This is a genomic window from Blautia sp. AF19-10LB, assembly GCF_003461245.1.
Lineage (GTDB): Bacteria > Bacillota > Clostridia > Lachnospirales > Lachnospiraceae > Blautia_A > Blautia_A intestinihominis.
This window is the reverse complement of record NZ_QTWS01000032.1, coordinates 222-43,179: the sequence shown is the minus strand read 5'-3', so window position 1 is coordinate 43,179 and position 42,958 is coordinate 222. Positions and strand designations below refer to the sequence as shown.

At 44.7% G+C, this 42,958-nt stretch carries 40 protein-coding genes, 2 pseudogenes and 1 riboswitch; of the genes and pseudogenes, 8 read left to right on the top strand and 34 right to left on the bottom strand.

What is annotated here, in order from left to right; genetic code table 11:
* Nucleotides 1-177: 177 nt before the first annotated feature.
* Nucleotides 178-259, bottom strand: a riboswitch (ZMP/ZTP riboswitch).
* A 267-nt stretch (nucleotides 260-526) separates the two neighbouring features.
* The 13 genes from xylB to DWX28_RS15225 form a co-directional block, all read right to left on the bottom strand.
* Entirely contained in the window at nucleotides 527-1,984 is a 1,458-nt protein-coding gene (gene xylB, locus DWX28_RS15290) for a xylulokinase (protein WP_022213878.1), read from the bottom strand.
* Between the two features lie 160 nt (nucleotides 1,985-2,144).
* Nucleotides 2,145-3,626 (bottom strand): L-fucose/L-arabinose isomerase family protein, encoded by a 1,482-nt coding sequence (locus DWX28_RS15285; protein WP_022213877.1) that lies wholly within the window; start codon nucleotides 3,624-3,626, stop codon nucleotides 2,145-2,147.
* 64 nt (nucleotides 3,627-3,690) lie between these two features.
* Nucleotides 3,691-4,308 (bottom strand): DUF4867 family protein, encoded by a 618-nt coding sequence (locus DWX28_RS15280; protein WP_118253617.1) that lies wholly within the window; start codon nucleotides 4,306-4,308, stop codon nucleotides 3,691-3,693.
* Between the two features lie 190 nt (nucleotides 4,309-4,498).
* A complete protein-coding gene (locus DWX28_RS15275) occupies nucleotides 4,499-5,317 on the bottom strand; it encodes an AraC family transcriptional regulator (protein ID WP_118253615.1) in 819 nt (272 codons plus the stop codon).
* 27 nt (nucleotides 5,318-5,344) lie between these two features.
* Nucleotides 5,345-7,027, bottom strand: a complete 1,683-nt coding sequence (locus tag DWX28_RS15270) for an AAA family ATPase (protein WP_118253613.1) — start codon at nucleotides 7,025-7,027, stop codon at nucleotides 5,345-5,347.
* A gap of 253 nt (nucleotides 7,028-7,280) precedes the next feature.
* On the bottom strand, nucleotides 7,281-8,054 hold the full coding sequence (gene trpA / locus DWX28_RS15265) for a tryptophan synthase subunit alpha (protein WP_022213872.1): 774 nt from the start codon (nucleotides 8,052-8,054) through the stop codon (nucleotides 7,281-7,283).
* Entirely contained in the window at nucleotides 8,047-9,231 is a 1,185-nt protein-coding gene (gene trpB, locus DWX28_RS15260; RefSeq protein WP_118253610.1) for a tryptophan synthase subunit beta, read from the bottom strand. Before trpB ends, trpA begins: the two co-directional genes overlap by 8 nt.
* Nucleotides 9,232-9,278: 47 nt before the next feature.
* Complete coding sequence (locus tag DWX28_RS15255; RefSeq protein WP_118253619.1) at nucleotides 9,279-9,917, bottom strand: phosphoribosylanthranilate isomerase; 639 nt, start codon at nucleotides 9,915-9,917, stop codon at nucleotides 9,279-9,281.
* A gap of 20 nt (nucleotides 9,918-9,937) precedes the next feature.
* Nucleotides 9,938-10,774: an indole-3-glycerol phosphate synthase TrpC gene (trpC, locus tag DWX28_RS15250; RefSeq protein ID WP_118253607.1), complete on the bottom strand. Its 837-nt coding sequence runs from the start codon at nucleotides 10,772-10,774 to the stop codon at nucleotides 9,938-9,940.
* Between the two features lie 30 nt (nucleotides 10,775-10,804).
* The gene (trpD, locus tag DWX28_RS15245) at nucleotides 10,805-11,815 is read right to left on the bottom strand and encodes an anthranilate phosphoribosyltransferase (RefSeq protein WP_022213868.1); all 1,011 of its coding nucleotides are present in this window, start codon (nucleotides 11,813-11,815) and stop codon (nucleotides 10,805-10,807) included.
* Nucleotides 11,816-11,832: 17 nt separating this feature from the next.
* Nucleotides 11,833-12,408 carry an anthranilate synthase component II gene (locus tag DWX28_RS15240; protein WP_118253604.1) on the bottom strand — a complete coding sequence of 192 codons (576 nt, stop codon included), beginning with the start codon at nucleotides 12,406-12,408 and terminating at the stop codon, nucleotides 11,833-11,835.
* Nucleotides 12,405-13,889: an anthranilate synthase component I gene (gene trpE / locus DWX28_RS15235; protein WP_118253601.1), complete on the bottom strand. Its 1,485-nt coding sequence runs from the start codon at nucleotides 13,887-13,889 to the stop codon at nucleotides 12,405-12,407. The genes DWX28_RS15240 and trpE overlap by 4 nt, the downstream gene beginning before the upstream one ends.
* A 384-nt stretch (nucleotides 13,890-14,273) precedes the next feature.
* Complete coding sequence (locus tag DWX28_RS15225) at nucleotides 14,274-15,104, bottom strand: Cof-type HAD-IIB family hydrolase (RefSeq protein WP_158565325.1); 831 nt, start codon at nucleotides 15,102-15,104, stop codon at nucleotides 14,274-14,276.
* A gap of 125 nt (nucleotides 15,105-15,229) precedes the next feature.
* On the opposite strand from DWX28_RS15225, the gene DWX28_RS15220 reads away from it, so the two are divergent.
* On the top strand, nucleotides 15,230-15,508 hold the full coding sequence (locus DWX28_RS15220; protein ID WP_022213864.1) for a type II toxin-antitoxin system HicB family antitoxin: 279 nt from the start codon (nucleotides 15,230-15,232) through the stop codon (nucleotides 15,506-15,508).
* A 53-nt stretch (nucleotides 15,509-15,561) separates the two neighbouring features.
* Nucleotides 15,562-17,025 carry a helix-turn-helix domain-containing protein gene (locus DWX28_RS15215; RefSeq protein ID WP_118253589.1) on the top strand — a complete coding sequence of 488 codons (1,464 nt, stop codon included), beginning with the start codon at nucleotides 15,562-15,564 and terminating at the stop codon, nucleotides 17,023-17,025.
* Nucleotides 17,026-17,271: 246 nt separating this feature from the next.
* On the opposite strand, the gene DWX28_RS15210 is transcribed toward DWX28_RS15215, so the two are convergent.
* Nucleotides 17,272-18,744, bottom strand: a complete 1,473-nt coding sequence (locus DWX28_RS15210; RefSeq protein WP_158565324.1) for an Ig-like domain-containing protein — start codon at nucleotides 18,742-18,744, stop codon at nucleotides 17,272-17,274.
* 327 nt (nucleotides 18,745-19,071) lie between these two features.
* Between DWX28_RS15210 and DWX28_RS15205 the strand changes: the two genes are divergently transcribed.
* Nucleotides 19,072-19,563, top strand: a complete 492-nt coding sequence (locus DWX28_RS15205) for a DUF2798 domain-containing protein (RefSeq protein WP_022213861.1) — start codon at nucleotides 19,072-19,074, stop codon at nucleotides 19,561-19,563.
* Between the two features lie 107 nt (nucleotides 19,564-19,670).
* Here DWX28_RS15205 and DWX28_RS19615 read toward each other — a convergent pair whose 3' ends face one another.
* The 4 genes and pseudogenes from DWX28_RS19615 to DWX28_RS15185 form a co-directional block, all read right to left on the bottom strand.
* Nucleotides 19,671-20,048, bottom strand: coding sequence for a hypothetical protein (locus tag DWX28_RS19615; protein WP_022213860.1), 378 nt, complete (start codon nucleotides 20,046-20,048; stop codon nucleotides 19,671-19,673).
* Nucleotides 20,035-20,826, bottom strand: a complete 792-nt coding sequence (locus DWX28_RS15195) for a ParA family protein (protein WP_022213859.1) — start codon at nucleotides 20,824-20,826, stop codon at nucleotides 20,035-20,037. Before DWX28_RS15195 ends, DWX28_RS19615 begins: the two co-directional genes overlap by 14 nt.
* 242 nt (nucleotides 20,827-21,068) lie before the next feature.
* Nucleotides 21,069-21,263 (bottom strand): annotated as a pseudogene (locus DWX28_RS15190) (cupin domain-containing protein); the annotation flags it as partial.
* Between the two features lie 34 nt (nucleotides 21,264-21,297).
* Nucleotides 21,298-21,912 carry an ATP-binding protein gene (locus tag DWX28_RS15185; protein WP_118253580.1) on the bottom strand — a complete coding sequence of 205 codons (615 nt, stop codon included), beginning with the start codon at nucleotides 21,910-21,912 and terminating at the stop codon, nucleotides 21,298-21,300.
* A 237-nt stretch (nucleotides 21,913-22,149) separates the two neighbouring features.
* Between DWX28_RS15185 and DWX28_RS15180 the strand changes: the two genes are divergently transcribed.
* Together DWX28_RS15180 and DWX28_RS15175 are read left to right on the top strand one after the other, a co-directional pair.
* Complete coding sequence (locus tag DWX28_RS15180; RefSeq protein WP_022213856.1) at nucleotides 22,150-22,824, top strand: Crp/Fnr family transcriptional regulator; 675 nt, start codon at nucleotides 22,150-22,152, stop codon at nucleotides 22,822-22,824.
* A gap of 2 nt (nucleotides 22,825-22,826) precedes the next feature.
* A complete protein-coding gene (locus DWX28_RS15175) occupies nucleotides 22,827-24,014 on the top strand; it encodes a M20 family metallopeptidase (protein WP_118253577.1) in 1,188 nt (395 codons plus the stop codon).
* A 5-nt stretch (nucleotides 24,015-24,019) separates the two neighbouring features.
* Here DWX28_RS15175 and DWX28_RS15170 read toward each other — a convergent pair whose 3' ends face one another.
* The 7 genes from DWX28_RS15170 to DWX28_RS15140 all read right to left on the bottom strand — a co-directional run bounded on the left by DWX28_RS15170 (nucleotide 24,020) and on the right by DWX28_RS15140 (nucleotide 32,219).
* Nucleotides 24,020-25,753, bottom strand: coding sequence for an ABC transporter ATP-binding protein (locus DWX28_RS15170; RefSeq protein ID WP_022213854.1), 1,734 nt, complete (start codon nucleotides 25,751-25,753; stop codon nucleotides 24,020-24,022).
* A 1-nt stretch (nucleotide 25,754) separates the two neighbouring features.
* Nucleotides 25,755-27,512, bottom strand: a complete 1,758-nt coding sequence (locus tag DWX28_RS15165) for an ABC transporter ATP-binding protein (protein ID WP_118253573.1) — start codon at nucleotides 27,510-27,512, stop codon at nucleotides 25,755-25,757.
* A 152-nt stretch (nucleotides 27,513-27,664) separates the two neighbouring features.
* Nucleotides 27,665-28,294, bottom strand: a complete 630-nt coding sequence (locus DWX28_RS15160) for a TetR/AcrR family transcriptional regulator (protein WP_022213852.1) — start codon at nucleotides 28,292-28,294, stop codon at nucleotides 27,665-27,667.
* A 128-nt stretch (nucleotides 28,295-28,422) separates the two neighbouring features.
* Nucleotides 28,423-29,541, bottom strand: coding sequence for an ATP-binding protein (locus DWX28_RS15155; protein WP_022213851.1), 1,119 nt, complete (start codon nucleotides 29,539-29,541; stop codon nucleotides 28,423-28,425).
* Nucleotides 29,531-30,763, bottom strand: coding sequence for a hypothetical protein (locus DWX28_RS15150; RefSeq protein ID WP_118253569.1), 1,233 nt, complete (start codon nucleotides 30,761-30,763; stop codon nucleotides 29,531-29,533). Before DWX28_RS15150 ends, DWX28_RS15155 begins: the two co-directional genes overlap by 11 nt.
* Nucleotides 30,735-31,529, bottom strand: coding sequence for a substrate-binding periplasmic protein (locus DWX28_RS15145; protein ID WP_158565323.1), 795 nt, complete (start codon nucleotides 31,527-31,529; stop codon nucleotides 30,735-30,737). The genes DWX28_RS15150 and DWX28_RS15145 overlap by 29 nt, the downstream gene beginning before the upstream one ends.
* Nucleotides 31,530-31,583: 54 nt before the next feature.
* On the bottom strand, nucleotides 31,584-32,219 hold the full coding sequence (locus DWX28_RS15140) for a Crp/Fnr family transcriptional regulator (protein WP_022213848.1): 636 nt from the start codon (nucleotides 32,217-32,219) through the stop codon (nucleotides 31,584-31,586).
* Between the two features lie 179 nt (nucleotides 32,220-32,398).
* Here DWX28_RS15140 and DWX28_RS15135 point away from each other — a divergent pair, with 179 nt between their 5' ends.
* On the top strand, nucleotides 32,399-34,189 hold the full coding sequence (locus DWX28_RS15135; protein WP_022213847.1) for a flavin reductase: 1,791 nt from the start codon (nucleotides 32,399-32,401) through the stop codon (nucleotides 34,187-34,189).
* 623 nt (nucleotides 34,190-34,812) lie between these two features.
* Here the strand turns inward: DWX28_RS15135 and DWX28_RS15130 are convergent.
* The 3 genes and pseudogenes from DWX28_RS15130 to DWX28_RS15120 form a co-directional block, all read right to left on the bottom strand.
* Nucleotides 34,813-35,220 (bottom strand): HAD family hydrolase, encoded by a 408-nt coding sequence (locus DWX28_RS15130; protein WP_199611842.1) that lies wholly within the window; start codon nucleotides 35,218-35,220, stop codon nucleotides 34,813-34,815.
* 21 nt (nucleotides 35,221-35,241) lie between these two features.
* Nucleotides 35,242-36,331: pseudogene (locus DWX28_RS15125) on the bottom strand (2-aminoethylphosphonate--pyruvate transaminase).
* Nucleotides 36,332-36,359: 28 nt separating this feature from the next.
* The gene (locus DWX28_RS15120; protein ID WP_118253563.1) at nucleotides 36,360-37,229 is read right to left on the bottom strand and encodes an SIR2 family NAD-dependent protein deacylase; all 870 of its coding nucleotides are present in this window, start codon (nucleotides 37,227-37,229) and stop codon (nucleotides 36,360-36,362) included.
* Between the two features lie 290 nt (nucleotides 37,230-37,519).
* On the opposite strand from DWX28_RS15120, the gene DWX28_RS20005 reads away from it, so the two are divergent.
* Nucleotides 37,520-37,834, top strand: coding sequence for a hypothetical protein (locus tag DWX28_RS20005; RefSeq protein ID WP_243002446.1), 315 nt, complete (start codon nucleotides 37,520-37,522; stop codon nucleotides 37,832-37,834).
* Nucleotides 37,835-37,855: 21 nt separating this feature from the next.
* Nucleotides 37,856-38,320 carry a hypothetical protein gene (locus tag DWX28_RS20000; RefSeq protein ID WP_243002445.1) on the top strand — a complete coding sequence of 155 codons (465 nt, stop codon included), beginning with the start codon at nucleotides 37,856-37,858 and terminating at the stop codon, nucleotides 38,318-38,320.
* Between the two features lie 137 nt (nucleotides 38,321-38,457).
* On the opposite strand, the gene DWX28_RS15110 is transcribed toward DWX28_RS20000, so the two are convergent.
* From DWX28_RS15110 to DWX28_RS19435, 6 genes are all read right to left on the bottom strand, one after another.
* Nucleotides 38,458-39,249, bottom strand: coding sequence for an Ig-like domain-containing protein (locus DWX28_RS15110; RefSeq protein WP_022214195.1), 792 nt, complete (start codon nucleotides 39,247-39,249; stop codon nucleotides 38,458-38,460).
* Between the two features lie 121 nt (nucleotides 39,250-39,370).
* Nucleotides 39,371-40,177: an alpha/beta hydrolase gene (locus DWX28_RS15105; protein WP_118253560.1), complete on the bottom strand. Its 807-nt coding sequence runs from the start codon at nucleotides 40,175-40,177 to the stop codon at nucleotides 39,371-39,373.
* A gap of 108 nt (nucleotides 40,178-40,285) precedes the next feature.
* Nucleotides 40,286-41,017 (bottom strand): class I SAM-dependent methyltransferase, encoded by a 732-nt coding sequence (locus DWX28_RS15100; RefSeq protein ID WP_022214193.1) that lies wholly within the window; start codon nucleotides 41,015-41,017, stop codon nucleotides 40,286-40,288.
* 55 nt (nucleotides 41,018-41,072) lie between these two features.
* A complete protein-coding gene (locus tag DWX28_RS15095) occupies nucleotides 41,073-41,594 on the bottom strand; it encodes a cysteine hydrolase family protein (protein ID WP_022214192.1) in 522 nt (173 codons plus the stop codon).
* A gap of 34 nt (nucleotides 41,595-41,628) precedes the next feature.
* Complete coding sequence (locus DWX28_RS15090; RefSeq protein WP_022214191.1) at nucleotides 41,629-42,129, bottom strand: nitroreductase family protein; 501 nt, start codon at nucleotides 42,127-42,129, stop codon at nucleotides 41,629-41,631.
* Between the two features lie 440 nt (nucleotides 42,130-42,569).
* Complete coding sequence (locus DWX28_RS19435) at nucleotides 42,570-42,725, bottom strand: hypothetical protein (RefSeq protein WP_158565322.1); 156 nt, start codon at nucleotides 42,723-42,725, stop codon at nucleotides 42,570-42,572.
* Nucleotides 42,726-42,958: the final 233 nt, after the last annotated feature.

The following is a 42,958-nucleotide window of genomic DNA, read 5'->3' as shown; positions in this document are numbered from 1 at the left end:
GTGATCGGCTCCATTGTGCACTCCTGTGCGATTTCGATGTCACTTTTGAATCCCATAATTTTCTCCTTTCTTTGCCGATAACGCCTGTCGTGATTGCCCCGTCACCAAGCAACCATGGCGTTGATTTTTAATAAGCCCTCTTTTCTTATTAAAAAAAGCAGTATCTGAGTTACCCTCAAATACTGCCCAGACGGTCGGCGTTACAAATCTCCTGCTCCCTCGTGGTATCTCCACAATTCCGTCAGTCACCGGAGACTCTATTTACTTGGTGAGAAAAGATTATCATATTTATTGTCATTTGTCAATAAATTGTCGCGATTATTATGTTTTTTTATAAAACATAAGGAAAACTTAAATAAAATTTGTTATTTTATCATACTATTATTTAACGTCAGCCCGTTCTGTCCTGATGCACCAGGCGTGGCCCGGTGGGGAGCGCGAGGGGAGAACGGCCTTCGCAACTTCGAGTGCCCTCCCCTCGCATAAGGTTTTGCAGTTTCCAAACTGCGGGAATCTGGGCAGTACCCTAGAAAAGTGGTTTAAGGGCCGGATACAGTTTCTTAAACTTCTGATACTTTTCTTCGTACTTCGCCACAAGTTCTTCCTCCGGCTCAACGGTGTCAACGACGTGAGCCATCTTCTTTCCGATGGTCTCAACATCCGGATAAGCCCCACATCCTACGGCAGCCAGCATGGCGCCACCCATGGACGGTCCTTCTTCTACGTCGAGAACATCAACTTTGAGGTTCATCACATTTGCAATAATCTTTTTCCAGAGCGGGCTCTTTGCGCCGCCGCCGCAGATCTTGGTTCGTTCGATCTTGATACCAAGTTTTCTTGCAACTTCGAGGGAATCGCGAAGTCCGAAGGCTACGCCTTCGAGAACAGCCTGTGTCATATCTGCTCTTGTAGTGTCCATGGACATTCCGAAGAATACACCTCTTGCGTCAGGATTGTTATGTGGTGATCTTTCTCCCATCAGGTATGGAAGGAAGAATACATTGTTTTCGCCGAGTTTCTGGATCGGTGCCTGCTCTGCTGCGAAATCCTTGGTCTGAAGGATTTCCTCTGCCCACCATTTGTTACAGGATGCTGCGCTCAGCATGCAGCCCATCAGGTGATAGCTTCCGTCTGCATGGCAGAAGGAATGCAGTGCATTGTTTTCGTCAACGCCGAAGTTTTTGCTGGAGATGAAGATGGTTCCGGAAGTTCCAAGGGAGATGTTGCACTGTCCATCACCAACAGTTCCTGTTCCGACTGCTGCTGCCGCATTGTCGCCTGCTCCTGCTACGACTTTGACGTCTGCAGAGAATCCGAGTTCTTTTGCAACTTCTGGTTTCAGTGTTCCGACAACTTCCCAGCTTTCGTACAGTTTCGGAAGTTGTTCTTCCTTAACGTCGCAGATCTCCATCATTTCTTTGGACCAGCAGCGGTTCTTTACGTCAAGAAGCAGCATACCGGATGCATCAGAAACATCTGTGCAGAAAGATCCGGAAAGTCTGTATGCAAGGTAGTCTTTTGGAAGCATGATCTTTGCGATCTTTGCAAATTTCTCCGGCTCGTTTTTCTTCATCCACAGGATCTTTGGTGCTGTGAAGCCTGCAAAAGCGATGTTTGCTGTGTACTGTGATAATTTATCTTTGCCGATCTCATTGTTGAGATATTCTGTTTCTTTCTGGGAACGTCCATCATTCCAGAGGATTGCCGGGCGGATGACATTGTCATTTTCATCCAGTGTTACCAGTCCGTGCATCTGTCCGCCGAAGCCGATTCCGGCTACCTGGGAGCGGTCGATTCCTTCGGTCAGTTCTTTCATTCCCTCAACACTCTGGGTAAACCAGTCTTCCGGATTCTGTTCTGACCAGCCCGGATGCGGGAAAAACAGTGGATATTCTTTTGATACGATATTACAGATCTTGCCTGATTCTTCCATCAGAAGAAGTTTTACGGCAGAAGTTCCTAAATCCACACCAATATAGTACATATTTCCTCCTAACTGTGCATTTTGCATACATACCCCGCAGATGCACATTCTGTCTGTTATTGATATTTTTTACTGATATTTTGCTCTTTACCACGACATCCCAGGAAAACTCCCGGGATGTCTGTATTGATTTTATTTTATTTTTTTCAAAATCAGAAGATTATCCCCACGGATTTTCTGTTGGGTATCTTACTCCTGCTGGCTGGTTGTAACCGATCTTCTTTACATCCAGTCCAAGGAATTTCACTACTTCGAAGAACTGTTTTCCGTAATGTCCGAACATAACTGCTCCGTGATGCGGATAGTTGCCTTCGATCAGTACGTGACGGTAGAATCTTCCCATTTCGTTGATAGCGAAGATACCGATACCACCGAAGGATCTTGTCGGTACATCAAGAACTTCACCTTCTGCAACGTATGCTACCAGTTCACCTTCTGAGTTGCACTGCAGACGATAGAATGTGATGTCAGAAGCAGCAATGTCACCTTCAAGAGTTCCTCTTGTAAAGTCTGGCTCAGATCCTGCTGGCTCAAGAAGTCTGTGCTGGATGAGCTGATATTTAACGGCTCTGGATTCGCACATCTTGCATTCCGGAGTATTTCCACAATGGAATCCCATGAATGTATCTGTAAGTTTGTAATCATATTTTCCTTTGATATCTTCGTCATAGATATACTGCGGAACAGAGTTGTTGATGTCAAGCAGTGTAACTGCGTCGTTGGAGATACAGAGTCCGATGTACTCGCTGAGTGCTCCATAGATATCAACTTCGCAGGATACCGGGATTCCTCTGGAACCAAGACGGCTGTTTACATAGCAAGGCTCAAATCCGAACTGTGACGGGAATGCCGGCCAGCATTTGTCAGCAAATGCAACGTATTTTCTTGCTCCTTTGTGAGCTTCTGCCCAGTCAAGAAGAGTAAGCTCGAACTGTGCCATTCTTGCATTGAGGTCTTCGTAGTATTTGCCTTCGCCCATTTCTTTTGCCATATCTGCGCAAACTTCCGGGATACGAGGATCGTTTTCATGCTCTTTGAAAGCAACGAGAAGGTCAAGTTCGGAGTTTTCTTCGATCTCAACACCCAGTTCATAGAGGCCTTTGATCGGTGCGTTACAAGCGAAGAAATCCTGCGGACGTGGTCCGAATGTAATGATCTTGAGGTTACGAACACCGATAACGGCACGTGCAACCGGTACGAAATCACCGATCATCTTGGCGATGTCATCAGCTGTTCCAACTGGATATTCCGGAATGTATGCTTCAAGATGACGCATCTTTAAGTTGTAGGAGCAGTTCAGCATACCACAGTAAGCATCACCTCTGCCGTTGATCATGTCGCCGTCGCCTTCCGCTGCTGCAACGTACATGCACGGTCCGTCGAATCTTTCTGCGATCAGTGTCTCCGGTGTTTCCGGTCCGAAGTTTCCAAGGAAAACAACCAGGGCGTTACACTCTGCTTTGTTTACATCTTCGAGTGCTTTTTCCATGTCTTTCTCGTTCTCAACAGTTACTGGACATTCGTAAAGTTCTCCTGTGTAGGCTGCTTTGATAGCTGCGCGTCTCTTCTCAGAGAGCTGGATCGGGAAACAGTCACGGCTTACTGCGATGATTCCAAGTTTTACTACTGGGATATTGTTCATGATAAAAATTCCTCCATATTATATAAGTTTGTATTTACAGTTATTTGCTTTTCAGTATAAAAAATCAGTTGATTCCGACATTCTCACCTTTGAGTCCGTTAAACGCACCTTCGATAGCTGCTTCTTCGTGTGCGATCAGCCATTTATTCTTAGCTGTAAGAAGCTTGTCCTCGCCTTCAGCGGCTGTGTCAAAAGTCAGCTCCGTGTTTGTTCCTTTTGGTAAAACAACAACGCACTGGAAACCTGCTTCGTTTACATGGCATGGTGCATAGTGAAGAGTTGTTGCATATACTTCGATTCCGGTTCCTGCCGGAACAAGGAATGCTTCTACTTTGGATGTGTCATATGTAAAATCTTTTTCGATATCCTGCTGATGTCCGATCAGAAGGACAAGATCTGTAACCGCTACGTTGATCTCGGAATTGCGGTGATATTCCAGTCCGTTTAATTTCTTATTATGACCATTGCAGTATCCGATCTCGATCGGCAGTCCACCGTATCCTTTGTTCTGAAGTTCCTTCGCTACCGGCAATGCCTCCATCTCTTCTACGGATGGCACATAGATCACGTCCTCCGGTACCGGTGTGTGTTTCATTTCCTTCAGGAGTTCTGTAAAGTCATACCCCTCCAGTACTTTACCATATCTGCGAAATGCGTCATCTGCTACATTCTGAATCTTCACCTGAAGTTACCTCCTTTATATTTTTCATGTTGGAGATATCATATCATGAGGTGTGTTTTATTTCGCCAGATTTTTTGTCCTCTTTAGTGCACTTTTTTGACCTTTTAGTTTTTTGTTTTGTACAAACATTTATAACTATTAAGAAAAAAAACAGGCGTTTCTGATCCGCCTGTTTTTGCATTTTTATTCTTTATTTTTCTCGTCCAAGTTCGCTTGGCAGAATGCTGTATCGTTTCTGGAATTCCCGCGTAAAAGCGCGGCTGCTGCTAAATCCGTTGTCCAGGGCGATCTGGCTGATCGTCTTGTCTGTGTTCAGTAATTCCCTGTATGCATAGGTCATTCGGATGTCCTGTAAGTACGTCTTAAAATTGACATTTGCATATTTCTGGAACATTCTGGATAAATATGCATCGGAGTAACCGAACATGTTCGCTACTTCGGTCAGTTTGAGTTCTTCCTGATAATGCTCTCTCATATAGGAAGTAATTCTCGCAAGAGCATCCAGGCGGCGGCTGTGGCGTACTTCCTGCTCGCCCGCCTCGTCCAACCGGTAGTGATTGACCAGAAAATAAAGCACATCATAATAGAAGGAACGGATCTTGAATTCATATCCGACTCCACGTTTCCCGTATAATTTATACATTTCACGCACCAGTCTCCAGAGTGTCGCATCCATCTCCGGAACACTTCCCGCAAAGCGTATAAATCGGTGTGCGGTAAAATAGTCCTCAAACTGCTTCAGCGGAATCTGAAGTACTGCCGTATGATTCTCTTCCGGCGAATCGATCGAATGCACTTCATTGGAATTGATAATCATCAGCTCCCCCGCCTTGAGCGGATGTTTCTCATCATTCAGATAAAAAGTCAGCGAACCTTCCATCACCGCAAAGATCTCCACAGACGTATGCCAGTGTTTCTCCCTCACATAATTTCCCTGACTTCCCTCAAACAGAAAAAATTTAAACGGCAGTCCCTCATCCGGGATCACCAGTTCATGCTGGAATTCCATGCTATACCCCTCTTCTCCAATAATAAATCAGTTTTCTTTCTTTTGTTTTACAAGACAACGCTTCTTATAAAAAGCTACACCATAGCAATAAATATGGTCATATTCATCTTCATACTCTTTTGCATACATACGCCTGTCAATTTGGCGCAGGGCTGCTTCACAGTCGCCCTCCATAGCAGACAATGTTCTGGAATATTTTGCCTCAAAAATCGCCACCTGTCCATTTACAGAGTCATACACAACAATATCGCTGCGTCCCTCTCCATGTTCTTTGTTTGACTCTACAACATATCCTGCTCCTGTAAAAATCCCTGCAAGAAAAGCATGATAAAAATCTTTCCTGTAATCATGATAGCTGATGGTTTTTCGCAAAAGTTTGCTCATTTCCTGTGTAAGGATCTCGCTCTGACCACTCCATGCAGCATCGAACAAAGCCTTTCGATTCCATGTTTTGACACTCTCAGAAAACCATTTCACAACGGTAGTCTCAAAAATTTCTCTGATCTCAGCATTTGGAATTTTTAACGCTGACATATTGTCTGGCAACGGATCTGTTATTTCATTTTCTCTTGCCTGCGTCAGATAGCCTGTCAGATAAAGAATGCTCCAGAGATTTTCTTCTGAAGAATGCAGATAATCGTAAGTGAGATTTTCATCTATACGTTGTATGATATAACCTCCTGAAAGTAAGGCTTCCATTTTCTTTGTAATGTTACTTCCTGCGTAATCAATAAAAGAACGGATGATCTCATTATCACTGGTATTCTTCCAGTAACTTGCCGGTCTTGCCTTCGGATTCCGCTGGATATCACGAATATAATTCATCACATCCCAGGGGCAGTAAACATCAACCTCTCCAAAATGATACCCATCATACCATTTCTTCATCTCGTCTCCAAATTCCTCGACATCTGCTTCGCTCAGGATCTTATCTACATCTTTTTGTGTAAAACCAAAATATTCATTTAAGTTTGAATCGCTTATTGTATCGGAAACAAAATTATTGGTTCCTGTAAAAATACTCTCTTTCGCAATCTGCAGGCAGCCTGTGACTACTGCAAAGCAAAGCCCCGGATTGTCCTTTAACGCAGTGCTCATCATCACTTTAAGGATTTCAAGCATCTGTGGATAATATTGATGGCTGCTGGCTTTTGCAATCGGGACATCGTATTCATCGATCAAAAGGATTACATTTTTCTGATAATGTTGCTGCATCAGCTTTATCAGCAACGACAGGCTCTTTTTGATATCTGTAACAGTTGCTTCTTCTGTAATAATGCGCTGCATGATTTCTTTATCATATGGACTTATCCGGGAACTTTCCATTAAATACAGGTGCTCTTTGTAAAGTTCTGTGATCGTTGAAGAAAGCATACCATAAGCACTGGAAAAATCTAATCCGTCAACATCCTTGAAGGTCACAAACAGCGTTGGAAACTGGTTCATCCACTCACTGCACACGTCTCTTTGTTCCGTAATTTCCAGCCCCTTGAACAACTCTGTACTTTCTTTTCGAATATCAAAAAAATTCGCCAGCATGCTCATACCAAGAGTCTTCCCAAAACGCCTTGGTCTGGTGATCAGAGTAACTTCTATGGATTTTTCTTCTAATAATTCTGCGATCAGTCCACTTTTATCAACGTAGTAATATCCATTCTTCCGGATTTTCTCAAAATCTGAAATACCAACCGGAATGCCTAATCTCGCCATGTCTGCCACTCCTTTCCCAACTAATGTCTATATCATAACATGAAGGCATTCCTTTTACAAGCAAGTGAAAATCCATCTGATTTTTTATCATCATAAAAAACACCGTCTTCCTGATAAGCTGAATATATCAGAAAAACAGTGTTCATAATAGCTTCCTGCATCGGAAAATACATCTGGCATTCCCTCCGATGCCTGGTGATTAGATACCGGGTAATTATTCAAGAAAAAAGCTTTCTATACATGATATATGCTTTTATCTTATCGCATCCTTCATGGACTTCACATACTCTTTGATATACGGTACGCAGTCGGCTCCGTGGGTTTCACAGAGTTTGACAATGGCAGAACCCACGATGACGCCGTCGGCCTGGGAGACCATTTTCTTGGCCTGCTCTGGGTTGGAGATTCCGAAGCCTACGGCACATGGGATGTCTTTCTGGGCTTTGACGAGTTCCACCATGGCTCCGATGTCTGTGGTGATCTGGCTTCGCATGCCGGTAACTCCGAGGGAGGATACGCAGTAGACAAATCCTTCTGCCTCTTTTGCGATCATGGAGATTCTCTCGTGGGAGGTCGGTGCGATCAGAGAGATCAGATCCAGACCATACTTCTCTGCAACGGATGCGAACTCTTCTTTTTCTTCAAATGGGACATCCGGAAGGATCATTCCGTCCATTCCAACTTCTGCTGCTCTCTTGCAGAAACGCTCAATCCCATAGGAAAAAACAACGTTCGCATAGGTCATAAATACCATTGGGATAGAACTGTTTTTGCGGATCTTTTCTACCATATCAAAAACTTTATCTGTGGTAACTCCACCGGATAAAGCACGCAGGTTTGCGCCCTGGATGACAGGGCCTTCTGCGGTCGGATCAGAAAATGGAATACCAAGTTCGATCAGATCTGCACCTGCTTCTTCCATGGCATATACGATTTTTTCGGTAACATCAAGGGACGGATCCCCGCAGGTAACAAACGGGATAAATGCTTTTCCCTTTGCAAATGCTTCTGTAATTCTCTTATTCATGGATATCCTCCCCTCTGTAACGTGCGATCGCTGCACAGTCCTTGTCTCCTCGTCCGGAAATAGTGATAACTACGATCTGGTCTTTACGCATCTGTGGCACGATCTTTCTCGCGTAAGCCACGGCATGAGCACTCTCGATCGCCGGAATGATGCCTTCTGTTCTTGACAGATATTCGAATGCATCTACCGCTTCATCGTCTGTTACCGGCACATATTCCGCACGTCCGCTGTCATAAAGATGTGCATGTTCCGGTCCGACACCAGGGTAATCTAATCCCGCTGAAATGGAATAAACCGGTGCGATCTGACCATACTCATCCTGGCAGAAATAGGACTTCATGCCATGGAAAATACCAAGTTTTCCGGTTGCGATCGTCGCTGCCGTCTCTGCAGTATTGACACCGCGTCCTGCTGCCTCACAGCCGATCAGGCGGACTCCCTCATCCTCAATAAAGTTATAGAAAGTTCCGATCGCATTGGAACCGCCGCCCACACAGGCAAGCACAACATCTGGAAGTTTGCCTTCTTTTTCGAGGATCTGCTCTTTGATCTCCTTGGAAATGACTGCCTGGAAATCACGGACGATCGTCGGGAACGGGTGCGGTCCCATGACAGATCCGAGGACATAATGTGTATCGGAAATACGGTTTGTCCACTCTCTCATTGTCTCGGAAACGGCATCTTTCAGGGTTGCAGTTCCTGATGTAACGGCATGTACTTTAGCTCCCAGAAGACGCATTCTGTATACGTTCAGTGCCTGACGTTCTGTGTCTTCCTTACCCATGAATACTTCACATTCCATACCCATAAGAGCTGCTGCTGTTGCGGTTGCAACACCGTGCTGTCCGGCTCCTGTCTCTGCGATGACACGTGTTTTTCCCATCTTTTTGGCAAGTAAAACCTGTCCCAGAACGTTGTTGATCTTGTGTGCTCCTGTATGGTTCAAGTCCTCACGTTTCAGATAAACTTTGGCTCCGCCGAGGTCTTCTGTCATATGTGCTGCATAGTACAGACGTGACGGACGGCCTGCATAATTGTTCAGCAGATCGGTCAGTTCACGGTTGAATTCCGGGTCATCTTTGTAACGGTTATAGGCCTCTTCCAGCTCCAGAACCGCATTCATCAGTGTCTCTGGAATGTACTGCCCTCCATGTATTCCAAATCTTCCTTTTGACATTTGTGTCCTCCTCTATATTCTTCCAAACACCTTGTTTCTTTATATAATTACTTTGTTTCTTTCATTTTCCTGACGATATCCACAACCTGCCGGATCTTCGTCGGATCTTTCCACTTTTCTGTCTCCACACTGCTGCTTAGATCCACCGCATATGGATGGATTTCCCGGATCGCCTGTTCCAGATTGGCGGCTCCGATGCCTCCTGCGAGAAAAAACGGTCTCTGGATCTCCGGGATCAAAGACCAGTCAAAAGTCTTTCCGGTTCCTCCGCCGCCCTGATCCAGCAGGATGTAATCTGCCGGGCTTTGCAGTGCTTTCTCGATATCTTCGGCTGTTTTTATGGAAAACGCTTTGATGATCGGCTTGTCTGTGTATGTTTTTAATTCTCTGATATAGGACTCATTTTCCTGTCCGTGAAGCTGTGCAAGTGCAAGCGTTCCGTCATCCAGAAGTGATCTTACCAGCTCCATCGGTGCATCGACAAACACTCCAACCGGCTGGATCTCCTGGATCAGATCTTTCACCAGATCTCTCACTTCATCTGCCGTTACACTCCGGAAACTTTTGGGAAATTCTATGATAAATCCACAGTAATCCGGCTTCGCCTCATTGACGGCGAGGATGTCTTCTCTGCGCCTGAGCCCACATATTTTTATCTTAGCTTTGCTATGATCCTGAGCTGTCATTTCCTGCATCTCTCTGTTTCTCAATCCTCAGTCAACGGTGCTCCATTCAGTTCTTCGAGTGCTGCTTTTTTGTCCGGACTTCGCATCAGGGTTTCTCCGATCAGCACAGCCTCGATCTGGTTATCATGCAGACGCTTGATGTCCTCCGATGTGCGGATGCCGCTCTCGGAAACAAAGATCACATTCTCCGGTGCAAGTTCGCGAAGGTTGATGCTGTTCGCCATATCCACCTCGAAGGTTCTGAGGTCACGGTTGTTGACTCCGATGATCCTTGCTCCGCTCTTTAAAGCTCTCGCAACTTCCTCTGCATCGTGTGCTTCCACCAGGGCATCCATTCCCAGATCTTCTGCCATTTCGCGGTATTCCCGAAGCTGTTTATCGTCAAGTAATGCACAGATCAGGAGCACTGCGGCTGCACCATAAGCTGCCGCCTGCAGGATCATGTAGTCGTCAATGACGAAATCTTTTCGCAGTACCGGGATATCAACTTCTGATGCAATCTCCCATAAATACTGGTCAGAACCCTGGAAATAAAACGGTTCCGTCAGGCAGGAAATCGCGGATGCACCGGCTGCTTTATACTCTTTTGCGATGTCCAGATACGGAAAATCCGGTGCGATCAGCCCCTTGGACGGGGATGCTTTTTTGACTTCACAGATATAGGACATTCCCGGTTTTTTTAGTGCCTGATAAAAACTATGCGGCGTTTTTGCTGTCTCAGACTGGATCAGCGGATTGAGAAGCATCTGCACTTTTTTCTGCTGGATCTCACGGATCAGATCCTCTCTCGGCATCTCTTTTTTGTCTTTTTCGATGCGCTCTCTCGTCTTCTCAGCGATCTCATTTAATATGTTCATAGTAAAAAATTTCCTTTTCTAATCGGTCATTCAAGCGTTAGATTCCTGAATGAATTCCTCTAATTTCTTCAGTGCTGCACCGCTGTCGATCAGTTCTTCTGCCATGCGTACACCTGCTTCCATGGTTTCTGCTTTGCCTGCGATATAGAGTGCAGCTCCGGCGTTGAGGCATACTGCCTGACGCTTCGGTCCCTTCTCTTCGCCTTTCAGGATCGCTTTCGTGATCTCTGCATTTTCTGCCGGAGTTCCGCCAACCAGATCATCTTTGGAGCATCTTGTATAACCGAACTGCTCCGGTGTGATCTCGTAAGACTGGAACCATCCGTCCTTGATCTCGCAGACAGAAGTCGGTGCGCTCATCGAGATCTCATCCAGTTTGTCCTGTCCAAAAACTACCATTCCTTTTGTCACACCAAGCTTCGCCATAACCTGTGCCAATGGCTCTACAAGACTCTGATCAAACACACCCATCAGTTGCATATTTGCTCCTGCCGGGTTGCTCAAAGGTCCGAGGATATTGAATACGGTACGGATTCCAAGTTCCTTACGGATCGGTGCTACGTACTTCATTGCGATATGATAATTCTGTGCAAACAGGAAACAGATGTTGATCTTTTTGAGAAGTTCTGCACTTTTTTCCGGGGAGATCGTGATGTTTACTCCAAGTGCTTCAAGAACATCTGCTGCACCACTCTTGGAGGATGCTGCACGGTTTCCATGCTTTGCTACCGGCACGCCGCCTGCTGCGATCACCAGTGAGGAAGTGGTGGAAATGTTGAAGGAGTTTGCTCCGTCACCGCCGGTTCCTACGATCTCCAGGACATCCAAATCATGCAGTAATTTGATGCAGTGCGCGCGCATTCCTGCTGCGGAAGCGGTGATCTCATCGATGGTCTCACCCTTCATGGAAAGTGCTGTCAGATAGGAAGACATCTGTACCGGTGTCGCCTGTCCGCTCATGATCTCATCCATGACTGTCTCTGCTTCCTGATATGTTAAGTTTTCTTTTTTTGAAAGTTTTACGATTGCTTCTTTGATCATTTTCATGTCCTCCTTAACTATACTCTTACAACATTTATGAAGTTTTCTACCATCTTTTTACCATCCAGTGTCATAACGGATTCGGGATGGAACTGTACTCCATAGATTGGATATTCTGTGTGTTCCACTGCCATGATCTCGCCGTCTTCTGCCTCTGCTGTGACTCTTAAAATCTCCGGAAGTTTATCTCTTACTGCTGCCAGTGAATGGTATCTGGCTGCCTGGAAGCTGTCTCCCAGTCCTTCAAAAAGTTTGCTTTCTCCGACGGTATAGATTGTTTTTTTCTTGCCGTGCATCAGTTCTTTTGCGTAGGAAACTCTGCCGCCGAAGGCTTCACAGATTGCCTGATGTCCAAGACAGATGCCGAAGATTGGAAGTTTTCCTGCAAAATATTTAATTGCTTCGATGCAGATTCCTGCGTCTGACGGCTTGCCCGGTCCCGGTGAAAGGATCAGTGCTTCCGGTTTCATTGCCTCGATTTCTTCTACTGTATATTCATCATTTCGAACAACTTTGATGTCCGGTTCTACGGAACCGATCAGCTGATATACGTTGTAGGAAAAGCTGTCATAATTATCAATCAGTACGATCATTCCAATCCCTCCTGTGCTTTTTGGATTGCCAGAACTACGGCTCTTGCCTTGTTGCAGCACTCTTCGAATTCTTTTTCCGGAACGCTGTCTGCTACGATCCCTGCTCCGGAGCGGATGCAGATCTCACCTTTTTTCTTGTATACAAGACGGATCGCAATGCAGCTATCAAGGTTTCCTGCAAAATCCAGATATCCGATCGCGCCGCCGTAAATGCCTCGTTTGCTCTGTTCCAGCTCTTCGATGATCTGGCAGGCACGGAACTTCGGTGCCCCGGAAAGTGTTCCTGCCGGGAGGATGGAGTCGACTGCATCTATCGCATCTTTGTCTTCTCGAAGCTCTCCTGCGACTGTGGAACCGATGTGCATAACCTGTGAAAAATGCTCCACACTCATGTATTTTTCCACTTCTACCGTTCCGATCTTGCTGATCCTTCCGATGTCATTTCGTCCCAGATCGACCAGCATGTTGTGCTCTGCAAGTTCCTTCTCATCTTTCAGAAGTTCCTCTTCCAGTTCCCTGTCTTCCTGCTTTGTCTTGCCTCTCGGTCTGGTTCCTGCCAGTGGGAAAGTGGTAAGTTTTTTGTCCTCCAGTTTTACCAGGGTTTCCGGTGAAGCACCTGCAAGTTCGATGTCATCACTGGAAAAATAAAACATATACGGTGACGGATTTGTTGCTCTCAAGACTCTGTAAGTATCAAATAAACTTCCCTCTGCTTTTGCTCTCATCGGGTTGGAAAGCACCACCTGGAAGATGTCTCCCTCATGGATATAATGTTTTGCTTTTTCTACCATCTGGCAGTATTTTTCTTTCGGGAACTGCGGTTTGATCTCAGAATCAAGCTGTAATGGCAGGAACTCAGCCTTCTGTCCGTTTCGGATCAGATCTGCCATTTCCTGAAGTTTTTTCTCTGCTTTCTGGTAAGAATTTTCCAGGTCGTCCAGCATGACTCCTGTGATCAGAAGTACTTTCTGTCTGTAATGGTCAAAGGCGATCACCTGGTCAAAAAGCATCAGATCCATGTCTCTGAAATCCGGATCTTCGTGTTCGCCAAGCTTTAATTTCGGCTCGCTGTATTTGATGTAATCATAGGAAAAATATCCGACCAAACCGCCGGTAAACGGTGGCATATCTTCAATCACCGGGCTCTTGTATTCTTTCAGGATCTCTCTTAAAGTGTCTCCCGGATGTGCAACCTGCTTTGTGATCTCACCCTGATCTTCGCCTTCCGTGCGGCGGATCTTCATTGCTCCGTCCGTGCAGGTAATCTCCATGGCCGGCTCATATCCGAGGAAAGAATAGCGTCCCCACACCTCTGTCTGGCTGGCACTTTCAAGCAGATAACAATGCCTGCTCGCCTTCCTTAAAGTCCTCATAACTTCTACCGGTGTATATCTGTCTGCGTATACTTCCCGGCAGACCGGAACTCTTTTGTACTGACCTTTTGCTGCGATCTCTCTGATGGTTTCTATCGTAGGATACATGGATCATACCTCCCTGTGTATTACTGTTTGTTCCTGTCAGAGCAAAAAAGAAAGCCCGCCCATGACAGAATCTGCTCTCTGTCAAGGACGAGCGTTAAAATTCACCCGCGGTGCCACCTTGATTCACGGAATGACCCGTGCGCTTTGCGGAATACCTTCATATTCCCGGCAACTGACGTATGCCTCACGTCACAGAATACTAAGCGATCGCCTTTCCCTGTGCCCTCAGCGGTCCATTTAACAATCTGCATTTCCACCCGGCTCTCACCCTCCCGGACTCTCTGTGCGCGCATGATAGTTTTTATCTCCGCTTCAACGGTTTAATTAACTAAATCAAATTTTCTATAAAATATCACGATTTTTTTCCATTGTCAATAGGGTTAGTTAAATTTCACATTTTATGTGCGATAAAATAGCCTCGGCCACACCGTCTTCTTCGTTTGTTCCGGTCACGCAGGCGGCGGATTTCTTGCAGTTTTCGGTGGCATTTCCCATTGCGATGCCGTATTTTACTGCTTCCAGCATACTGCTGTCGTTGTCTGCGTCACCAAATGCCATCGCTTCTTCCGGGGAGATCCCGAGTTTATCCAGAAGCCACAATAGAGTTTTGCCTTTCCCTGCATCTTTGTGCCCCATTTCGAGAAGATTTGACACAGAGGAAGTCACGTAGATATCCGGAATCTCTTTCTCCAGGGATGTATACAGGCGGTTCCTGTCCTCATGGCTGCATACGAAGGAGATGCTGTCCAGTTCTTTCGCATGCTGCGCTGCAAACTCAATGATATCCTTCACAGGAGTCCTCGTTGCCTTGATATATCTTGCCCCGTACTCTGTCGCCAGATAGCGGACGGGATCTCTGACATACGCTTCCTCTGCGTAGGGAACACCGTCGACGACGACCTCCATGACCATTTTTTCTCTTTTTCTTACAGCAATCGCAGCGTCTACAGACTCCGGTGTCATAAGGCACTGGTAAACGCGCTTCTTTTCGCTGACAGAATAAACAGCGCCGCCATTGGCTGTGATCAGATATTCCACTCCCGGGTACTCACGGATCATCTCAGGTACAGATTCAAAGGATCTGCCCGTTGCCGGCACAAGGTAGATTCCCTGTGCTGCCGCCAGATCAAGGGCTTCTCTTGTACGTGGAGAAAGTTCTTTTTTGTTTGTCAGCAGGGTCCCGTCCAGGTCGCTGGCGATAAGTTTGACTGCCATTTCACATCTCCTTTGTATTTTTTTGCAAACTATCCATTCATTTTCCACCATTATACAAAATCTTCTGCTTTTTTTCCACCTGATATGATATACTATTAACATTGAGTAAAAAGGAGATGTGTATCATGAAATTTATTTATCCTGCGGTATTCCGCAAAACTGATAAAGGTACTTATAAGGGATTTTTCCCGGATCTTGAGGATTGTTTCGGAGAGGGCGAGACTCTGGATGAAGCAATTGAGGAGGCAAATGCCGCTGCTTACAACTGGATCTCTCTGGAACTTGATGAGGATGACTGCCAGCTCCCGCCTGTTTCTGATGCAGACGACCTGGAACTTGAAGAAGGCGATATCGTCCGGAATATTTCTGTAAATATCCGTTTTTATGAGGGATGGGATGAATAAAATTCCTTTTCCGGATTTCATCATATCAAATCAACCCGGAAGGAGTTTTTAACATGTCAGCATTTTCGGAGGTTCTTACCGAATATATCAAAGCCAGGCACGTCAAAGTTGCACCTATGACCAAATATTGCGGAATTGACCGCTCTACCATGTACAAGCTGATCAGTGGTAAACGCAATCCGCCGTCCAAAGATATTTTTGAAAAAATGGCCCAGTTCATGCACCTGACGCCAGCAGAAACACAGCGTTTCGAGGAAGCCTGGGAAGTGACTGTGATCGGTCCGGAAGTCTACTACAAGCGCAAAAGTGTAGAAAATTTTATCCGGCACTTTCCAAGTCATTCCTCTGTATCACCGGATGAATTTATTTTTTCCTCAAAACTTATCCAGAATAATCAGGAATCGGACTGCACAGTCCTGACCAGTCTTCAGAGCGTCAACTATTTCATCCACAAAATGTTCCTCGCCGAAGCATCCAGGTCTTCCGGCAAGATATCACTGTTTCTACAGCCAGATCATGAATTTGTTTTTCATCTGCTCTCCACGCTGGCTCCGTCTGATACCCTGGAAGTTCAGCATATCCTCTGTCTGAACAGTGAAGACACCTTTACAGAACAGCATGAGCTTGTAAACCTGAAGTATCTGGATGCGATTTTCCCAATCTACATGTCTGGATTGAATTATACATTATGGTATTATTATGATAATATTCCATCTCATTACCAGAATATGAATATTTTTCCATGTATGATTCTGACTTCCGATGCAGCGCTGATGTGTACTGCTGACGGACAGTCAGGAATCTTTTACCGCAATTCTGATGTAATACATATGCTTCAGGAAATGTACAATACTTATCTGGAACAATGTTCACAGTTATTTCTGCCAACTGCTTTTCTGCCGGATAATTTTTCGAATGTTTTCAATACAATTTTTGAAGTTTCTGAAGAGGCACCTACTTTTGCCCTTCAACCGGAAGTCTGTATTACACCATTTATCAGCGAAAAGATTCTGAAACAGGCATTTAATTATGATATTCCGCACAGTGAGGAAATTATCAAACAGGCTGCCCTTGCTTTTAGAGGAAATATGAAAAGACTCACAGACAGCCAGACTTATGTATATTTTACAGCTGACGGACTTCTTCAGTTTGCTACATCCGGACGGACTGCCGAGATTCCAGAAGTTTTTTATCATAAATTTACTGTTGAGCACCGAATCGAGATGCTACATGGAGTTGCCGAAAGCTGCCGCAAGGGTTCTTACAGAATTCTGCAAAAGCCATTAAACCATCTTCCATCCAACCTGCATCTTTGTATTCGTGGAAATGTCGGAACATTGATTTTTCAGAAATATAATGGAGAAGTCATGCTATTTACGATCCAGGAGTATGGACTTCTTGAAACATTTCTTGATTATCTCCAGAATATGCTGGAAAGCAGTTTCTACACTTCAGAAGAAGCTGCCACATACGTAGAAAGTATTATATACCAATTGGAAAATGGAGAACTTTCTTAACAATAAAAAAGCCGTATACTCAGGTAAACTCCTGAATATACGGTTTTTCTCTTTCATACTCGCCGATTCGATAGTTAAAATTATACGTATTATTTTTCATATTTCAAGATGTGACATTATTTGTGGGCAGAGTTTTTTGAAATTCAGAACACTTTTTGCCCGTTAATGAGAATTTATTGCAATTATACAATAAAATAAGCCCTCAGTGCTGTAACATCAAGGGCTTATGCCATAAAATTGCTTCCGTTATTTCGCTGGACGATATACCACAGTAAATCCTTCTGAAGCACTGCCCTGTACTTCTGCGGTATAACCAATCGGAGCCGCAACTACAACATCATAGGTAATCGGAAGACCATCCTCATCCTGAGAATCCAGGAGTACCCACACATGTCTCCACTCGGTATCTGTGCCAAGTGTAATGCTGTCATATTCAAATCCATTGGAAAGCAGCTGAACATCAACCTGATCCGGACGAACGGTCAGTGCGCCGCTGTCTTCCCATTGTGTCGTTACAGATACATCCGTTGCCGGTGTGACTTTGATCTGGAGCGGTTCGGACTGAACACCATTCCAGGCTGCAACGATATCGGTTGTACCCGTACCGATGCCGGTAACAATTCCCTTATCATCAACTGTTGCGACAGACGGATCAGAACTGGTCCATGTAACTGACGGACTGTCATTCTTCTCTGTGCCATCCCATGTCTCTGCAAAAATGATAGTTGCACCAGTCTGCTTAATACTACGGCTGGCTGGTGTCAGCTTTATTCCCGTACCGGTAACACTTACTTTGCTTGTTGCTGTAAATGCACCCCATGTAAGAGTTACAGTTGTCTCACCAGGGGCTTTCGCGATCAGATTTCCATTGTCATCCACTTCTGCAATCTGCGGATCATCCACATTCCAGATAACATCCTGTCCATCTGCCGCTGTTCCATCCTCACCTGTTCCATCAATCAGTTTATAGCCAATTGCCTGTACAGACAGATCCTCATTTAAAGATAACTGAATGCTGTCAGAGCCTGCTGCAAGCACAATTCCCTTAACAAAAACACGAATGCTGATGGTCATTGGCTCGCCGGATACAGCTCCATTCTCATCTGTTGGCTGGTAAGTTCCTGTTACAACAGCACCACCTGCCTTATGGCTTCTTAACTGTAACTGATCGTCGGAATCTGTATCAAAAATACTCACAACAGATTCATCACTGGATTCCCATGTCATATCTCTGACTGCAATTTTGCTGCCGCCCTTCTCACCATAAACCGGTACAAAGAGACTGGTTTCCTCAGAAACTCCATTAAATACAACATTACCGTCTATGATCTGACCGATAGAATTATCAGCAGGTATATCGCCAAGATAAAGCCCATCTGCGATTGAAGTCTCCTCTTCCACCTGAACTTCAGAAGTGAAATCTGCCTCAGACTGGAAATCAGCATCTGCATCTGTCTGTTCGTCTCCTTCGCTGGTCTCTGCATCAATATTCTCTGTGCTTTCATCTGTGCTGTCCTCAATTACAGTTTCCTCATCGCCTGAGAACTCCAGATCACTGGCTGCATCATCAGCTTCGTAATTATCCTCAGAAAAAGCCTCGACTGCCGCTTCATCCCCCAGATCACCGGCGTATACTACTGTGCCTCCCTGAGCTATAAGAGCCGCCGACAACATCCAGGTTAAAGTACGATTCCATTTTGAATGTAACCCTGCACTCATTTTTATCCCTCTTCTTCTTATTAAAAACATCTGTAAATAGTTTCTACTTTATCGTATGGTAAAATCCTCCACTATTGAGGTCATTTTATCACATGCTTCTTTCTCTGTAAAGTTTCGTGAATATTAATTTTTGCTTATTTTCTAAGTGCAGATTTTAAATTAACTTTGAAAAATTCAATTTTTCTCTTGCATTTCTTCTTCGTATATAGTATAATTCGCAACTGTCAATTGAATATGGTCTAATTGGAAACGCACATTCTCCCTGAATGATTAACGAACAACACATGCTCTTGTATCTTAATTTATTTATTCAAGGAGGATTTTTTTATGCCTAAAAACAAGTTTCAGGAAGTAGTTTTTACAGTTATTATGGTATTTTTTATGGTCTACAGCATGATCTGTTATAATATCAGACTCAATGTAGGTGAGATGACAAATTCTATATTTCTTTCCGCATTTCATGAACTGATCATCATGGGACCGATCGCGTTTGTTCTTGATTTCTTTATCGTGTCCAAGCTGGCTTTTGCCTGTGCATCACGTATGGTCGATTTCAGAAACTGTCATCCGTTCAGCATGATCCTTGCGATCTCTGTTGCATCTATCGCTCTGATGTGCCCACTGATGAGTTTTGCCGCAACACTTCTTTTCAAAAATGCCGGAAGTCAGTTCATCGCTGTATGGATTGAAACTACTGCCATGAATTTCCCGGCAGCATTTTTCCTGCAGCTCATTTATGTAGGGCCGCTTGTACGCTTCATCTTCAGACATATTTTCCCTGAGAAAGAAGGTGCGCACCAGACTGCATCTGAAATGTAATAAAATTCCAATAAAAAATCAGGTTTTCGCACGATGTTATCTGTCGTGTGGAAACCTGATTTCGTTTTATTTAGCTATTTAGCCCTTTTCGATATCTTCACATGAGATTACAGAAGATAAACCGGAAGTTCTTCATTTACCTGAACAGAACCCTGTACTTCTTCCGGTGTTTTGTCCTTGACAAAAGCTTTCTGAAGTTCTTCTGAATTCTCTGGTGTGAGAACGGAAGTTTTTACGGATTTTTTGCGGGTTGTGGTTTTCTTTGGTGCTGCTTTCTTGGCTGTTGTGGCTTTTGCCTTTGTTGCTCTCGGTTTTCTGGCAGGAGTTTTTTTGGCTGCCGGTTCTTTAGCTTCTGCCTTTGGTGCTTCTTTGACTTCTGCCGGAGCTTTTGCTTCTTCTGCTGGTTTTACTGGTTCTGCTTTTGTTTCTGTGTTTTTGGCTTCTGCGTTTGCAGCGCGCAGAATGCTGTCCTTACCTACTGACATAATCCATTACCTCCCTGGCTAATTCTGTATATTCCTTCGCGCTTCTGCTGGATTTCTTGTATTCTACAACCGGAATGCTGTTGTCCTGAGACCATTCAATGGTACTGTCAACGCGGATCAGGTTGTCAAATACATGAATATTGTCCAGCTGATGCAAAGTTTCCATGGTTTGTTTAAAATAATTCTTGCGAGTGTCGACTTTGGTCACTGCGATACCCGCAACTTCGAGATCTGGTGCGATCTGCTTAACTTCGCCCAGAAATTCAAACATATTTGCAAGTCCGAACATTCCCCAGGGGCTTGCCTCTACAGGAATGATTACCTTATCGGATGCACACAGAATGTTCATGACCCATCCGCCGAGGGTTGGCGGTGCATCGATGAGAATATAATCGTAAACGCCTGAATCCTTGATTTTCTGGATACATTTCTTCAGGATAAATTCTCGCTGCCATTTGGTAAAAAGTTCGTACTCGATGGAACTCATCAGCGTAGATGACGGAATCAGATCAAGACTTTCGTACGGTGTGTGTACGATGTAGTCTGTCAGGTCTTCCTGTTTACCAATTGCATGGTAGAGATTCTTCTCTCCCTGGGCGTGCTCCAGAACCCAGTCCTCTGGAAAAACTGCCAGTGAAAGATTCAGCTGCATGTCACCGTCAACCAGCAGAACTTTCTTTCCGGCGCGTGACATGGCTGCGCCGAGGTTTGAGCAGGTCGTGGATTTGCCGCTGCCGCCTTTGTTGTTGGTAAAACAGATAGTTATTGTCTTTGCCATGGGATTTTCCTCCCCTGTTTATCGTTTTGGGTATTTTTGTAAATTTATCTATGTCATATTATACGAAATTTCTTCAAAATTTTCAATGAGTTTGTCACTATTTATACCTTTTATCCAACATTTGTGCATGTCAGACCGTTTTTGTCACGCGGTAGTCGGGATAATGTTCTATCAGCTCTCATGAACAAGCCTTTGCAGAAAAAAAGCCGGCAGATTTGCGGTCTGCCGGTAAGTTGTGAATCTTATTTCTGTGGAAAAACTACGGTCAGGAGCATTTTGAATGCCTCCACTGCATATACTGCGTGTGGGATCCTGGCTGGCATTACGATTGCTTCGCCTGCTTTGCACTGGTATTTTACACCGCCTACGGTGAATTCGCCGACTCCTTCGAGAACAGTTACCATGGCATCACCTGTGGAATCGTGTGTGCCGATTTGTCCAATGTTCCTTCTTATTTTTATGAATAAAAAATCAGTCGAGGAGCTTTCCATCCACGGAGATGGTGGTTACCTGCCATGGGATGAATTTGCCACTGTTCTGGAGGGCTTTTTTGGCTGCCATTTCCAGACCACCGCAGCATGGAACTTCCATGCGGACAATGGTTACGCTGGCGATATTGTTGTTTCGGATGATCTCTTCAAGTTTTTCACTGTAGTCTGCGGCATCCAGCTTCGGACAGCCTACCAGGACGATCCTGCCTTTGATAAAATCTTCGTGGAAGTTTGCGTAGGCGTAAGCGGTGCAGTCTGCCGCGATCAGGAGTTTCGCGCCGTCGAAATACGGTGCATTTGTCGGAACAAGTTTGATCTGTACCGGCCACTGCTGGAGCTGGGATTGTGATTTTGTAGCTTTTTTCTGGTTCGCGAGAACGGCTGCTTCGTCATACGCCGCTGCTTCTCTCTCCACAAATGTGATCGCGCCGGTCGGACATGCCGGGAGGCAGTCGCCCAGGCCGTCACAGTAGTCATCGCGAAGGAGCTTCGCCTTTCCGTCAACCATGCCAATCGCGCTCTCATGGCAAGCCGCCGCACACGCTCCGCATCCGTTGCATTTTTCTTCATCTATCTGAATGATCCTTCTGATCATAAAAAAATTCCTCCTCATTTTGTCTGTATCTCTGACTCGGTATCGCAGGTGTTCTCACCTGTTGAGTACAGGATACTGGAATGAGGAGGAAAATTCCATGGTTATGACAACGGAATTAAAAATATCTACAACTTTTCTGCAGAACCCATGGATTAAAATGTTTTGCAGAATCATTCCTTGACCTGTTGCCAGAATATGCTTACAATTAAAACAAATAAATTTCAGGAGTGACTGTTTATGGATTTCTCTCTCATCTCCCAGACTTCTTTATTTCGCGGATATACGCCTTCCGAAACAGAGGAGCTCTTACGTGGGCTTCGGGCTTCTACCCGGAGGTTTGTTCGGGATTCGGCGGTTTATACTGCCGGGAAACCGGTGTCGAATATTGGGATCGTGCTGTCTGGTACTGCCCAGATCGAGAATAATGATATCTGGGGAAATACCAGTATCCTGGGGCTGGTCAAACCCGGAGAAGTTTTTGCCGAGGCTTATGCCTGTGTGCCTGGAGAGCCGATGATGGTGGACGTGATCGCCACGGAAGATACGGAAATTTTGTTTGTAAATGTCCCGGAAATCTTCCGTCTTGCCTCCAGCGGAAAGGGAAATTACACACGCCTGATCCAGAATCTTGTCATCATCAGTGCCCGCAAAAACCTCACTCTCTCCCGCCGGATCCTGCACACCTCATCCAAAAAGATCCGTGGAAGACTGTTCTCTTATCTCTCCTATCAGGCAGAACTTCAGGGCAGTAACTGCATCGAAATCCCACTCAATCGTCAGCAGCTTGCCGACTATCTGAGCCTCGACCGGAGTGCTCTTTCCAAGGAACTTAGCAGGATGAAAAGCGATGGTCTGATTGATTATCATAAGAATATTTTTACCTTGCATCATACTTTTACGAAAGGATTTTGACTATGAATTTTAAAGATATGGCAGAACAAAATGAGACCTGGATCATTGAACAGCGCCGCTATTTTCATGCACATCCAGAGCTTTCTTTTGAAGAAAAAAATACGACTCAGGCGATTGGAAAACGCCTGGAAGAAATGGGTCTTACACCACATTTTTACCCGGATTACAACGGTCTCTGGGCAATGATCGAGGGTGGAAAAAGTACACCTGACAGTAAGACGGTCGCGCTCCGTGCAGATATCGATGCCCTTCCCATCGAAGAACACACAGCCCTGCCTTTCTGCAGCCAGAATCCAGGTGTCATGCATGCCTGCGGACATGACTGCCATATCGCAATGCTCCTTGGCGGGATTCGCATGCTGATGTCCCAAAAGGAGAACTTAAAAGGCAATATAAAGATCATTTTTCAGGCTGCGGAAGAGTCCTGTCACGGTGCAGAATACTATGTAAAACATGGTTTTCTGGACGATGTAGATGCCATTTACGGGACACATATCTGGGGCGATCTCGATGCGCCTTATATGAATTTTGAGACTGGTCCGCGCATGGCAAGCTGCGATAATTTCCGCATTGAAGTAGAAGGGATTTCTGCTCACGGCTCTACTCCACATCAGGGGGTTGATGCGATCCTGACTGCGGCTCATATCATCACAGAGATCCAGGCTATCGTCTCCCGCATGAACGACCCACTGAATCCGCTTGTCGTCACCGTCGGCAAGATCACCGGCGGCCAGCGTTTTAACATCCTCGCTGACAAAGTTATTATGGAGGGAACCACCCGCACCCACTCCCCGGAAATGCGTAAAAAAACAGAGCCTCTGCTCCGCAAGATCGTCGAAAACACAGCCGATTCTATGGGAGCAAAGGCCACTCTTACCTTTGAATATTTTCCAGCTCCGATCATCAATGACCACGAAGATCTCGTCCAGATCGCAAGAAACGCCGCCACCAAAATGTACGATCCGGACGCTCTGAAACCCTTCCCGAAGATGATGATCAGCGAAGATTTCGCCTACTTTATGGAGAAAGTTCCCGCCGTTTTCGGTCTCGTCGGAAGCCAGAATAAAGAACTTGGTTTCACCGCAAAAAACCACAACGACCACTACACTGTGGATGAATCCGTCCTCAAACGCGGAGCCGCAATGTACGCACAGTTCGCGTATGATTTTCTGGAAGAAAAATCAAAATAAATTTTCTATAATTTCCACCCTGCGGCCTGCATCTGTGTCTCCATCATATGCTGATAGATTCCATTCTTCCTGGAAAGTTCTGCCGGGCTGCCCTGCTCGGCTACGACGCCGTCCTTGAGGACTACGATCTTGTCAGAGTCCGCGACGGTTCGCATTCTGTGTGCGATGATCATGACTGTTTTGTTCCGGATCAGGCGGGACAGTGACTCCTGGATCATTGTTTCATTATCTACATCAAGAGATGCCGTCGCTTCATCCAGAAGAATGATCGGTGCATCTTTGAGGAAGGCTCTGGCAATGGATATCCTCTGCCTCTCACCACCGGAAAGTTCGGATCCATTTTCACCGATCATGGTGTTCCATCCATCCGGAAGTTTCTCCGCAAATTTATCGCAGTGAGCCAGTTTTGCCGCCGCAATGACTTCTTCATCTGTGGCATCCTGGCGGCCGATACGGATGTTTTCCATGATCGTATTATTGAACAGTGTAACATCCTGGAATACAATTGAATACAGTGACATCAGCGTTTCCGGATTGATCTTTCCGATATCCATACTGCCAACTTTAATGCTTCCTTTGTTGATATCCCAGAAGCGGGATGCCAGTCTGGAAACAGTTGTTTTACCACCGCCGGATGGTCCGATCAGTGCTGTTACTTCACCCTGCTTTGCGGTAAAAGTAACATCCTTTAAGACATCTTCTCTGTCATTATACGCAAATCCAACATTGGTAAATTCAATATCATATCCCTGATTTGTAAGTTTCTCACTTCCTGTCTGAATATCATGAGACAGGATCTCATCCATACGTTTGCACTGGACATCTGCAGATATGATCGCAGCAAGATTCTGCAGAGAAATCTGCAGCGGATCATATAATCTGGATACAAGAAGCAGAAACATGAAGAACGTCAGCACATCGATCTTTCCCTCTGCCAGAAGGACACTTCCCACTAACGCAGTCGTTGCAATACCGAATTTGAGGATCATCTGTGCACTTGCCACGAACACTGCCGTTGTCAGTTCCGTCACGATCGCATGCTTTTCAACAGCTCTGATCTTGCTGTCCAGGCCTTTGATGTATTCTGCCAGCGCGTTGTTTGCGCGAAGATCACGGACTGTCTCCAGGCATTCCTGAATACCGTCCGCGCATGCCATTTTGAGATCCATCTGACGGCCTGCTGCACGTTTCTGTACGTTGCCGGAACACCCTACGATCAGGAAAGATACCGGCAGTACCCACAGTGCTGCGATCGCCATTCTCCAGTCAAAAAAGAACAGGCTAACAGCTACCAGGGCAGTCGAAATACACGCTCCAACCAGCTCCGGGATCCAGTGTGAAGAAGCAGTTTCCAGCGTCGCACAGTCCGCCATGATCGTACTTGTCAGGTCAGAAAGATCCTTCTTTCCGAAGAATGAAAGCGGGATCTTGCGGAGTTTTTCTGCCAGTGTGATACGGCGCACACCGCTCTCTACATAAGTACTTAAGAAGGTCGCATTATACTGGATATAAGTTGTAACTCCGATCAGGGCCAGGCAGATCAGACAGCCTGCCGCGAACAGGATTCCCTTGCCTTCCAGTGTTCCTTCCATGTAATTTTTGACAAGCAGATACAGCATTCCAACTGGAAACATCAGCACAATATTGGATATCGTTGCGCTTATAAACGCATGGATCATATCCTTCGCGCCCTGCTCGGAGAGGGCATATTTATGCTGTAATTTTTCTTTAAATGTCATATCAAGCACCTACCTTCCAGCAGACAGACTGATTGTATGCCTCCCACATATGGGCATAAATTCCGCCGTTTGCGACGAGATCTTTGTGTGTTCCCATCTCTCTGATCTCTCCGTCTTTGAGGACACAGATCCGATCTGCATCTACAACAGATGACAGTCTGTGTGCGATCATGATAACGGTTTTTCCCTCAGATAGTCTGGAAAAAGCCGCCTGCACTTTTGCTTCGTTATCCGGGTCTGCAAATGCAGTTGCCTCATCCAGGATCAGGATCGGAGCAGCTTTAAGCATTGCTCTCGCGATGGAAAGTCTCTGCGCTTCTCCGCCGGAAACATAGGTTCCTTTGCTCCCGATCACAGTATCGATCCCGTTCGGCATTTTTGCAATAATGTCCTCGCACTGTGCATCTTTCAGTGCCTGAAGGACTTCCTCTCTTGTTGCATCTTTTTTGCCCATACGCACGTTGTCGTAGATGGACATTTTGAGAAGTTTACTGTCCTGAAAAACGAAGGAAACTTTTTCCATAAGTTTCTCTGACGGGATGTCACGCACATCCACGCCGCCGATACGGACAGTTCCTTCTGTCGTGTCAAAAAACCTTGCGGCAAGGCTTGCCAGAGTTGTTTTGCCGCCTCCGGATGGTCCGACAAACGCCACATGTTCTCCGTCTTTTATCTGAAGACTGATCTGATGCAGAGCATCCTTGGATGCGTTTTCGTAACGGAAGGAAACATTCTCAAATGTAACAGAACTGTCCTCCACTGCCCTGCCGTCTTTTGTTTCCGGAAGAGGCTGGCGGTCCAGGATCCCATCGATTCTTTCCAGGGCATCCGCAACAATCATCTGGTTTTCACTTGCGAACATGATCTTGTTCAGAGTTACCGTGATGATCGGTGTGATAATGATATAAAACAGCAGGTTCAGAAGGTATGCATCACTCGCCGTAAAGAAAAACGCAGTCGCGATCAGCACGGAAAATACCGCATTGATGATGGTCGTATAAAGTACCATCGGCATACGCAGATCTTTGGTGTAAGAGATCGTCCATTTCTCATAATTCTTGATGGAAGTCTGAAAACGTTTGAACGAAAATACAGACTGTCCGAATGTCTTTACAACCGGGATTCCTCTGACATATTCCACTGCTTCACTGGACATTTCCTCAAGCGCATTCTGATATTCTTTCATCTTCTGCTGCATCTTTTCACCGGTCATGGAGCCCATGATCAGGAATGCTGCAACAACCGGGACCAGACTCAGAAGCCCCAGCCTCCAGTCAAAAACGAGAAGCAGGACAAGAAGTCCGACTGGTGTCGCATAAGCCCCTGTCTGGTCCGGAAGCTGATGTGCCAGATAAGTTTCAGTCGCTGCACTGGATTCATTGACGATCTTGCGGATCTTACCGCTTCCCTCGCTGTCCATGAATCCCATCGGCAGAGTCACGATATGATGCATCATCTGAGAACGCATTTCTGCCTGTACGTGAAACGCTGCAACATGCGAACACATCAGTGATCCTACGTAGATAATCATGGACAGAAGCGCAAATCCGACTGCCGCCCATCCATAACCTTTGAGATTCTGTGCCTGGCTGTAATCCGGTGCCACCGCCAGAACTTCCTTTATGATCCTCCAGATATAATAAAACGGTACCAGTGCGATCCATGCGCTGACTGCCGAGAGTATCCAGGAGAGAACCGTCAGATACTTGTACTTTCCTGCATACTCAAAAAGTCGTGATAATGAACTTTTTTTCTTCATAATATCCTCCCTTCCAAAGTTCGAAAACCGCTTTATTATTACATAACACTTACCGTGATTATATAGTACTGACTTTTATTAGTATTGTCTAACCAGTAGTTTTTAGAAAAGACTGCCCTTCTGCCGCTGCAAAAAGCAGTCTTCTTTACTGATCATCTGTTTTCATCAAAATTCATGATCGCGTTCCAGCCTCCGTAATGATATTTCTCCAGCATCTTCACATAATCCTCTGCCTTTTCTCTCGGCATCTTGTGACGGACAACCTCAAAGGCACTCTCAAAAAGAGCGGTCGTCATGATGTGAATGAATTCCTCCGGAATCTCCTTCGCACCTTCGTTCTGGAACTGGATCACCTGCATGAATTTGTAGGTATATTCCGTCTCGATCTCTACGAGATGCTCTACAAAATTCTGGAATTTCGTTCCATAAGAGGCATCCAGCAGGAGCTGAAACTCTTCAAAATGATCATACATACAGTCTAGCATTTTTTCCATTCCTGAGGTCACATATGCATCCATCAAACCTGCCTGTTTCTCCTCATCCACTGCATGAAACTCCTCCTGTGTACGAAGAAAAATGTCCGTAAATTCATCTGCTGCCGGCTGTACGATCGCACTGAACAGACCTTCCTTCCCGCCGAATCTGGAATAGATAGATCCGGTTGTAACGTCTGCCTTTGCCGCGATCGTCCGAAGAGAGGCATCGGAATAGCCCTTCTCCAGAAATTCTTCCCTGGCACATGCCAGGATTTTCTCTGAAACTCCTTCTACTGGTTTTGTCATCTGCTCCTCCGTAACAGTGTTATGTAACACTGTTATAAATATAATTCTGATTGTTTCTCCTGTCAAGTACCCTGTGTAAAATAACCGCCGAAAATTATAATAATCTCCGACGGTCATCTCAAAATTTCTTACTTTTTGTGCGAAATACATTCACTTATCGTCTTTACGATCTCCCGCGGATCCAGCGGTTTTGCAAGATGTCTGTCCATTCCTGCCTCGCGGCTCCGTTTGCGGTCCTCATCGAATGCATTGGCGGTCATCGCTATGATCGGGATTTCTCTGGCATCCTTTCGATCCATTTCCCTGATCGTCCTGGTTGCACTCAATCCGTCCATGACTGGCATCATTACATCCATAAGGATGATATCGAAAGTACCCTCATCTGAATTCTGGAAAATGTCAACAGCCTCCTGACCATTCCATGCTTTCGTTATCACAGCTCCCTCGCTTTCCAGGATAAACTCTGCAATCTCCATATTCAGCGCATTATCCTCTGCAAGAAGGATCCGTATTCCCTTGATCGACTTCCTTTGCGTCTTCAGCTCCGGCTCCCTGGAATCGCTTTCCGTCAATGGGTCTACCCTAAGAGTCAGAGTGATGGTAAAAGTACTTCCTTTTCCTTCCTCGCTCACAACGCTGATCTGTCCGTTCATCTTTTCTACGAGTTTCTGAACAATTGAAAGTCCCAGTCCGCTTCCGCCAAAAGTCGTGCGGGCACCATTTTCTTCCTGGGAAAACGGCTCAAACATATGCTCCTGAAATTCTTTACTCATGCCCTTGCCGGTATCAGCACATACAAACTCAAACGTAGCATTCGCTCCGTCAAAAGCAGTCTCCTGATAAGCCAGTCTGATCGAACCATTTTCACGGTTATATTTGACTGCATTTCCTGCAATATTCATCAGGATCTGTCTTAAATGTACCGGACTTCCGATCACCTGACGATGGATTTCCTCGTGCCGTTCATAAATGAAATCAAGACCATGTCCCATCGCCTGAACTTCAATCATTGAAACAACTTCATCCAGCAGGTCCAACAGATCAAACGGGACTTCCTCCAGTTCGATCTTTCCAGATTCCATCTTGCTCATATCAAGCACATCATTTACAAGTTCAAACAAAAATGACGATGCACCACGGATTTTTTCTCTGCATTCCGCCTGTTTTTCCATATCTTCCGGAAAGTGATCTCCGATGTTCAGCATGCCCATAATTCCATTGATCGGCGTGCGGATATCATGGCTCATCCTGCGCAGTAAAAATTACTGATTCAATCTCTCCATTAGGAAGGATCCTTTTAGGCAGAACATTCAGCATAAACCACGTACCGCCTCTGTCCTTAAATGTATAATTGAGTGCTTCTTTTCCCCGGAGTCTGTCAGAAATTGTGGACAGTTCTGTAACTTCCCGCATTCCTTCCTGATAATCTTTGCCGACAAAATATTCTGTGACTGCATCTACGATCTCTGATGCAGTTTTGAAATTTTTTGCAACTTTTGAAACGATCTCCGGTGCACGAATGATCTCAAATTTATTCTTTTTCAGATCCACCACATAGTTTGTCATATAAATTTTGCTGATCGCATTAATGATATTATGCTGATATTCCAGGTCATCTCGTCTTCGTTTTTCGCCTCTTCTACGTATTTCAAGAAGTATAAACCAGAATGCCAGATAGAGACATACTGCATATGTCATGACCATACCACGCTCGGCAAAAACCTCATTTTTTGGAAAGAAAACATAGATATAATACTGTCCACAGTTGGTGTGCCTGCCATAGTATATATTTCCATTTTCCTCTACACAGACCAGACTTTCCGGAATCCAGGCAGAGTTGAACATCATGATCCGAGGGCAGTCTGAAATCTTTTTTCCCTGCATCGTTTCATCATTGGAACTGATCACAGTTTCCCCATCTGTGAGTGCCACGATCCCATTTCGCTCCACTTTGTAGCCGGTAAGGATCGTCTCTATGCTGACTTCGTCTTCCTGCTCTGCCTTCTTTGAAGCATTTTCATAACACACAACGATTTTGTCTGCATCACCATCTGACATTGCTGCGTAGTAATAAGTCTCTTCCTCATCCGTTACGATCTGATCAGTCAGAACTCTGTTTTTATAGGAAAATACATTCTGGAGATTCTGATTACGAAATGCATTTTTCCAGAGACTTGTCGGGATTTTTTCTGTACAGATATTCTGGATGATCTCAAGGTCTTTATCAACAAGCAGGATTCCTGTCAGACGCTGCTCTTCCAGATATTCCTGAAATTGTTCCTCGTCCATGTCTTCCTTCTGCATACATCGTTTCAGTTCCGTCGTCTTCTCTATAAGATCTGTCCGTATCCGCACTTTACTGTTTGTAAGAATATTATCATAACGGATACACTGTTCTTTCATGAACTTGATGATCCCCTCGATCTCACTGTTCTGCCCCCTACGAAGCATTTTCCACTGAAGTTTCATACTTCTCCAGAATCCTGTCAATGGTTCCGTCCAGCTTCATTTCATTCAAAGTTTCATTCAGTTTATCGACCAGTTCCGGGTCTGTATCTTTTGAAAAAGCCACTGCCAGCTTGGAAGTTTCCAGGCTTTCATCAAGAATACGGAACCTGCCCGGATAGTCCTTCATATAAGTCTCAAGATACAGCTTGTCACCCGCAACAGCATCCACATACCCCTGCCGCAACGCTGTCAGGCATTCCTTCATCAGCTGAAAACTATATATATTCCGGGGATAAATCTCGGGTGAGATATCCAGCTGCAGAAGAATATCTTCTGCACGTGTATTAACCAGAGTTGCTATGTTTTTGTCATTGAGATCATCCAGACTGTTGATGGAACTATCCTCATTTACGATGACAGACTCCTGACTGTACATATATGGTTCGGACCAGAGATAACTGTCTTCTCTTCCGTTCAGAGAATGGGAATCCCAGATACAGTCTATGATCTGTTCACCAAGATAAGCTTCTTTTTCCGTCCACTTCATGATAACATAAACCGGCTCATATCCCATTCGATGGCAGGCTTCCTCTGCAAGATCCGCATCAATTCCTACCAGATTTCCGTTTTCGTCAAAGTAATTATATGGCTTATATTCATCACAGCCTATCATAAGATCTGTAAGAGTTTCTGTGCTCTCATCTGATGCCAGAATACTCTGTATATTTCCTGTCAGCATCACAGCTCCGAGAAACAACGGGCATAGTTTTTTAATAAAATTTCTCATTTCTTTCCTCATTTTATATACTATTTTCAGTATACTCTTCCTCTTCTGCCTGTGTCAAATCATATGGATCTGCTTTCCATTTTTCTCTATGATTCCTTCGGCTTCGAGGTTCTTAAGTTCTCTCGTCATGGCACTGCGGTCGACACTTAAATACTGTGCCAGTGCGGTATAGGACATAGGAAGTGTGAGGTCTTTGCTGTGTTTTTCTGCGGAAAGTGTATTGAGATAGGTTATCAGTTTCTTACGTGTACTGGATCTGGAAAGCATGTAGATCCGCTCATTCTGCTGCCGGGACTGGATCGCGGTAAGCTGCAACAGATTGCTGACCATCTGGCTGTGATGGTGGCATGCCTGGTCGCAGCGTTTGATCACATGCTCGTAGTCGATAAATATGATCCTGGTCTCCTGTGCCGCACGGACATAATAATGCTGTGAATCCGTCGGAAGCAAAAACGGCTCGCCAAAAACGGCATCTTTATTGAGTTCATCGATCATGTACTCATTTCCCTCGGTGTCACAGCAGTAAAGTATCGCCCTGCCATAGAGGATCAGACCGATCTTTTTCATGGAGTTTGAATATTCCATGATGGTTTCTCCGTTTCGGAACGTCATTTCCCTTGCATGAAAACAGACACGCATTCTTTCCTGTTCTTCGGGCAGAATATCTGTAAAAAGTGTGATGTGCTCCATTTTTCCCCTCATCTCTTTCCATTGTTTTTCCATTATTATAACATTATTTTTCTCAATTAAGAGCATTTTTGTGACTTTTGCAACAGAATTCTCTTCTGTATTCTGTTATACTTTTAACAAAGTCAAGGATACAAAAAACGTTTTACATAAAACTCATAACAAATTGGAGGGTACGAAATATGAAGATCACAGATACTATCAGATACGCAGGTGTAAATGACCATCAGGTTGACCTTTTTGAAGGACAGTATAAGGTTCCAAACGGAATGTCCTACAACTCTTACGTGATCCTGGATGACAAGATCGCGGTTATGGATACCGTAGATGCCAACTTCACACATGAATGGCTCGACAATATCCAGCAGATCCTCGACGGACGCAGACCGGATTACCTGATCGTTCAGCATATGGAACCGGACCATGCAGCAAACGTGGCAAACTTCCTCAAAGTTTATCCGGACACCACAGTTGTTTCCAACAAAAAAGCATTCAACATGATCCAGAACTTCTTTGATCTCGACCTCGAGGGACGCAAGATCGAAGTAGAAAACGGCGGTACACTTTCTCTTGGATTCCATCAGCTTACTTTTGTCTTTGCTCCGATGGTACACTGGCCGGAAGTTATGGTGACTTATGACAGCACAGAAAAAGTTCTGTTTTCCGCAGACGGTTTCGGCAAATTCGGTGCGCTCGATGTAGAGGAGCCATGGGATGACGAAGCAAGACGTTACTTCATCGGTATCGTAGGAAAATACGGAAAACAGGTTCAGGCGCTTCTCAAAGTTGCCGCAACACTTGATATCCAGAAGATCTGTCCGCTTCATGGTCCTGTACTCACTGAAGATCTTGGCCATTATATCGGACTCTATGACACCTGGTCCTCCTACACACCGGAGACAGACGGAATCGTGATCGCCTATACTTCCGTATATGGTCACACCAGAGACGCTGTATATCTCCTTGCAGAAAAACTCAAATCCAAAGGATGTCCGCGGGTTCTCGTCTATGACCTTGCAAGAGACGATATGTCCCAGGCTCTCAGCGACGCTTTCCGTTATTCCAAACTGGTCCTTGCAACCACCACTTACAATGCGAGCATCTATCCGTTCATGAATGACTTTATCACCAGACTGGTAGAGCATAATTTCCAGAACCGCACGGTAGGAATCATCGAAAATGGCTCCTGGGCTCCTCTGGCAGCCAAAGTCATGAAAGAAATGATGGCTCCGTGCAAAAAGATCGACTGGTTAAAGAACAACGTCCACATCTGGTCCGCTGTAAAAGAAGAAAACAGAAAAGAGATCGAGGCAATGACCGATGAACTCTGCAAAGAATATATCGCCAAGAACGATACTCTCGCAAACAAAAATGATATGTCTGCACTTTTCCGTATCGGATACGGTCTCTATGTTGTGACTTCCAACGATGGAAAACGTGACAACGGACTGATCGTAAACACTGTTACCCAGCTGACCGATAACCCGTACCGTGTAGCAGTCAACATCAACAAAGCCAACTACTCTCACCATGTGATCCAGCAGACTGGTGTCCTGAATGTAAACTGTCTGTCCGTCGAAGCACCGTTCTCTGTTTTTGAAAGATTCGGTTTCCAGTCCGGCAGAACTGCTGACAAATTCGCAGGCCAGAAAGTCAACCGTTCCGGCAACGGACTTGTATTCCTGGACAAATACATCAACGCATTCATGTCCCTCAAGGTAGAGCAATATGTTGACCTCGGAACCCATGGCATGTTCATCTGCAGTGTCACCGAAGCCCGTGTCATGAGCGACCAGGAGACCATGACCTACACCTACTACCAGAACAACGTCAAACCAAAACCGCAGACCGAAGGAAAGAAAGGCTTTGTCTGCAAAGTCTGCGGCTACATCTACGAAGGCGACGAACTCCCGGAAGACATCATCTGCCCGCTGTGCAAACACGGCGCTGTAGATTTCGAGCCGATCCAGTAAAAAACCTCCAATTCAGATCATTGTGATCTGCTAAACCATTCAATCCATAAATAAAACCGCTGCCAGAAACAGATAGGAACATCTGCCTGGCGGCGGTTTTGCTTTATTTTGCTATCCTTTAATGACCTTGGAAAAAGTAATGGCAAATTAGACCATCCAAATTTCAGGCTATAAATGACTAGCAAACAGATAAGTACAAATAAAGTCCACCAAAATCTCGGAATTAATTGGCTTAAACTATAGCAAATACATAACAAGTCAATAAAATTACTCTAAACTGGTTGGTTCAAATTATAGTAAGTTCATATCAAGCCAATAAAACTCTTGAAATCAGGGCTGCTGCCGCAAAAATGATCTCTCATCTTTGCAGCAACAACCCCTTTATGTGAATGAATATTCGAAAATAAGTATGAAGGCATTATTATAAAAATAGATTTATGATCATCAATTCTATGACTCCCACTCCTGCCATAACCATGGAAACAGCCGTTTTGCATTTCAGCTGATCTTTCATTTCTGTCAGGCCAAACATTCCATTCGCCACCATGTACTGACAGAAACTGCTTCCGGAATGGAGTTCCGCTGACAATATCCCGGAAGATGTTTTATAGGATAGGAAAATCTCACAATAATTTCGTCAGTTCCTTCATATTCAGGATCACTTCATCCGCGCCTGCATCGATGAATTTTTCTTTCACGGACTGGATCTTTAATGCTTCCATATTTCTGAAGATCATATATGGGTACGGACGTCCCACATTTCCTGTGGAATCTGGGCTGAACCATGCATCCGGCTCGTATCCGTTTTCCTTTGCTTTGGCGGTCACGATCGCCATCATCTTGTCGGTATAACCGGTTGTGGAACCGATCTTGATATCTTTCTTTCTCAGTTCCTCTATCGTTTCCAGAACATATGGCTTTACTTCTGCAAACTGATCGAGGATTCCCAGAAGTTTCTCCTCAAACAGAGAGTAAAGTTTTTCTACGTCATCTTCTGCCCAGTCAAAAATTACTGCTTTATATGTACTCATTTTGCTTTTCCTCACTTATTTTTATCTGTTCTGTTCCAGAAACTCTTTGATAAGTTCTGAAACTTTCAGGATGTCTTCTTTGTAGATTTCTCCGATGTTTCCGATCCGGAAAGTGTCTGCCTCTGTTACTTTTCCAGAGTAGATCGCATAGCCGCGTTCTTTGATATACTGATACATATCTGCAAAGGAAAAGCTTGCATTTTCCGGATAGAAGAAGGTTGTGATGATCGGTCCCTGATGCTCCTCGTCGATGTATGGACGGATGCCAAGTTCCTTCATTTTCTCGATCAGAAGACGGTTATTTTCCACATATCTCTGATGTCTTGCAGGGATTCCTCCCTCTGCTTCCATCTCCTTTAATGCCTGATAAAATGCAAGAACTACATGTGTCGGAGAAGTAAATCTCCATTTGCCATCCTTGTTCATAGTCTCCCACTGGTCATAGAGGTCAAGAGAAAGGCTTCTTGCTTTGCCTTTGGATTCGATCAGTTTCTGTTTGTTTGCAATGATGAAGGAAAATCCCGGTACGCCCTGGATGCATTTGTTTGCACTGCTGATGATAAAGTCGATTCCCCATTCTCCGACCGGGATATCCACACCACCGAAACTGCTCATTGCATCTACGATCATAGTACGTCCATTTTCTTTGACTACTTTTGCGACAGACTCAATATCATTCAGGATTCCAGAGGTTGTCTCACTGTGGACCATGGATACATGTGTGATGGCAGGATCGTTCTTCAGGATCTCATTTACCTTGCCTGCATCCGGCACTCTGTCGTATTTTTCATGGTAGATCGTATAGTCGATCCCGGCATGTTTTACGATATCCTCCATACGTTCTCCGTATGCTCCCTTTGCACAGATCAGGAGTTTCTCGTCTGCTCCGATCACGCTGGTCAGTACAGATTCCACACCAAAAGTACCGCTTCCCTGCATCAGAATGGCAGTGTATTCATCCTCAGATACATGTGCAAGTTCCAGCAGTTTTTTTCTGATCTCCTGAGTGATACTTTGTAATCATCATCCCAGGTGCAGTGGTCAAACAGCATTTCTTTACCGTATCGGTAGTTGTCAGTGGTCCAGGTGTCAGTAATTTATAATTTTTCATGATGGTTTTTTCCTCTTTTCAGTTATCTTTAAATCTTCTCCAGCACCTCCCCAATATCAGAATTGATGCAGATCGCCTGGCTGCGGATCTCGTTTGGGCATTCGGCCTGGCCGTAGTTCAGGCAGGCGTAAGTGTTCTGATGGTTCTTAAGCGTCATCTGCCAGAACGAGTATTTGATGATCCCTGGCGTGTTATATCCAACGCCTAATTCCAGATAAAGTGTCTTTAATCCGTCGCGTGTACGAAGGAAATTGGAGTACCGCTCTGCTGCCTGATGCCAGCCTTCGTCCTGCACAAAGGTATTGTCAGCCCGAAGATTCATCGTCATCGGCTTTCCACAGTACGGGCAGTGTGGGACGAGTTCTGTTGGAACCCTCATATCTTTCTGCTGCTGTACCATCTCACAGATGAGCTCTTCATTATCATAAGTTTCCTGACAGCACGGCTCGCTGCACTTAAAAAGTCCATAGTCCCCCTGTGTATAAAACAGTCGTTTCTTATCAAATCCTGCCTTCTGGAAACAGTGATCTACATTCGTTGTCAGCACAAAATAGTCCTTGTCCCGCACCAGTTCCAGCAGCTTCTCATACACCGGTTTCGGTGCATCCATGTAACGGTTGATATAGATATAACGGCTCCAGTACGCCCAGTATTCTTCCAGCGTCTCATACAGATAAAAACCGCCGGAATACATATCCGAGAAATCATATTTCGCCGCAAAATCTGAGAAATGTGCCCGGAATCTTTCTCCTGCATACGTAAATCCTGCCGATGTCGATAGTCCCGCACCGGCACCGATCACAACTGCATCAGCCTCCTCAAGCGCTGTCCGAAGTCGCCCGATCTCCTTCTCATAATGTTGTTCCTCTGTCATTCTGTTCCTGGTCTTTGAAAACATCGCAGACACCTCTCTTATCTATTTATTTCGTAAAAAAACAGCCTGTATCATCAGACTGTTTTTATTTTTTCTATATTCTATAAATGAGCAAGTTCGTGATTTTGCATAAAAGAAAGACACCTTAAATCTGATTATGTTGTATAATGAAAGTGACGAAACAAACATTTGCAACATTCACAAGAAAGAAGGTGCCTCTCGCAAATACTATACATCATTCGTCATTCATATACAACCAGTTTAAGAAATTAAATTTATGCAAATTCTATTCGAACCGGGTCATAAATCATCTTATGAGTATCCTGATCAGCATTTTTATCTCAGGATACCATGGAAAAACCACGGATTTTGCTAAAAACAGCTCCTGCCACAGAACTACGATTGCTCATTTCCTTAATTCCGGGAAATGGGATGATTCATTACTTTCAGATGCATTAAAACAGCCTGTCATTGAGATTATTTATTCAGAAGCTGCACGTACCGGAAATCCTGTTTTCTGCATTGTGGATGACACGATAGCTTCAAAGACTAAGCCTTTGTCACGGGCATTACATCCAATTGAAGATGCGTACTTTCACCAGTCTCATTTAAAGAAAAAACAGGATTAGGGACATCAGGCAGTTGCTGTCATGCTTTCCTGCAATGGCATTGTACAGAACATTGCAAAGGAACTGCCTGTTCCACCAGTAATGTCTTATTTCCTTTGTGACTGCTGGTATGTTTCTGAAAAAATAATCAATACCTTTGCACAGAAAGGGTTCCATACCATTGGTGCTTTGAAAACAAACCGTCTGCTGTATCCATCAGAAATGAAAAAGAAACTCAGTGAACTGGCTGCCGAATTGTCCACCACACATAATGGATTTGACCTTGTGACAGTCAATAAACGAAAATATTATGTGTACCGATATAAGGGAAACCTCAACGGCATAGAAAATGCGGTAGTTCTTTTAAGTTATCCTGAAAAAGCATTTGGCAATCCCAAAGCACTACGTGCATTCATCAGTACAAATGTAGATTTATCTACACAGGAAATCCTAAGAATAAGTATAACTCTCTCTTATTGGAATTGTCGATTTTTAGCAGTTGCTTAAGTGAAATGGTTTATGAAACAGGATGTGAAATCATTTACAAAAAATTTAAATTTTTACAAAAAATACTTCAGGTATTCTTCTGCTTTGGCAGATCGGAATACCTGAAGTATAAATGAAATTTGTATTTTGTTTTGTGGTTACTTATTATTTGCCTTCATTTTATAGGTTTTGTGGTTTTTAAAATACGTATTATAGTATCTTATATATGCAGCTTTGGATACTCTCTTTGCACTGCTGTCTGTCCTGCCATAGTAATAGGAATCTCCTCTGCTGTGCGCTTCTCTTGCATGATATTTTAATACCAGCTTCTTAGCGGACATTCCATACATATTTGCCCATGTTCCACCTATGAAGTTTGTCCAGCCATCTGCATACAGACATTTATATTTGGATACGTAGGAAATTGTAGGTGGAGACATACTGATTCCTTTCGCACCATAGCTTCCAGCCAGAACTACCTTGCTGCCGGAAATTGTATAAACATTGTAGCTTGTTGTTCCACCTCCTGAAGAAGTGGTAATCATCTCCGGTGCACCTGTCTTATCCACATTCAGAATATAATACCATCTGATATCTTTATGATGAGATGCCAGATATTTGTAATAGATCTGATTGTAATCTGGAGTGACTGTTACGTTGCATTTATAATTTTTCTTTCCAACTTTCGCTGTGATCGTTGCCTTTCCTGTCCTCCGTGCGGTAACTTTTCCACCTGAAGACACAGATGCAATGCGAGTGTTGCTGCTCTTCCATGTTGGTTTCTGCTTTGTTCCCTGTAACTTTAATGTGTAGTTCTTTCCTGTAGCAAGGGTAACTGATGTCTTGTTCAGTTTCACTGCTGCTGCCTGAATTTTTGTCGGTATAAACGCAGTCTGGAACATCACTATGCACATCAGACATACCAATATTCTTTTTAAGGTCTTTTTCATGCGTACCCTCCTCTTAATATGATACCTTCATTATATGATACACAAAGCTGTAAAATTACTTTATGTTCAGGAAGAGAATTCATTACTGTTCTCTCTGTAACGAGAATTCTCTTTTATCTGTTCAGATCCTGTGATCCATCCATGCGATTACATCTGCAATGACTTCGTCACGGCAGTATTCGTTGAGGATCTCGTGGAAAAGTCCTCCGTAGATCTTCATCTGGCGGTCTTTGGATGCTGCTGTTGCGAAGAAATCCATGGTATCCTGAACACTTACCAGGCCGTCTTTTTCGCCGTGCATCATAAGAACCGGATATGCAAAGTCTTTCATCTTGTCAGCAAACCAGTCCAGACCGTCGCAGATGCTGTAGCAGAGTCCTGTTGTAAAAGTGCTGGTGTTGTATGGATCTTTGCCGTACCAGTCTACGACTTCCCTGACTGAGCACACCCCTGAGCCCAGTTCATTCGGCAGCTTCGTATGTGGATCCAGATTTCGGTCTACGGACGTGATCAGTTTGCCGTTGTCCTTAACCAGTGCACCGCTGGTGATGATACCGCGGAGTTTTTTGTCCGGATATTTGGCTCCGTAGAGAGAAACGGTGTAGCCGCCCATGCTGTGACCGAGGAGAAATACCGGGATATCCGGATTTTCTTTGATGGCAAGGTCTACGAATACATTGGTGTCGTCGAGGATTTCGTTAAAATCGCTGTAATAGGTTCTCTCGCCCTCGGATCTGCCGTGGCCTCTGTGGTCGAAGCGATACGTGCTGATCCCTGCCTGATGAAGTTTCTCCGCAAAGTAATCATAACGTCCCTGGTGCTCGCAAAGACCGTGAACAATGACGATCGCAGCTCTGGCATCCTCGACCAGTTCCCTGTTGAAGAATAATTTTGTTGCGTCAAAAGATTCAACAAATACTTCCTGCATAGCAAAAACCTCCCTGTTTTTTTATAAATCCAGTATAGCGGTTTTGTCTGATAAAAGCTACTGGTTATTGGAAGTTTGGTAATAATTTTTGTAGCTTTACGTCACCGTTTACAGGGTATAGCAGTCGTAGCGGATGGCTTTGCCGTTGAGGGTATAGGAAGGTTTCCTTCCGGCGAGGAATTCACTCTTCAGAGGGCGTTTGACGATGATCTTGTCCGGGGCGGCTTTGATTGCGGCATCGAAGAGGTCTGTTTCTTCGGAGCACGGCGGTTCCAGTTTCTGGATAAGCTGGAGTTTCTTGTTGATAAGGCTGGATTTCTGTCTTGCCGGGAACATGGGATCGAGATAGATCGCGTCTACCGGGTCCAACAGTTTGGACATGCATTCTACGCTGTCGCCCTCGACAAGTTTCATCCGGGCGGCGATATCCTTTAACACTGGATGTTTCTTCGCACGACGCAGTGCATCCTTCAGAAGTATGGCAACTACAGGATTCTGCTCATACAAAGTCACTTCATATCCCTGCGCTGCCAGAAGAAAAGCATCCTCTCCCATACCGGCAGTTGCATCGATAGCCCTGCGCCCTTCTTTCTCCGATTTGGCGGCGCGGACCAGCATTTCGTGCTGAAGCCGTCCATTCGTGACGCGGTGGAGCATATTCTCAAAATCCCCCTGATAAGTCAGTCCATATCCTGTCAGGGAAACACCCTTCGAATCAAACAGTACTGTCAGTTCCTTCCCCGGCTTATCCGCGATCACACTCCCCGTCCGCCGAGCAAAAGACTCCGCCTGATCCCTCTGCCCGCCTTTTTGTATGCATACTACTATTTTGTCGTTCATGTTGGTTGTTCTCTTTCTATCTGTTATGAAAACTCATAATTCTAATCTGGTAGTTTTATCTGACAATATCTATCTGGCACATTTCCATAGCCTTCAGTGCATTCTCGTGGCTTTCCGGGGTCACTCCTGCACAGCATGAAGCATCTACTGTGATCGGCACTTCCGGAAGAGCTGCTTTCGCCAGAAGTGCATTGGAGATCACGCAGATATCTGTGCAGAGACCAACAAATGTAATACTTCCTATCTCATCATCAATGTTCATTGCCACCAGATCAGCTGCCAGATCTGTAGAGCCAAAGGTTTCCTTATCAATCGGTTCTGTTTTTCGCAAATCGTCCAATTCTCTTCTGATCTGCCAGCCTTCTGTATCCCGGATGCAGTGTGGTATCGGAAGCTTCTTTCCTTCCTGGGTATCCAGGTACCATGTTTCATGGGTATCTCGTGTAAAAAGAACTGTTCCTTTGAAATTTCGAATCTTCTCTTCTACTTTGGGAACGATTGTGACAGCCTCTTTTGTTCCAAGAGCGCCATCGATAAAATCATTCTGCATGTCTACTACAACTAAAATATCCTGCATGAATTTCCTCCTTCTCTTTTATCCGTGCTATTTTTTATTGTTCGATGAAGTGTATTCTTTCCGGCGCAAATCGATTCTGCTGAGGTCTTGTTTCTGCCGGATAGCCCAGTGCAAACATGGAAAATACTTTTACATTTTCTGGAAGATCCAGCAGTCTGTGTACTTCTTCCATGCGGTCTTCCACCGGTGCAATGCCAAACCATACGCCTCCAAGCCCCTGGGCATCTGTTTCCAGCCAGATATTCTGCTGCGCGATCGCCATGTCGATCTGTACAAAAGATGGTGCTATAAGCCCTTCTGTATGATACACAGGGACGATAACTACAGGCGCTCCTGCTGCACAGCCGGTATATGGTGTTACTTTAGACAGTTTCTGGATCTTTTCTTTATCCGTAACCACATAAAATTCCCATGGCTGCTGATTACAAGCACTCGGTGCCTGCATTCCCGCTCTCAGAATCTCCATGATCTTTTCCTTTTCTACTGGTCTGTCTTCATATTTTCTTACACTGATCCTGTGAAAAATACTGTTCATAATTTACACTCCCTTGCTCATTATTTAAGATAGACTCATTATACCACAGGGCAAAAAAATAAGACACAGCTTAATGCTGTGTCTTATTTTTTATTAGCGTGCGTTAGAGGATTCGAATTTTTACCTCTGTCCTCAACCCCGCATAGAAAGGAGTTTTCTGCTACCGTTTTTTAACAAGTCACAGGTTTTTATTATCATATTCTTCTTCATATTGATTATCAAAATAAACTGGAGGATAATGAACTGCTTCGTCCATTTTTTCCAAATTGGGAAAGATTTGTATTATTTTGTCTATAGCTATTCTACGTTATCTCTTTTCCGTATTTCTTACATAAATCGTGCTTCGTGCTGCACCTTCTTTTTTCAGCCAACCACTTTCAACCATATTCAACAAAATCGCTCTTGCTCTACGATATTATACCCCCAAAATCCCAACTGCCTTAGCTGTTGTAATGAACAATGAAGCCTTTTTCCAATACATATTTATAGATCTCCTGCACATTATCTGGTGCCTTATCTGTAGTATCTGTCACTTTATCGGCACTATCCAGCACTTTTCCTGTAGTATCCGGCACTTTATCGGCACTATCTGGCATTTTTTCGTTAATATCCGGCACTTTCCCGGCGGTTTAACAGCAGTGTTATAGTCATTAAGATTAACAGTAATAAATAACACATGCACAAGTGCTTCATTTCTGATTATAAATATCTATAAATTTATAGTAGCATGCAGATTTTAAGTCACCAACTGAATTTTTATAAATAAAAAGGTAACTATTCAGAACCACCCTTATTCAAAGATGAAATCAGGGTGACCTGTGATCGCATT

Excerpts from the sequence above, each read along its gene's own strand:
- DWX28_RS15275 (WP_118253615.1), bottom strand. The coding sequence starts at position 5,317 with ATGGAATTCCAGCATGAACTGGTGATCCCGGATGAGGGACTGCCGTTT.
- DWX28_RS15150 (WP_118253569.1), bottom strand. The coding sequence starts at position 30,763 with ATGAAACTTCAGTGGAAAATGCTTCGTAGGGGGCAGAACAGTGAGATC.
- DWX28_RS15205 (WP_022213861.1), top strand. The coding sequence starts at position 19,072 with ATGCCTAAAAACAAGTTTCAGGAAGTAGTTTTTACAGTTATTATGGTA.
- DWX28_RS15145 (WP_158565323.1), bottom strand. The coding sequence starts at position 31,529 with ATGAGAAATTTTATTAAAAAACTATGCCCGTTGTTTCTCGGAGCTGTG.
- trpB (WP_118253610.1), bottom strand. The coding sequence starts at position 9,231 with ATGTCAAAAGGAAGATTTGGAATACATGGAGGGCAGTACATTCCAGAG.
- DWX28_RS15140 (WP_022213848.1), bottom strand. The coding sequence starts at position 32,219 with ATGGAGCACATCACACTTTTTACAGATATTCTGCCCGAAGAACAGGAA.
- DWX28_RS15270 (WP_118253613.1), bottom strand. The coding sequence starts at position 7,027 with ATGGCGAGATTAGGCATTCCGGTTGGTATTTCAGATTTTGAGAAAATC.
- DWX28_RS15090 (WP_022214191.1), bottom strand. The coding sequence starts at position 42,129 with ATGAACAGTATTTTTCACAGGATCAGTGTAAGAAAATATGAAGACAGA.
- DWX28_RS15120 (WP_118253563.1), bottom strand. The coding sequence starts at position 37,229 with ATGTTTTCAAAGACCAGGAACAGAATGACAGAGGAACAACATTATGAG.
- DWX28_RS15215 (WP_118253589.1), top strand. The coding sequence starts at position 15,562 with ATGTCAGCATTTTCGGAGGTTCTTACCGAATATATCAAAGCCAGGCAC.
- DWX28_RS15130 (WP_199611842.1), bottom strand. The coding sequence starts at position 35,220 with ATGAGTACATATAAAGCAGTAATTTTTGACTGGGCAGAAGATGACGTA.
- DWX28_RS15240 (WP_118253604.1), bottom strand. The coding sequence starts at position 12,408 with ATGATCGTACTGATTGATAATTATGACAGCTTTTCCTACAACGTATAT.
- DWX28_RS15135 (WP_022213847.1), top strand. The coding sequence starts at position 32,399 with ATGAAGATCACAGATACTATCAGATACGCAGGTGTAAATGACCATCAG.
- DWX28_RS19615 (WP_022213860.1), bottom strand. The coding sequence starts at position 20,048 with ATGTCAGTAGGTAAGGACAGCATTCTGCGCGCTGCAAACGCAGAAGCC.
- DWX28_RS15210 (WP_158565324.1), bottom strand. The coding sequence starts at position 18,744 with ATGAGTGCAGGGTTACATTCAAAATGGAATCGTACTTTAACCTGGATG.
- DWX28_RS15165 (WP_118253573.1), bottom strand. The coding sequence starts at position 27,512 with ATGAAGAAAAAAAGTTCATTATCACGACTTTTTGAGTATGCAGGAAAG.
- DWX28_RS15285 (WP_022213877.1), bottom strand. The coding sequence starts at position 3,626 with ATGAACAATATCCCAGTAGTAAAACTTGGAATCATCGCAGTAAGCCGT.
- DWX28_RS15195 (WP_022213859.1), bottom strand. The coding sequence starts at position 20,826 with ATGGCAAAGACAATAACTATCTGTTTTACCAACAACAAAGGCGGCAGC.
- trpE (WP_118253601.1), bottom strand. The coding sequence starts at position 13,889 with ATGTATCCTACGATAGAAACCATCAGAGAGATCGCAGCAAAAGGTCAG.
- DWX28_RS15225 (WP_158565325.1), bottom strand. The coding sequence starts at position 15,104 with ATGGCAGTCAAACTTATCGCCAGCGACCTGGACGGGACCCTGCTGACA.
- DWX28_RS20005 (WP_243002446.1), top strand. The coding sequence starts at position 37,520 with ATGAGTATCCTGATCAGCATTTTTATCTCAGGATACCATGGAAAAACC.
- DWX28_RS15170 (WP_022213854.1), bottom strand. The coding sequence starts at position 25,753 with ATGACATTTAAAGAAAAATTACAGCATAAATATGCCCTCTCCGAGCAG.
- DWX28_RS15100 (WP_022214193.1), bottom strand. The coding sequence starts at position 41,017 with ATGAACGACAAAATAGTAGTATGCATACAAAAAGGCGGGCAGAGGGAT.
- DWX28_RS15105 (WP_118253560.1), bottom strand. The coding sequence starts at position 40,177 with ATGCAGGAAGTATTTGTTGAATCTTTTGACGCAACAAAATTATTCTTC.
- DWX28_RS15095 (WP_022214192.1), bottom strand. The coding sequence starts at position 41,594 with ATGCAGGATATTTTAGTTGTAGTAGACATGCAGAATGATTTTATCGAT.
- DWX28_RS15110 (WP_022214195.1), bottom strand. The coding sequence starts at position 39,249 with ATGAAAAAGACCTTAAAAAGAATATTGGTATGTCTGATGTGCATAGTG.
- trpA (WP_022213872.1), bottom strand. The coding sequence starts at position 8,054 with ATGAATAAGAGAATTACAGAAGCATTTGCAAAGGGAAAAGCATTTATC.
- DWX28_RS20000 (WP_243002445.1), top strand. The coding sequence starts at position 37,856 with ATGCTTTCCTGCAATGGCATTGTACAGAACATTGCAAAGGAACTGCCT.
- xylB (WP_022213878.1), bottom strand. The coding sequence starts at position 1,984 with ATGTACTATATTGGTGTGGATTTAGGAACTTCTGCCGTAAAACTTCTT.
- DWX28_RS15255 (WP_118253619.1), bottom strand. The coding sequence starts at position 9,917 with ATGACAGCTCAGGATCATAGCAAAGCTAAGATAAAAATATGTGGGCTC.
- DWX28_RS15220 (WP_022213864.1), top strand. The coding sequence starts at position 15,230 with ATGAAATTTATTTATCCTGCGGTATTCCGCAAAACTGATAAAGGTACT.
- DWX28_RS15175 (WP_118253577.1), top strand. The coding sequence starts at position 22,827 with ATGAATTTTAAAGATATGGCAGAACAAAATGAGACCTGGATCATTGAA.
- trpC (WP_118253607.1), bottom strand. The coding sequence starts at position 10,774 with ATGAACATATTAAATGAGATCGCTGAGAAGACGAGAGAGCGCATCGAA.
- trpD (WP_022213868.1), bottom strand. The coding sequence starts at position 11,815 with ATGATCAAAGAAGCAATCGTAAAACTTTCAAAAAAAGAAAACTTAACA.
- DWX28_RS15155 (WP_022213851.1), bottom strand. The coding sequence starts at position 29,541 with ATGAGCCATGATATCCGCACGCCGATCAATGGAATTATGGGCATGCTG.
- DWX28_RS15180 (WP_022213856.1), top strand. The coding sequence starts at position 22,150 with ATGGATTTCTCTCTCATCTCCCAGACTTCTTTATTTCGCGGATATACG.
- DWX28_RS19435 (WP_158565322.1), bottom strand. The coding sequence starts at position 42,725 with ATGCCAGATAGTGCCGATAAAGTGCCGGATACTACAGGAAAAGTGCTG.
- DWX28_RS15185 (WP_118253580.1), bottom strand. The coding sequence starts at position 21,912 with ATGATCAGAAGGATCATTCAGATAGATGAAGAAAAATGCAACGGATGC.
- DWX28_RS15160 (WP_022213852.1), bottom strand. The coding sequence starts at position 28,294 with ATGACAAAACCAGTAGAAGGAGTTTCAGAGAAAATCCTGGCATGTGCC.